This is a genomic window from Nitratireductor alexandrii (assembly GCF_004000215.1).
Taxonomy (GTDB): domain Bacteria; phylum Pseudomonadota; class Alphaproteobacteria; order Rhizobiales; family Rhizobiaceae; genus Mangrovimarina; species Mangrovimarina alexandrii.
Genome location: NZ_RBVY01000008.1, coordinates 228,649 through 277,931, shown reverse-complemented (window position 1 = coordinate 277,931; position 49,283 = coordinate 228,649). Strand labels below are relative to the sequence as shown.

Annotated in this window: 55 protein-coding genes, 5 pseudogenes and 1 riboswitch (1 of these 61 running past the window's edge); of the genes and pseudogenes, 29 read left to right on the top strand and 31 right to left on the bottom strand. The window is 65.9% G+C overall.

Annotated features, from left to right (window positions below; translation table 11 throughout):
* Nucleotides 1-658 (top strand): annotated as a pseudogene (gene istB, locus EP380_RS18520) (IS21-like element helper ATPase IstB); the annotation flags it as partial.
* A 188-nt stretch (nucleotides 659-846) separates the two neighbouring features.
* Here istB and EP380_RS18515 read toward each other — a convergent pair.
* From EP380_RS18515 to EP380_RS18490, 6 genes are all read right to left on the bottom strand, one after another.
* Nucleotides 847-1,365, bottom strand: a complete 519-nt coding sequence (locus EP380_RS18515) for a TRAP transporter small permease (protein WP_127599899.1) — start codon at nucleotides 1,363-1,365, stop codon at nucleotides 847-849.
* A gap of 22 nt (nucleotides 1,366-1,387) precedes the next feature.
* A complete protein-coding gene (locus EP380_RS18510; RefSeq protein ID WP_238719923.1) occupies nucleotides 1,388-2,383 on the bottom strand; it encodes a TRAP transporter substrate-binding protein in 996 nt (331 codons plus the stop codon).
* Between the two features lie 21 nt (nucleotides 2,384-2,404).
* Complete coding sequence (locus tag EP380_RS18505; RefSeq protein ID WP_127599897.1) at nucleotides 2,405-3,688, bottom strand: TRAP transporter large permease; 1,284 nt, start codon at nucleotides 3,686-3,688, stop codon at nucleotides 2,405-2,407.
* Between the two features lie 8 nt (nucleotides 3,689-3,696).
* On the bottom strand, nucleotides 3,697-5,214 hold the full coding sequence (locus EP380_RS18500; protein WP_127599895.1) for an amidase: 1,518 nt from the start codon (nucleotides 5,212-5,214) through the stop codon (nucleotides 3,697-3,699).
* 144 nt (nucleotides 5,215-5,358) lie between these two features.
* Complete coding sequence (locus tag EP380_RS18495) at nucleotides 5,359-6,327, bottom strand: LysR family transcriptional regulator (RefSeq protein ID WP_127599893.1); 969 nt, start codon at nucleotides 6,325-6,327, stop codon at nucleotides 5,359-5,361.
* 224 nt (nucleotides 6,328-6,551) lie between these two features.
* Nucleotides 6,552-7,364 (bottom strand): IS5 family transposase, encoded by an 813-nt coding sequence (locus EP380_RS18490; RefSeq protein ID WP_127599891.1) that lies wholly within the window; start codon nucleotides 7,362-7,364, stop codon nucleotides 6,552-6,554.
* A 224-nt stretch (nucleotides 7,365-7,588) separates the two neighbouring features.
* On the opposite strand from EP380_RS18490, the gene EP380_RS18485 reads away from it, so the two are divergent.
* The 5 genes and pseudogenes from EP380_RS18485 to EP380_RS18465 form a co-directional block, all read left to right on the top strand.
* Nucleotides 7,589-7,999 (top strand): hypothetical protein, encoded by a 411-nt coding sequence (locus EP380_RS18485; RefSeq protein WP_127599889.1) that lies wholly within the window; start codon nucleotides 7,589-7,591, stop codon nucleotides 7,997-7,999.
* The gene (locus EP380_RS18480; RefSeq protein ID WP_127599887.1) at nucleotides 7,999-8,223 is read left to right on the top strand and encodes a helix-turn-helix transcriptional regulator; all 225 of its coding nucleotides are present in this window, start codon (nucleotides 7,999-8,001) and stop codon (nucleotides 8,221-8,223) included. The genes EP380_RS18485 and EP380_RS18480 overlap by 1 nt, the downstream gene beginning before the upstream one ends.
* Entirely contained in the window at nucleotides 8,223-8,546 is a 324-nt protein-coding gene (locus EP380_RS18475; RefSeq protein WP_127599885.1) for a DMT family transporter, read from the top strand. The genes EP380_RS18480 and EP380_RS18475 overlap by 1 nt, the downstream gene beginning before the upstream one ends.
* 274 nt (nucleotides 8,547-8,820) lie before the next feature.
* Nucleotides 8,821-8,946 (top strand): annotated as a pseudogene (locus EP380_RS18470) (zincin-like metallopeptidase domain-containing protein); the annotation flags it as partial.
* A gap of 5 nt (nucleotides 8,947-8,951) precedes the next feature.
* A pseudogene (locus EP380_RS18465) lies at nucleotides 8,952-9,389 on the top strand (IS630 family transposase); the annotation flags it as partial.
* Here EP380_RS18465 and EP380_RS24025 read toward each other — a convergent pair.
* Together EP380_RS24025 and EP380_RS18455 are read right to left on the bottom strand one after the other, a co-directional pair.
* Nucleotides 9,386-9,823: pseudogene (locus EP380_RS24025) on the bottom strand (hypothetical protein); the annotation flags it as partial. The pseudogenes EP380_RS18465 and EP380_RS24025 sit on opposite strands and share 4 nt — an antisense overlap.
* Before the next feature lie 24 nt (nucleotides 9,824-9,847).
* A protein-coding gene (locus tag EP380_RS18455) for an IS630 family transposase (protein WP_127599880.1) occupies nucleotides 9,848-10,794 on the bottom strand; the annotation gives its coding sequence in 2 pieces (ribosomal slippage) (nucleotides 9,848-10,455 and nucleotides 10,455-10,794; 948 coding nt in all).
* Nucleotides 10,795-10,885: 91 nt separating this feature from the next.
* On the opposite strand from EP380_RS18455, the pseudogene EP380_RS23785 reads away from it, so the two are divergent.
* Nucleotides 10,886-11,758 (top strand): annotated as a pseudogene (locus tag EP380_RS23785) (transposase); the annotation flags it as partial.
* Nucleotides 11,759-11,965: 207 nt separating this feature from the next.
* Here EP380_RS23785 and EP380_RS18440 read toward each other — a convergent pair.
* From EP380_RS18440 to EP380_RS24015, 8 genes are all read right to left on the bottom strand, one after another.
* On the bottom strand, nucleotides 11,966-12,214 hold the full coding sequence (locus EP380_RS18440) for a hypothetical protein (protein WP_106572909.1): 249 nt from the start codon (nucleotides 12,212-12,214) through the stop codon (nucleotides 11,966-11,968).
* Between the two features lie 109 nt (nucleotides 12,215-12,323).
* A complete protein-coding gene (locus EP380_RS18435; protein ID WP_106572908.1) occupies nucleotides 12,324-12,836 on the bottom strand; it encodes a Dps family protein in 513 nt (170 codons plus the stop codon).
* A gap of 111 nt (nucleotides 12,837-12,947) precedes the next feature.
* Complete coding sequence (locus EP380_RS18430; RefSeq protein ID WP_127599874.1) at nucleotides 12,948-13,292, bottom strand: ElaB/YgaM/YqjD family protein; 345 nt, start codon at nucleotides 13,290-13,292, stop codon at nucleotides 12,948-12,950.
* A 98-nt stretch (nucleotides 13,293-13,390) separates the two neighbouring features.
* Nucleotides 13,391-14,185 carry a PhzF family phenazine biosynthesis protein gene (locus EP380_RS18425; RefSeq protein ID WP_338036308.1) on the bottom strand — a complete coding sequence of 265 codons (795 nt, stop codon included), beginning with the start codon at nucleotides 14,183-14,185 and terminating at the stop codon, nucleotides 13,391-13,393.
* 66 nt (nucleotides 14,186-14,251) lie between these two features.
* Nucleotides 14,252-14,971 carry a class I SAM-dependent methyltransferase gene (locus EP380_RS18420; protein ID WP_127599870.1) on the bottom strand — a complete coding sequence of 240 codons (720 nt, stop codon included), beginning with the start codon at nucleotides 14,969-14,971 and terminating at the stop codon, nucleotides 14,252-14,254.
* Between the two features lie 79 nt (nucleotides 14,972-15,050).
* Nucleotides 15,051-15,647 (bottom strand): LysE family translocator, encoded by a 597-nt coding sequence (locus EP380_RS18415; protein WP_127599868.1) that lies wholly within the window; start codon nucleotides 15,645-15,647, stop codon nucleotides 15,051-15,053.
* Nucleotides 15,648-16,074: 427 nt separating this feature from the next.
* Nucleotides 16,075-16,458: a DDE-type integrase/transposase/recombinase gene (locus tag EP380_RS24020; RefSeq protein WP_164749912.1), complete on the bottom strand. Its 384-nt coding sequence runs from the start codon at nucleotides 16,456-16,458 to the stop codon at nucleotides 16,075-16,077.
* Nucleotides 16,403-16,639, bottom strand: coding sequence for a hypothetical protein (locus EP380_RS24015; protein WP_476739144.1), 237 nt, complete (start codon nucleotides 16,637-16,639; stop codon nucleotides 16,403-16,405). The genes EP380_RS24020 and EP380_RS24015 overlap by 56 nt, the downstream gene beginning before the upstream one ends.
* Between EP380_RS24015 and EP380_RS23780 the strand changes: the two genes are divergently transcribed.
* Nucleotides 16,610-16,969 carry a hypothetical protein gene (locus EP380_RS23780; protein ID WP_238719922.1) on the top strand — a complete coding sequence of 120 codons (360 nt, stop codon included), beginning with the start codon at nucleotides 16,610-16,612 and terminating at the stop codon, nucleotides 16,967-16,969. The two genes, EP380_RS24015 and EP380_RS23780, sit on opposite strands and share 30 nt — an antisense overlap.
* A gap of 226 nt (nucleotides 16,970-17,195) precedes the next feature.
* Here the strand turns inward: EP380_RS23780 and rpsU are convergent, their stop codons facing one another.
* Nucleotides 17,196-17,489 carry a 30S ribosomal protein S21 gene (gene rpsU, locus EP380_RS18395; protein ID WP_106572964.1) on the bottom strand — a complete coding sequence of 98 codons (294 nt, stop codon included), beginning with the start codon at nucleotides 17,487-17,489 and terminating at the stop codon, nucleotides 17,196-17,198.
* A 258-nt stretch (nucleotides 17,490-17,747) separates the two neighbouring features.
* Nucleotides 17,748-18,494, bottom strand: coding sequence for an endonuclease III (gene nth / locus EP380_RS18390; RefSeq protein ID WP_106572963.1), 747 nt, complete (start codon nucleotides 18,492-18,494; stop codon nucleotides 17,748-17,750).
* A gap of 21 nt (nucleotides 18,495-18,515) precedes the next feature.
* Here nth and EP380_RS18385 point away from each other — a divergent pair, with 21 nt between their 5' ends.
* From EP380_RS18385 to EP380_RS18370, 4 genes are all read left to right on the top strand, one after another.
* Entirely contained in the window at nucleotides 18,516-19,001 is a 486-nt protein-coding gene (locus tag EP380_RS18385; protein ID WP_106572962.1) for a DUF2244 domain-containing protein, read from the top strand.
* Nucleotides 19,002-19,081: 80 nt separating this feature from the next.
* Nucleotides 19,082-19,960 (top strand): methylated-DNA--[protein]-cysteine S-methyltransferase, encoded by an 879-nt coding sequence (locus tag EP380_RS18380; protein WP_106572961.1) that lies wholly within the window; start codon nucleotides 19,082-19,084, stop codon nucleotides 19,958-19,960.
* A gap of 140 nt (nucleotides 19,961-20,100) precedes the next feature.
* Nucleotides 20,101-20,994 carry a ribokinase gene (locus EP380_RS18375; protein WP_127599862.1) on the top strand — a complete coding sequence of 298 codons (894 nt, stop codon included), beginning with the start codon at nucleotides 20,101-20,103 and terminating at the stop codon, nucleotides 20,992-20,994.
* Between the two features lie 80 nt (nucleotides 20,995-21,074).
* A complete protein-coding gene (locus EP380_RS18370) occupies nucleotides 21,075-21,362 on the top strand; it encodes a hypothetical protein (RefSeq protein ID WP_127599860.1) in 288 nt (95 codons plus the stop codon).
* 83 nt (nucleotides 21,363-21,445) lie between these two features.
* Here the strand turns inward: EP380_RS18370 and EP380_RS18365 are convergent, their stop codons facing one another.
* A complete protein-coding gene (locus EP380_RS18365) occupies nucleotides 21,446-22,387 on the bottom strand; it encodes a nucleoside hydrolase (protein ID WP_127599858.1) in 942 nt (313 codons plus the stop codon).
* Between the two features lie 114 nt (nucleotides 22,388-22,501).
* Between EP380_RS18365 and EP380_RS18360 the strand changes: the two genes are divergently transcribed.
* Both EP380_RS18360 and EP380_RS18355 read left to right on the top strand, forming a co-directional pair.
* Nucleotides 22,502-22,927: an Hsp20 family protein gene (locus tag EP380_RS18360; RefSeq protein WP_106573040.1), complete on the top strand. Its 426-nt coding sequence runs from the start codon at nucleotides 22,502-22,504 to the stop codon at nucleotides 22,925-22,927.
* A gap of 64 nt (nucleotides 22,928-22,991) precedes the next feature.
* Nucleotides 22,992-23,258, top strand: coding sequence for a BQ00720 family protein (locus tag EP380_RS18355; protein ID WP_238719921.1), 267 nt, complete (start codon nucleotides 22,992-22,994; stop codon nucleotides 23,256-23,258).
* A 229-nt stretch (nucleotides 23,259-23,487) separates the two neighbouring features.
* Here EP380_RS18355 and ptsN read toward each other — a convergent pair whose 3' ends face one another.
* The 6 genes from ptsN to lptC all read right to left on the bottom strand — a co-directional run bounded on the left by ptsN (nucleotide 23,488) and on the right by lptC (nucleotide 28,630).
* On the bottom strand, nucleotides 23,488-23,952 hold the full coding sequence (gene ptsN, locus EP380_RS18350) for a PTS IIA-like nitrogen regulatory protein PtsN (RefSeq protein ID WP_106573038.1): 465 nt from the start codon (nucleotides 23,950-23,952) through the stop codon (nucleotides 23,488-23,490).
* Nucleotides 23,953-24,072: 120 nt separating this feature from the next.
* A complete protein-coding gene (gene hpf / locus EP380_RS18345) occupies nucleotides 24,073-24,657 on the bottom strand; it encodes a ribosome hibernation-promoting factor, HPF/YfiA family (protein ID WP_106572957.1) in 585 nt (194 codons plus the stop codon).
* Between the two features lie 241 nt (nucleotides 24,658-24,898).
* Nucleotides 24,899-26,437: an RNA polymerase factor sigma-54 gene (gene rpoN / locus EP380_RS18340; RefSeq protein ID WP_127599856.1), complete on the bottom strand. Its 1,539-nt coding sequence runs from the start codon at nucleotides 26,435-26,437 to the stop codon at nucleotides 24,899-24,901.
* Nucleotides 26,438-26,569: 132 nt separating this feature from the next.
* Entirely contained in the window at nucleotides 26,570-27,367 is a 798-nt protein-coding gene (gene lptB, locus EP380_RS18335; RefSeq protein WP_338036309.1) for an LPS export ABC transporter ATP-binding protein, read from the bottom strand.
* A 14-nt stretch (nucleotides 27,368-27,381) separates the two neighbouring features.
* Nucleotides 27,382-27,945: an LptA/OstA family protein gene (locus EP380_RS18330; RefSeq protein WP_106572954.1), complete on the bottom strand. Its 564-nt coding sequence runs from the start codon at nucleotides 27,943-27,945 to the stop codon at nucleotides 27,382-27,384.
* Nucleotide 27,946: 1 nt separating this feature from the next.
* Nucleotides 27,947-28,630, bottom strand: coding sequence for an LPS export ABC transporter periplasmic protein LptC (gene lptC / locus EP380_RS18325; RefSeq protein ID WP_158264424.1), 684 nt, complete (start codon nucleotides 28,628-28,630; stop codon nucleotides 27,947-27,949).
* Between the two features lie 309 nt (nucleotides 28,631-28,939).
* Between lptC and sppA the strand changes: the two genes are divergently transcribed.
* The 11 genes from sppA to EP380_RS18270 all read left to right on the top strand — a co-directional run bounded on the left by sppA (nucleotide 28,940) and on the right by EP380_RS18270 (nucleotide 39,675).
* Nucleotides 28,940-29,920 carry a signal peptide peptidase SppA gene (gene sppA, locus EP380_RS18320; RefSeq protein WP_127599852.1) on the top strand — a complete coding sequence of 327 codons (981 nt, stop codon included), beginning with the start codon at nucleotides 28,940-28,942 and terminating at the stop codon, nucleotides 29,918-29,920.
* Between the two features lie 46 nt (nucleotides 29,921-29,966).
* Nucleotides 29,967-30,248, top strand: coding sequence for an integration host factor subunit beta (locus EP380_RS18315; protein WP_106572951.1), 282 nt, complete (start codon nucleotides 29,967-29,969; stop codon nucleotides 30,246-30,248).
* A 130-nt stretch (nucleotides 30,249-30,378) separates the two neighbouring features.
* Nucleotides 30,379-30,720, top strand: a complete 342-nt coding sequence (locus EP380_RS18310) for a lipopolysaccharide assembly protein LapA domain-containing protein (RefSeq protein ID WP_127599929.1) — start codon at nucleotides 30,379-30,381, stop codon at nucleotides 30,718-30,720.
* A gap of 80 nt (nucleotides 30,721-30,800) precedes the next feature.
* A complete protein-coding gene (gene lhpI / locus EP380_RS18305; RefSeq protein WP_106572950.1) occupies nucleotides 30,801-31,766 on the top strand; it encodes a bifunctional Delta(1)-pyrroline-2-carboxylate/Delta(1)-piperideine-2-carboxylate reductase in 966 nt (321 codons plus the stop codon).
* Between the two features lie 85 nt (nucleotides 31,767-31,851).
* A complete protein-coding gene (locus EP380_RS18300; RefSeq protein ID WP_106572949.1) occupies nucleotides 31,852-32,913 on the top strand; it encodes an RsmD family RNA methyltransferase in 1,062 nt (353 codons plus the stop codon).
* The gene (locus EP380_RS18295) at nucleotides 32,910-33,767 is read left to right on the top strand and encodes a TrmH family RNA methyltransferase (RefSeq protein ID WP_127599850.1); all 858 of its coding nucleotides are present in this window, start codon (nucleotides 32,910-32,912) and stop codon (nucleotides 33,765-33,767) included. The genes EP380_RS18300 and EP380_RS18295 overlap by 4 nt, the downstream gene beginning before the upstream one ends.
* Entirely contained in the window at nucleotides 33,764-34,243 is a 480-nt protein-coding gene (gene lspA / locus EP380_RS18290; protein ID WP_127599849.1) for a signal peptidase II, read from the top strand. The genes EP380_RS18295 and lspA overlap by 4 nt, the downstream gene beginning before the upstream one ends.
* A 60-nt stretch (nucleotides 34,244-34,303) precedes the next feature.
* Entirely contained in the window at nucleotides 34,304-35,299 is a 996-nt protein-coding gene (gene acuI / locus EP380_RS18285; RefSeq protein ID WP_127599847.1) for an acrylyl-CoA reductase (NADPH), read from the top strand.
* 196 nt (nucleotides 35,300-35,495) lie between these two features.
* Nucleotides 35,496-37,784 carry a response regulator gene (locus EP380_RS18280; RefSeq protein WP_127599846.1) on the top strand — a complete coding sequence of 763 codons (2,289 nt, stop codon included), beginning with the start codon at nucleotides 35,496-35,498 and terminating at the stop codon, nucleotides 37,782-37,784.
* A 116-nt stretch (nucleotides 37,785-37,900) separates the two neighbouring features.
* Nucleotides 37,901-38,737, top strand: coding sequence for a l-ornithine N(alpha)-acyltransferase (olsB, locus tag EP380_RS18275; RefSeq protein WP_238719919.1), 837 nt, complete (start codon nucleotides 37,901-37,903; stop codon nucleotides 38,735-38,737).
* 164 nt (nucleotides 38,738-38,901) lie between these two features.
* Nucleotides 38,902-39,675 carry an MBL fold metallo-hydrolase gene (locus EP380_RS18270; RefSeq protein ID WP_127599844.1) on the top strand — a complete coding sequence of 258 codons (774 nt, stop codon included), beginning with the start codon at nucleotides 38,902-38,904 and terminating at the stop codon, nucleotides 39,673-39,675.
* 10 nt (nucleotides 39,676-39,685) lie between these two features.
* Here EP380_RS18270 and EP380_RS18265 read toward each other — a convergent pair whose 3' ends face one another.
* The 5 genes from EP380_RS18265 to EP380_RS18245 form a co-directional block, all read right to left on the bottom strand.
* The gene (locus tag EP380_RS18265) at nucleotides 39,686-40,771 is read right to left on the bottom strand and encodes an endonuclease/exonuclease/phosphatase family protein (protein ID WP_127599842.1); all 1,086 of its coding nucleotides are present in this window, start codon (nucleotides 40,769-40,771) and stop codon (nucleotides 39,686-39,688) included.
* 200 nt (nucleotides 40,772-40,971) lie between these two features.
* On the bottom strand, nucleotides 40,972-41,430 hold the full coding sequence (locus EP380_RS18260; RefSeq protein ID WP_238719918.1) for a cupin domain-containing protein: 459 nt from the start codon (nucleotides 41,428-41,430) through the stop codon (nucleotides 40,972-40,974).
* A gap of 41 nt (nucleotides 41,431-41,471) precedes the next feature.
* Nucleotides 41,472-42,257 carry an alpha/beta fold hydrolase gene (locus EP380_RS18255; RefSeq protein WP_127599840.1) on the bottom strand — a complete coding sequence of 262 codons (786 nt, stop codon included), beginning with the start codon at nucleotides 42,255-42,257 and terminating at the stop codon, nucleotides 41,472-41,474.
* Between the two features lie 20 nt (nucleotides 42,258-42,277).
* Nucleotides 42,278-42,844: an NAD(P)H-dependent oxidoreductase gene (locus EP380_RS18250; protein WP_127599838.1), complete on the bottom strand. Its 567-nt coding sequence runs from the start codon at nucleotides 42,842-42,844 to the stop codon at nucleotides 42,278-42,280.
* 56 nt (nucleotides 42,845-42,900) lie between these two features.
* Nucleotides 42,901-44,190: an acyl-CoA dehydrogenase family protein gene (locus EP380_RS18245; protein ID WP_238719917.1), complete on the bottom strand. Its 1,290-nt coding sequence runs from the start codon at nucleotides 44,188-44,190 to the stop codon at nucleotides 42,901-42,903.
* Between the two features lie 209 nt (nucleotides 44,191-44,399).
* Between EP380_RS18245 and EP380_RS18240 the strand changes: the two genes are divergently transcribed.
* Complete coding sequence (locus tag EP380_RS18240; protein WP_238719916.1) at nucleotides 44,400-45,152, top strand: helix-turn-helix transcriptional regulator; 753 nt, start codon at nucleotides 44,400-44,402, stop codon at nucleotides 45,150-45,152.
* 129 nt (nucleotides 45,153-45,281) lie between these two features.
* Here the strand turns inward: EP380_RS18240 and EP380_RS18235 are convergent, their stop codons facing one another.
* Entirely contained in the window at nucleotides 45,282-45,725 is a 444-nt protein-coding gene (locus EP380_RS18235) for a YtoQ family protein (RefSeq protein ID WP_127599836.1), read from the bottom strand.
* A gap of 199 nt (nucleotides 45,726-45,924) precedes the next feature.
* Between EP380_RS18235 and EP380_RS18230 the strand changes: the two genes are divergently transcribed.
* From EP380_RS18230 to EP380_RS18220, 3 genes are all read left to right on the top strand, one after another.
* Entirely contained in the window at nucleotides 45,925-46,830 is a 906-nt protein-coding gene (locus tag EP380_RS18230; RefSeq protein ID WP_106572937.1) for a helix-turn-helix domain-containing protein, read from the top strand.
* A 51-nt stretch (nucleotides 46,831-46,881) separates the two neighbouring features.
* On the top strand, nucleotides 46,882-48,276 hold the full coding sequence (locus tag EP380_RS18225) for an amidase (protein ID WP_127599834.1): 1,395 nt from the start codon (nucleotides 46,882-46,884) through the stop codon (nucleotides 48,274-48,276).
* Between the two features lie 71 nt (nucleotides 48,277-48,347).
* Nucleotides 48,348-48,550, top strand: a riboswitch (cobalamin riboswitch).
* Between the two features lie 194 nt (nucleotides 48,551-48,744).
* A protein-coding gene (locus tag EP380_RS18220; protein WP_164749911.1) for a TonB-dependent receptor plug domain-containing protein crosses the window boundary here: on the top strand, nucleotides 48,745-49,283 show its 5' end (the start). Its footprint extends 1,402 nt past the window's final position; only the first 539 of its 1,941 coding nucleotides appear in the window; the start codon lies at nucleotides 48,745-48,747; its stop codon lies beyond the right edge, outside the window.

Genomic DNA, 49,283 nt, shown 5'->3' with positions numbered 1-49,283 from the left:
GGACTCTCCAAACAACTGGAGGGACGTCAGGGCTCAGGTCACTTGGCGACCGGGAACGGCGGATGGTCGAGCGCCGCATCAAGGCCGCGAAGTTCCCGGCCGCCAAAAGCCTCGACAGCTTCGACTTTGCCGCCATCCCGAAACTCAACAAGATGCTGGTGATGGAACTGGCGCGCTGCGAATGGATCGAACGCCGCGAGAACGTCATCGCGCTCGGACCCAGCGGCACAGGCAAGACCCATGTTGCGATCGGCCTCGGCCTGGCAGCCTGCCAGAAGGGATTGTCCGTCGGCTTCACCACGGCTGCCGCGCTCGTCAGCGAGATGATGGAGGCGCGAGACGACCGCACCTTCTGCGCTTCCAGAAGCAGATGGCGGGCTACAAGCTGCTCATCATCGACGAACTGGGCTTCGTGCCGCTCTCCAAGACCGGAGCGGAGCTGTTGTTCGAGCTGATCTCGCAGCGTTACGAGCGTGGTTCCACCCTGATCACCAGCAATCTGCCCTTCGACGAATGGACCGAAACCTTCGGTTCCGAGCGTCTCACCCGCGCGCTCCTCGACCGGCTGACCCATCAGGTCAGCATCCTTGAGATGAATGGCGACAGCTACCGACTGGCGCAAAACCAAGCGCGAAAAAGCACCACCCCTCACCAATAAGATCGCCGAAGCTGCAACCGGGAAACTCTGGTCGGGCTATGCCCTCCCGACGTTCCCCACTCGCAGCGCCAGGTGGCCTACTTTTTCGCCGCCCAATGGCCGACTTTTACTCCGCCGTTGACAGAAGAATACCGGGTGGTCAGACGATTCTGCTGAAACTCGTCATGGCCAGCGCGGTTAAAAATCTGTCATGTCTCATTCAAATGGCAGTAGGGCGTTCCGAACGCGCGCGCTGCCAGATGAATCAGGATGATGATGGCGCAAAGCGGAACCGATACCGCAACCCAAACGATGGGAATACCCAATGTGTCGGTCTGCACGAGGTATTGTCTTACCAAAAAACCGCGCGCGGCCGACCCGCTTACGCCGATAAAGGAGTAGTAGATCACCGGCCCCAGGAAGGTTACGACCGCAATGGCGCGGAGCGCCTCGCCAAGCCAGCCGAGCGGATGCGGGCGCTCCGGAAACACGCTTTTCATTAGGACCGCGTCCATCCGGGTCTTGAATGACATGGTGGCTCCGAGAAGGCCCAACCAGATCATCGTGTAGCGCGCGACTTCTTCCGCCCAGGCGGGCGGCGAGTTGAGGGCATAGCGGCTGACAACCTGGAACATCACGACCAGGAACATCACCGAAAGGCAGAGGATGACAGCCATGCGGACAACCCTGTGCAGGCCGTCACTGAGCAGAAGAAGGACGCGCGCCATTGTTTACTCCTCGACGGCCGCCTCAGCGTGCCGCTTTCGAGGTTTCAACCCAGAAATCGGCGGCTTCCTGGTCCAACAGACCAGAGGACCAGACCGGGCGCGACATTTCGCGGAACAGGTCGCGATTCTCGTCCGAGATCGCCGTTATCGTCACGCCCGCCTTCTCGAGCGCCTTCATCGACGCGTCGCGCGCGGTGACCTGCCACGCGCGCGTGGCGACGGTTCCGGCCTTGATCGCGGCGTCCACCGTGGCCTGTTCGGCATCGCTCAGGCCTTGATACCAGCTGCGCGAGATGATCACCGCCCGCAGCGGCAGGGTGACGCGCACATCACTGAAGTATTTCACGAAATCGGTATGTCCGAAGACGATCGGCACCAGCGGTGTCTGCAGGTAGCCATCCACGATCCCGGTTTGCAGGGCGGTCGGCACCTCGCCCCAGGAAACGACGGTCGCAGAGGTTCCCCAAGCTTCGAAAATCTTGACATGGCTTTCATCGAGGGCGCGCATGCGCAGGTCGGACAGGTCGGCGGGCTTTTCCACGACATGGCGCGTGTTGAAAATTCCCATCGCGCGCCCGAGGGGCACCAGCGCGGCAAGCATGATGTCAGCTTTGGCAACGCGTTCGTTGACTTTGCTCAGAACGTCCCCGGCTTCGAGGGTGCGGTCCATGTGGCCGAGGTCATCGAAGATGAAGGGTAGCCGGACCCCGTAGATCAGGGGGGCGATGCTGCCAACGGATTTCACGTTAGAAAGGGAGACCTGGATCAAACCGGTCGACACCTGGTCGAGCACTTCCGCCTCTCCGCCGACGGCACCGCGCGGCAGTTCGCGCACGTCCATGCCATCCTGCTTGAGGCGTTCGGCGAAGGCATGCGCCCAGACGTAGGAGCCCGAGCGCTCCAGGTCCGCGGGTCCGTCGAGCGCGATCTGCACGTCGGCGGCCTGTGCCCCCGTGGCAAGCGACAGCGCCGTCACGGCGGCGGCGCCCATATATGCGATATTCTTCAGAACCGACATTTGAATCCTCCTGTTCATGGGTCAGTTGACGCTCAGACCGACAAGCCGTGGCAGAAACAGGCTTATTTCGGGCTGGATGACGAGCAGCAGCAGAACGACAATCTGCACTACGATGAATGGCAGAACGGCTCGGGCCAGCTTCCAGTACCCGATCCCGGTGATGGCCGACACGACCACCAGCCCTTTGCCCAGGGGTGGCGTAACGAGGCCGATACAAAGGTTGAAGCACAGCACGACGCCGAGATGGACCGAGCTGATGCCCTGGGCCAGCGCCACGGGCACCATCAGAGGAACCAGAAGCGTGAGCGCAACGGGCGTGTCCATGAACATACCCGAGATGAGGAACAGCACGACCAGGAACAGCAGGTACCCGGTTCCCGTCAGGCCAAGCTGCTCCACCCAGGCCCCGAGAAGCGTGGGCCAGCCGGCAAGGCCCGACAGGTACCCCAGAACGGAGATTGCGCAGAAGATGATGAAGATCATCCCCGTGAGCTTCGCGCTCGCCTCCATCGCCTCAGTCAGCACCGCGAGGGTCAGCTCGCGATAGTAAAGCCCCATCAGAAGCGCCATCAGAACCGCGATCGCAGCGCCTTCGGTGGGCGTGGCAAGGCCGAAAACCAGGCTTCCGATGATCACCGCGGGCAACAGCAGCGCCGGCGCCGCCGCGCGCAGGCTGGGCCAGAAGGCGGGTATCTCGGTATTCTGCCCTCCCGGATGGCCGGCGCGCCTTGCCGCGTAGGCGTTGTAGCCAAGCAGAGCGAAGGTCAGCAGAAGCCCCGGCAGCACCCCGGCGACGAACAGTGCGGCCACGGATGTTTCCACCAGCCCACCATAGATGATCATGATGATCGAGGGCGGCACGATGGGGCCGATCATGGACGAGGCGACCGTGATCGCCCCGGCATAGGCGGGCGGGTAGCCGCGCGCCACCATCTCGGGGACGAAAGCGCGCGACAGCGCCGCCGAATCGGCCACGGCCGACCCCGAGATGCCCGCGAAGAAAAGGCTGGTCAGGATGTTGACATGTCCCAGGCCGCCACGCAGACGCCCGACGATGGCCATCGCGAAATCGATGAGCGCGCGCGTCACCCCGGTGCGGGACATCAATTCCGCCGTGAGGATGAAAAGTGGAAGCGACATGTAGGCAAAGACGTCGAGCTGCGAAAATACCCGCTGCGGCAGGATCGACAGGTAGGGCGCGTACCCCATCGCGACGAACGAGACCACGGAAACCGCGCCGATGATATAGGCGAAGGCGGTTCCGCTGATCAGCAGCAGCGCGAATATCGGGATGAGGCTCCACATAGCCGGGCTCAGACCACGTTCAGGGTCGGCCCCGCAACGGGCGCGTCCGAGAAGATCGGCGGATGAGTCACGATCGAGGTCAGCGCGGGCGTGCCGGGACGCAGCGCGTCGGGATCGGGCAGGGGGCGACAACGCAAGGGATCATCGCTCCAGTGATGCTCGATCGCGCGGCCGGCGGCGATAAGGTCGGCATCGCGTGTAGGCTTGCCCAGCATCTGCAACCCGAAGGGCATGCCCCCGCGCGCCTTGCCTGTGGGCAGCGTCAGCGCCGGGCAGTTCAGCAGCGTCGCCCGGTAGGTCAAGGCCAGCCAGCGATAGTAGTTGTCCTGCGCGACCCCGTCGATTTCCATGACAGCCGGCTCGGACCAGGCAAAGGGCGCCACGGGCGCCGTCGGAGTCAGAATGATGTCGAAATCGCGCATCAGGGCATTGTAGCGCCGCAAGAGCCGTGTCTGTTCCAGATGCGCACGGGCGCGCATCTGCAGGGTCATCCCGCGCGCCATCTCGAGATTGGCGGCCACCGCGGGAGAAAGCTGATCCTCGTCCACCTCCATCTCGCCTTCGAAAACGGCAACGAAGGCCTCAGCGCGGCCGGTGTCGAAGCAGCTGTCCATCTCGCCCAGGGCCAAGTCGACCGCCTCGCAACTGGCGACCAGCGGGGCAAGCGAGGCGATGCGATCCCGAAATGCCGCGCGCACCTCGGGGGCGATGGCAAGCCCGCCGAAATCCTCGCTATGGCCCACTCGCAACGCGCCCAGCGGGGGCAAGGGGCCGGCATCGAAACTTGACGCGTCAACCGCAAGGGAAAGCGGGTCATCCGGGTCCGGCCCAAGCGAGGCGCGAAGGAAAAGCGCAAGGTCGTCCATGCTCCGGGCCATGGGGCCGAGCACCGACAGGTTCGACCAGCCTAGTGTGCGGGCGCCATTGGCCACCAGGTTTGCCGTGGGGCGAAAGCCGATTACCCCGCAGAAGGCGGCAGGCAGGCGAAGCGACCCGCCGGTGTCCGAGCCGGTACAGAGCGGCAGCAGGTCTAGCGCCAGCGCGGCCGCGGACCCGCCCGAAGACCCGCCTGCGGTCAGATTGGGATCGAAAGGGTTGCCGGTCGCGCCCCAGACGGGATTGCGGGTGTTCCCGCCCGCGCCCATTTCCGGCACGTTCGTCTTTGCCACCACGATGGCGCCCGCGCGCCGAAGCCGGGCGATCCACGGGCTATCGGCGCCGGGCACGTTTCCCCGAAGGTGGCGCGCGCCGTAGGTCGTGAGCAACCCGGCCGTGTCCTGCAGATCCTTCACCCCGATCGGGATCCCGTCAAGCGGGCCGACCAGCGCACCGGCGGCGTAGCGCGCCGTGGCTGCTTCGGCCGCGATGCGCGCACGTTCGAAATCCGTGGCGGTGATGGCGTTGACCAGCGGGTTCAGGGCGGAAATCCGGGCAATACATGCCTCCAGCACCTCGGAGGGCGTGGTTTCGCGCGCCTTGAACATGCGGATCAACTCGGTCGCCATGCGGGACGTCAGATCGACCATTGCTTCGCCCCTCCACCGGGCGCGTAATCGTCACGGTTCCCGCGCAAGCCTTACAGGTTGGAAATGCCGATGAATAATGAATAGGAAAGACCAGACCATTACCGGAGGTTATAGTTTGGTCACTACCCGCCCTCTCGCTTCGCCCTAGCCGCCATTCGCCCCGAGTTCATCAAGGTTGCGCAAGAGCAGGTTGAGCGTGGCATTGCTCTTGTCCTGGCCGATGCGCCAGAAGCAGCGCGTTTCGAACAGGAGTGCATCGACGCGGATGGGAAGCTCGACCATTTCACCGCGTGCAATATGGGGACGAGTCATCGAGCGGGGAAACAGGGTGATGACCGGCATCTCGCGCAACAGCGCGAGGTTCAGTTGCAGGGAAAGCGACGTGATAACGTTGCGAGGGCTGCGCGTTCCGTTGCGTGTGAAGAAGGCATCGAGTTCCTGGCGCGCGATCGAATCCTGATCCGGCAGTATCCAGGGCCATTGCGTGACTTCATCCCATTCCAGATGGTCCCGCCGGGCCAGGGGATGCCCCGGGTCCGCCACCACGCAAAGCGGCTCGCTCGCCAGCGGGCGCTGCGCGACGCCGGCGATCTCCTGCTCGTGCCAGGTCCGCGCGATCGCGATGTCGATGGCCCCGTTGAGAAGCTTGGGTAATAGTTCGCGAAAATGTCCCTCGGTGACGCTTACCGAAACGTCCGGGGCATTCTGTTTCAACGTGGCGATGGCCTGCGGAAGCATCACAGCCGCGAGAGAAGCGACGGTTCCGATCCGAAGATCGCCAGAAACGCCGAAGCGGACCGCGTCTAATTCCAATTCGGCGCGCTTCAACTGATCCAGAACCGCTTGTGCGTGTTGGGCCAGTCGTTTCCCCGCGGGGGTTAGAAACAGACGGTTGCGCTCACGCACGATAATGGCAATTCCAAGAGAATGCTCCATCTCTGCGAGCTGTTTGGAAACCGCGGGCTGCGTGATCGCCAGCGCGTCTGCTACTTTGGTTACCAACTTTAGCCGCGCCAAAGCTGCCAGGATTCTCAGATGCTGTATCTTCAACCTCTGCCCGAAGAAGCCCTCCTCCTGGGCGGCGGAAGAATAGAGATTATAATTTTCGCTCATCAGCAGGCGATCTCATCTTTCTCAAATTAAATTATCTTCAATTTCCAAGAAACTCCCCTTTTTTACGAATAATCACAGTTCCGGAGGATTTTCTTGGTAGTGAAATTCTTCAACTGAAGCGCTTGCGGAACCAGCGGAAGCCGGCTGTTCCCCGGTCTCGTGCCTTGCGTATACTTGGATATTTCATCCTCCTGAACAGTTCTTAGAGTCCGTGCCGAAACCGCTCATAAGTTTCGTGCGATGCGCCTGACGAGGATCATGATTGCTGCGGCGTAGAGGAATGCGGTGGCGGATTCGATGGTGGCCTCCGCGTCCTTCCATAGCCTGCGGTTGCGGCTGACCCAGGCGAAGACGCGTTCGACCACCCATCGCCTCGGCTGGACGGCGAAGCCGACCTGATCGGGCTTCCGTTTCACGATCTCGACGGCGATGGAGGTGGCTTCCGCGACACGCGGTCCCTGATAGCCTGCGTCTGCGAAGACCTTGCGGACGAAGGGAAACGGTCGCCGCGAGGCCTGCAGAACCGGACCCGCACCATCGCGATCCTGGATGCTTGCAGGGTACGGAAACAGCACCAACGCCCGACCGTCGGTGTCGACCAGCGCGTGACGCTTGCGGCCTTTGATCTTCTTGCCGGCATCATAGCCGTACGGCCCGCCGCTCTCGCAGGTCTTCACACTCTGGCTGTCGATGATCGACGCCGTGGGCGAGGCCTCCCGACCGCAGCGCTCGCGATCCAGCGTCAGCAGTCTGTGGTTGATCTTCTCGAACAGACCCTCGTCGCGGAAGCGACAGAACCACCGGAACACCGTGCTTCTGGGTGGGAAGTCTGACGGCAGCAACGGCCAGCCGATACCGCCGCGCATGACATAGAAGATCGCGTTCATGATCTCGCGCAGGGTCCATTTGCGCGGCCTGCCGGCCTTCGCCGCCACCGGCATCATCGGCGCCATCAAATTCCATTCCCGATCCGTCTGATCGGTTTCGTAACGCAGGCGTTCACGGTTATGCTGGCGACGGGTAGCTGGCGTCCACATTAGGTCTCTCCGAATAGGCTTCGACACCCAATTCGGAAGCACGACCGCGCCAGCTACTCAACCCTTTCGAGACGGGATCTTAGGACCATCTACTCTAAGTCACAGTGTCCGTCAGAAACAGATTTGCTCACCAAAACGCCTCAAAAGTCACGATGTGACCTTGAGGTTACTATTCCATATGCCTAAAGTGAGTAGCTAAGGTTACATGGGTGACGAGGTTTCGTATGGATTCTGCACAGCTTCACACCCTTTCACTTGTCCGCAACGTCGCCTTCGCAGCGACTGGCACCGTCTTGATGGGCTTCGCGGCTGCGGTCCTGTTCGGCGCTCTTGGAGACATCCGACTTGCTGTGTGGTCCGCTGCTGCGGGGGGCGCACTTTTCGTGATTGTCTTTGCCGTCAGCGCTCTCGCCGGTCGCAAGGGAAATCTCGTTCTTTGGGACGAGGCGGTTCAAGCTGACTATGCCCGCTCGCAGCGATGGGCCTACACCCTCGCGATCATCGTCATCTTCCCAGGCATCGCCTTTGCGATATTCGTCGGATTTGATCCATTGAGAGGGTTCGTTGCGTCCGCGCTTACGGTTGGCGCGGTGCAGCTGCTGTTGTTCAGCGTGTTCGATCTGATCGGTCGCTAATGCCAGACCATCCGCAACTCACCAATCGCCTAGCCGAACGGCGTAAAGCCGCCGGGTGGACGCAGGGCGAACTGGCTGAACGAGTCTCGGTCTCGCGCAAGAGCGTGAACACGATCGAAAACGGCATCTTCATTCCGTCCACCGTCCTCGCCCTGAAGCTCGCTGATGCGCTCGATTGCTCAATCCACGACCTGTTCGCATTACCCAACGAAAGGAAAGACTGATGGCGTATCTCTACCTTGTCTGCGCGATCGCGTTGGAAGTCGCGGGCACGTTCTGCCTCAAGCTGTCGAACGGGTTTGCAAACCCGCTTCCCAGCGGACTGGCGTTCATGTTCTACGGCCTGATGAATGTTCCTCTTATTCTGGCACTGAAGCATCTCGACCTCACCATCGTCTATGTCACTTGGTCGGCAATGGGGGTTGTCGCAGCAGTCGCGCTTGGCATCTTTTGGTTCGGCGAGGAAGCAACAGTTCAGCGGATTGCCTTCGCAGCGATCGCGCTCGTCGGCGTGGTGGGACTGAACGCCAGCTTTGCATCGTCGTAACCAGCGTCTCAGCCAAGCGCCCCGTGAATAACCTTGAGGCACACAGCAGACATTCGAAAAACCGCAGCGAACCTCCGCTCCGTCCGCACATCTGATATATGGCCTGACTTCGAGAAAAACGGCATACCATCGGAACATCCGCATTCCTCGAGGCGCTCTGACTATGCCGAATTGTCGCATGGCCGAACGCAGGCATCGCAGCCACGAAACTCGGCCATGCGGCATAATGCGACTTACGGCATAATGCGACTTATGCCGATATCGGCACAAGGTTCACTGGACGGGCGCGAAGAAGCGCTGTGACCGGGAATTCGGCAAGCGGTTCGGCGATCAGGCCTACGCCATGGAAGAACTCGTGGCTGAGCTAGGGGCGGCCTTCCTCTGCGCCGATCTGGGGCTCAGGTCAGATGCCGGGCGGCCGTTCCCCATGGCCATTGGAAGACGACCACCTTCACCGCCGGCCTGCGACTGTCCGGCATGTCCGCAACTATGCTGCTCGACGGTCCGATGAACGGTGCAGCCTTCCTGGCCTATGCCGAGCAGGTTCTCGCGCCCGAGCTTCGCCCCGGCGATGTCGTGGTCATGGACAATTTGCCGGCCCACAAGATCAGCCGTGTGCGCGAGGCCATCGAGAAGGTCGGAGCGCGGCTCCTGTTCCTGCCGCCCTACTCGCCGGACTTCAACCCCATCGAAATGGCTTTCTCGAAGCTCAAAGCCTTGCTCAGAAAGGCCGCCGCGAGAACCGTTGACGAATTGTGGTTATTCGTTGCCGACTGCCTATCCGCCTTCACAGCCGAGGAATGCCGGCACTATTTCGAGGCAGCCGGATATGACCCGGATTAAGTCGAAGCTGCTCTAGGCGAAACGGGCTTTGTCATAACGACGCGTAGAAACCACCCACAGTTGGTGCGACCGAATAGTGACACTGCCATCTTAGCCACGACGCGAAGCGGCCAGGGCCTTGTTTCTAGGAGGTCGTAGAACGGTGACGCGGTGGTATCTATGAATAGTATTTTTAAACCATGGTACTTCGCCATGGCGGAAATCTCTCGGCGGGTATAGGCCTTCGTGCCCTTGCTCTCCATGTGATGGTGAAGAACGTAGGATAGCGAGCGCCACGGTTTCCCCTTCAATAGGGCGAAACGTACCCACCACAGGTAAGTTTGGATTGAGTGTCTGTTGTAAACCATCAGTTTGATCGTCCCGCCCTGCTTGGCAACACGGGCGATCTCAGCAAAGCACTGCTCCATGTCAGGACTGTGATGGATGACACCCCACGAATATACTAGAGCAGATTCGACTTAATCCGGGTCATATCCGGCTGCCTCGAAATAGTGCCGGCATTCCTCGGCTGTGAAGGCGGATAGGCAGTCGGCAACGAATAACCACAATTCGTCAACGGTTCTCGCGGCGGCCTTTCTGAGCAAGGCTTTGAGCTTCGAGAAAGCCATTTCGATCGGGTTGAAGTCCGGCGAGTATGGCGGGAGGAACAGGAGCCGCGCTCCGACCTTCTCGATGGCCTCGCGCACACGGCTGATCTTGTGGGCCGGCAAATTGTCCATGACCACGACATCGCCGGGGCGAAGCTCGGGCGCGAGAACCTGCTCGGCATAGGCCAGGAAGGCTGCACCGTTCATCGGACCGTCGAGCAGCATCGGCGCCGCCATGCCGGACAGTCGCAGGCCGGCGGTGAAGGTGGTCGTCTTCCAATGGCCATGGGGAACGGCCGCTCGGCATCGCTCGCCGCAAGGCGCTCGCCCTCGCAGCCTGGCCATCTTTGTGGATGCCGCGGTCTCGTCGATGAAGATCAGCTTCTCGGGATCGAGATCGAGTTGGCCGTCGAACCAGGCTATGCGGCGGCGAAGGACGTCCGCGCGCTGCTGTTCGGCAGCATGCGCCGACTTTTTTTGAACGTGATGCCGCGCCCGTCGAGGAACAGCCAGACTGTCGAGGGCGCAGCCCGCACGCCGCGCTCGGCGGCAAGGCGCTCGCCGATCTCGGCAAGCGTGATGTCCGGCGCCGCCTCGATCAGGCCCACAATGAAAGCCTCGTGCGCATCGAGCTTCGAGCGCGACGGCTGGCCCTGCTTGCGAGCCTCGGTCTCGCCAGTCTCGCGATAGCGACGATACCACGCCCCCGCCGTCGAGATCCCGATGCGGAAGCGACGCGCCGCCTCCCGTGTCGAAACCCCATCCTCGATCGCCGCAATCACCCGACCGCGAAAGTCGCCGCTCAGGCTCCTCGTCATCTTCACCTCTTGGCAAATCACCAGCGTCAGTGAATCAGACAAACACGACCGCGTGAATCCCAAAACCGACTCTGCGTTCTTCGAAGATGCTCTAGTGTCGCTGACGCTGGCTTTGGGCGAAGTGCCGGTCATGGTAGTTCTGTGGCTGTTCTTGCACGAGAGCGGGACTTCCGATGTCGTCCGCCTCGATCGCGCCGGTGTGCCCGAAGACCACCGTTCCTACAGGACCAAGCCCGAGATCGCGCTGGCCGAGATCAACCGGGTTCGCGCGGCCTTGCCTGAGCCGTCGACATCCCGGTCAAGCAGAAGGTTTATCCCGCCGACGTGGCGATGATCTTCCCCCGTTGCCGCAGCGGCCGCCCGTGCCAGCGGCATATCCCCGATGTGAAGTCGATGACCGCGCAGGCGATGCTGGAGAAAGCCCAATGGCGAACGGTCATTTGGCGGCGCGGCACCAAAGGCTGCCTCTCGGCATGTTTTGCCGCTATCCGGGTCCGGGTTGCAGAAGGCCCACCCCAACGCGTCCGTGATATGGGTGTTCAGCATCTGCCCGGCGAGGAGGTCTGGCTGATCGGTGAGCACCGATCGACTGGCGAGCGCAACTACTACCTCTCCAACTTGCCCGCCGACGCCCCGCTCAAGCAGATCGCGGGTGCCATCAAGGCGGGCTGGGTCTGCGAACAGGTGCATCAGCAGCTCAAGGAGGAACTTGGCATCCACCTCTTTGAGGGGCGCTCATGGATGAGTCTGCCCCGGCACACGCTGATGACGATCATCGATCACACCTTCCTGCAATCTCGCCGCCTCAAACAAGCGGGATAGGAAAAATAATCCTCGGCCCACCGCCCCAACCGAGCCTACCCGCCGTCAAGCAAGCCATCCTCACCGCGCTCGCGCAGCCGCCCTCCCCAGCCGCCGGCCCCACTCCCGCACAAGCCTCTCCGCCAAAAATATTCCAAAGTAGTGATAGGATCTGTTTGCTTTCCGCGAAATCGCAGACCCGCCCTAACTCATTGTTCTACCGCGTTTGCGAACGGCGAACCGGCTTCCACTTCGCCTGCAAACGCCAAGCCTGGCCGTTTGCAGCGGCCAGGACAGACGAATGCCCGGCGGCCGTCCGGTCGCCGCCGGGGCGTTGATGGGCGTCGACAGGCATCGATCGCGGCAAACGTCAGAGCGTCGCCGCGCCCTTGTCCTCGCGCGAAACCGTCTTGACCCCGAGCCGCTGCAGGGCGAGCTCGATTTCGTGCAGATCGTCGTTCAGGCCGTCATCGGCGATCATATCGGCCTCGGTCGCCGCGCGCTGCCTGTCGCGGGCCTCGCGGCGCAGCGCCTCCAGGCGTGAAATCCGCTCGTCCCGGCCCAGGCTCTCGTCGGCCAGGATGGCGCGCATTTCGGTTTGCATCGCTGTCTCGCTCATGAGTTGCCTCGCTGCCTTCCCGTGGATCGGCGCCCGCGCCGCGCAGGGTGCGGGCGCGGGCGCGGGCGGTGTGGTTTTGACCGGCGCGCACCGAGCGCGGCCCGGTGCCTCAGTCGGCGACGGTCGCCCGCAGCATCCAGATCGCCTTCTCGTGGAAGGTGAGGCGCTCGGTCAGCATGTCTTCGGTCACCACGTCGTCGGCGTCGCCGGCCTTGGACGCCGCCTTGCGCAATTCGCGCGCCGCCGCCTCGTGATCCTTGATCAGATCCTTTATCATGGCGATCGCGGAGGTGTGATCCACATCGCCCGACGCGGGTGCGAAGCCCGCCGCCTTGCCGAGCCCGGCCGGGGCCAGGTGACCGAGCGCTCTGATCCGCTCGGCGATGACGTCGGTGGCCGAAAACAGCGCGTTATAGTGCTCCTCGGTCAGGTCGTGCAGCGGCTTGAACAGCGGCCCGACGACGTTCCAGTGATAAAGATGGCTCTTGACGGTGAGCTGGTATGTCGATGCCAGGATCGACGTCAGCGCTTCGGCCATGTCGGCGCGATAGGCGTCGTCGAGGCCGGTATTGATCTGTTCCTGATGGGCTTCCGGTTTCAAAACCGTGGCGACCTGGGCCATGTCTGTCTCCTTTCATCTTTCATCGAGCACGCAGACCGCGCGGATGCGGCCTGCCGATGGGATTTCGAAAACTATGCGGCCGGATGCGCCGTCGGCGCGGCCGCGCGTCTGCTACGGCCGCCTGGCCGCGAGGGCGAGCAGGAAACCGGCGCCGGCCGCCAGGCCGAGCGCGCGCCAGGGGCTGCGCTTGACGCCCGCCTTCAGCTTGCGCTCAAGCAACTCGATGTCGGTGCGCAGCATATTGACGGCTTCATGGGGCAGCGCGGCGACCGCGTCGCCCGTGCGAGCCACACGGCTTTTCGCCGTGCCGGCCGTGTGCGCCCCGAGCGCGCCGATCGTCTTGGCGAGTTCGGAAATGTCGGACTTCAGCTGCGCGATCTGTTCCTCGAGCTGTTCGGCCGAGGGGGGAGCGGAGCCGTTGCCGGTTCTGCTGGCGGCGCTTCTGGATTGTGCCATGTCGTGCCTCCTTTCGCCCTTGAAAACGCCCGACCGGCACGAATGTTCCGACCGGACGCAACGGCGACGTTGGCGGCGCCGGGCGCGGTGGCGCGTGGTCAAAACCCGGCGCCGTCTCCGAGATCGATCTCGGCCGTCATGAATGTCACGGCCTGGCCGGCAATCAACACCCGCTCGCCGTCGAGCAGGCAGGCAAGGCGGCCGCCGCGCCGCGACGCCTGGAAGGCCGCCAGCCGCGGCTTGCCGAGGCGTTCGGCCCAGTAGGGCACAAGCGTGGCGTGGATCGAGCCGGTCACCGGATCCTCGGGAATGCCGGCGCCGGGCGCGAAATAGCGCGACACGAAATCGTGCGCGCCGCCCTTGGCGGTGATCGCCAGGCCCATCGGGAACAGGCGCGCGATCCGGGCGAGGTCGGGAACGAAGCTGCGCACCGCCGTCTCGTCCTCGAGCTCGGCGAAAATGTTCTCGAAATTTCGGAAGACCGCGACGGGCGCCCGGTCGAAGACCCCGTCGAGTGCGTCCGGCAAGGCCGTCAGCGGTTGCGGGTCGAAGCGCGGCAGATCGAGCCGGTAGCCGTCCTCGCCGCGGGTCACGCGTAAGGTTCCCGCGCGCGTTGAAAAGCGCAGCGGCCCCGTCGTTGGGCGCCGGCTGAAAAGCACATGCGCGGTCGCCAGCGTGGCATGCCCGCAAAAATCCACTTCGTGAACCGGGCTGAACCAGCGCAGCTTCCAGCGCTCCGGCGACCCGTCCGGGCAGGCGAACGCCGTTTCGGCCAGATTGTTCTCGTCCGCGATCGCCTGCATGAGCGGGTCCGGCGGCCAGCGTTCCAAAACCAGGACCGCGGCCGGATTGCCGCCGAACACACGGTCGGAGAAGGCATCGACCTGATACATCAACATCGCCGGTGTTCTCCGTGGTCGCGGTCCAGCCATGCCAGGTCGGGGAGCGGTTTCATAGGCTCACGCCGCCCGCGACGTCGCGCCAGGGCCCGGGCCGGCGGCCCGTCTGCAGATCAGGATCAGCGACAGCGGATCGCCGCCATCCGCCCCCACCGGCTCGACGATCTCGACCACGGCCAGCCCGGCCGTGCCCAGTTCGCCGGTCCACGACGCAAGCGTGCGGAAGTACCAGGGCATCGCGTCCCAGGCCTCGCCGCCGAGAGCGGCGAAGGTCTCCGTTTGCCAGCCGTCGCGATAGCGCCCGCCGGGACGGCTTTGCCAGGGATGCAGGGTCTGGATGACGATCGCCCCGCCGGGCGCCAGCGCGGACGTGAGCGCTGCAAGCAGCGGCGAGAGGGCCTGGCCGAAAAGCGCGAAATTGCAGGCGATCAGGTCGACCGCCTCCGGCAGGCGCGCGGGCTCGGCGATGATCGCCTCGTAGGACAGGTGGAGATAGGTCGAGCCGGGGTCGAGACGCCGCGCGGTCTCGACCAGATCGCGGCTTCCGTCGGCGCCGACGACCCGGCAGCCCAGGCGCTCGACGAGCGCCCGCGTCAGCCAGCCCTCGCCGCAACCCAGGTCGAGCACGCGCCGCGGCCGCAGCCGGGCGATCGTCTCCACCATCGCCCGGTCGGTGCCGGCGCGTCTGCTTGCGATCCGGTTTTCGGCGATCGCCCGCGACCACGCGCCGGCATTGCGCTCCCAACTGCTCGCGATCTCCCTCTCCCGATCGTACGTCATCGGCAAATCCCGGTCTCGCCTCGGCGGGCGGCGGCTGAAAACCCGCCCCCTCGCGCGGGGAGCGGCCTGGCCGCGCAGCCTATCGCAGCATCATCCAGACCGCCACCGCGGCCAGAACGGTGGCGAAGATCAGGTTGATCGCCCTGGAACTCGATTCCCGGCGCAGGCGCGCCGCGATGCGCTCGCCGACCGCGGTCCAGGCCAGGAAGGCGGCGAGATTGTTCAGGGTGAAGACGGTGGCGATCCACAGGACCAGCATGGTGCGATTGCCCTGCGCCTCGCTCAGGAACTGCGTGAACATCAGCGCGATGATCAGATAGGCCTTCGGATTGAGCGCCAGCAAAATGACGCCGTCGAGGAAGCCGGCAGGGCGGGCTTCCTGCACGCCCGCGATGAGGCCGGCCCGCAAAAAGGTCCACGCCAGAGAGAAAACGTAGGCCGCGCCGACCCATTTTATCGCCAAGAAAAGCCCGGGCGCGTGTCGGATGGCGACCGCGAACCCGAAACCGATCGCAACCGTCACCAGCCAGGTTGCGACATGGTAGCCGGTCGTGGCGGGCAGGGTGGCGCGCACCCCGAAGCGCGCGCCGTAGGCGGCAAAAAACATGTTGCCGGGGCCGGGACTGTAGGCGAGCGGGAAGAGAAAGACGACAAGCGCCACCGTCAATTCGATCATGCAGGAAGCCTCTTGAGACGCGAGCGACCCTGCGACGGCGGCGCGCACCCTGCCACCCGTTTCCTGCGAGCCGCCACAGCGGCGCGTTGCCACCGGCAACAAGCCGGGTGGGAAGCCTGAGCCGCTCGCCTGGATCGGCTGACTTTAAGGTTGACCTGAACTCTGACTTGAAGAGCTTCTGTCTTTGATACCCCCAAGGCGAAGAAAATTGTGGGTGTCCGGCCATGAGCGTGCTCAGTCCAGCCATTACCGGCCGTGCCGTCCTTCATCTGAGCGTCTCAACCGCCAGAAGGCCAAGCATGACATTTCGATTCCTAGCTAGAAGCGGCAGAGCTAAGCCTATCGCGAGCAACGCGGCTAGCAGCTTGTCGAGACTCCGTTGAACCGGGTGCATCGGCGATAAACGGCAAGCGCCCCGAGTTCCACGTCACGAGGCTGGCCAAGAACCGCGTTTAGTCACCGATCCTGTCTCCCAGGCGTGCAGGAAGACGTACTCGTATTTCAGGGTGCGCCACAGCCTCTCGATAAAGATGTTGTCCAGGAACCGGCCTCGCCCATCCATCGAGATACGCACGCCGGATCGGCGGAGCCGATCGGTCCAGGCGAAGGACGTGTACTGAGATCCTTGATCGGTATTCATTATCTCGGCCGGGCCGAACTTGTGGATGGCCTCGTTCAACGCTCTGACACAGAAGTCGGCCGCCTGCGTGTTCGAGATGCGCCAGGTAGAACCTTGCGAGTGTGCCAGTCCATGACTACCACCAGGTAGAGGAACCTGCGGAGCATGGACAGATAAGTGATGTCCAAGCACCAGACCTGGTTCGGGCGATCCACGCGCAGGCCTCTGAGCAGGCAGGGAAAGGTCTTGCGCCCTTTGCTGGCCTGCTTGTGTTGGGCTTCTGGAAGATCGGCATAAGCCCTATCAGGCGCATCAGCCGCCGGATACGCTTCTCGTCCACCGAGTGGCCGTCGTTTCGCAAGTGCCAGGTCATCTGCCGGACACCGAAGATGGGTGTTTCCAGGAACTGCTCGTCGATCCGCCGCATCAGGTCAAGGTTTTGATCGGTCTCGCCCTTGGGGTGCAGTGGAAGAAGGAGCGTGCGATCGACAGCAGTTTGCACTGCTGCCCGATGGACAGTTCCGGGTGGTCAGGCTCGATCATACCGCGCCTCACTTCCCGCCCAGGGCTTCAGCTTTCGTTCCAAAAAAGAGTTGGCCACCGCCAGCTCCCCAATCTCGGCTTGGAGCTCCTTCACCTGCTCCTCGTCGCTCTCGGGCTTCTTGCGGCCTCCGCGTTCGAACTGACCCACTACCCCCAGTAGGCCCCGCTTCCATTGGTGGATCATAGTCGATACTCTAATCGATTGTTTTAACGCGTTTTTAAACGGCGAGCCGGCTTCCGCTTCGCCTGGAAACGGTTTGGAACCTGCCTGACACCGCCGCGCACGGGTAATCTGGGCGCGTGGGCCCGCGCAACGAAAAACGGGCCGCGGCCTCCGTCCGGGAGGCGCGCGGCCCGATCGATTTTTCAGCCGTAAAAAGGTTGGCTCAGGCCTGATTCGGCGTCGCGGCGGCGCCGGCAGCCTGGGGGCGGGGTGCGCCCGGGCGCACGGGACGCGGCTTCTTCTTCGGTCCGGGCAACAGGCCTTCGCGCTGCGCCAGCTTGCGCGCGGCCTTGCGCGAGCGCCGAACGGCTTCGGCCTTTTCGCGCGCGCGGCGCTGCGACGGCTTCTCGTAGGACCGGCGCGCCTTCATCTCGCGAAACACGCCCTCGCGCTGCATCTTCTTCTTCAGCACCTTGAGCGCCTGCTCGACATTGTTGTCTCTGACAAGTACCTGCAATGGTCTTCCTTCGTCTGCGCGACAGCGTCGCTGGTTGCAAACAGCCTTGCGGCCGGTTTGGCCCGCGTCCTGAACTGGTCCGACACGGAACGGTTTCCCTTCCCGGGGGCGAAACGAAAGCCTTCGCCTCTCATCGGGCTGGCGTGGCACGGTCGAGGACCGTCTGCGCATACGCCGGGCAATCGGGATGTGGGCACGATGTAGTCCATCCGGCCGCGAAGTGCAAGGAAGGCCGTTCCCAAGCCGTTTGAGGCCCGTTCAGCCGGTTTCGGCTTCCACGAGCGGAGCGGGGATCGCGCTGGTCTTTTCGGCGGCCTTGCACAAATCGGCGATCACGCAGCGCTCGCATTCGGGTTTGCGCGCCTTGCACACGTAGCGCCCGTGCAGGATCAGCCAATGGTGGGCGTGGCGCAGATAGTCTTCGGGAATGATGTCCAAAAACCGCTTCTCGACCTCGTCCGGCGTCTTGCCGGGCGCCAGCCCCAGCCGGTTGCCGATCCGCAATATATGGGTGTCGACGGCGAATGTCGGCTGCCCGAACGCCATGTTCAGTACCACGTTGGCGGTCTTGCGGCCGACGCCCGGCAGTTTCGTCAACTGGTCGCGGTCGGCGGGCACCTGGCCGTCATGGTCGCGAATCAGCGCTTGCGACAGCGCGATCACGTTCTTGGCCTTGTTGCGCCACAGCCCGATCGTGCGGATATGGTCGCCGACCCTGTCCTCGCCGAGCGCCAGCATCTTTTGCGGCGTGTCGGCGACGGCGAACAGCCCGCGCGTCGCCTTGTTGACGCCGATATCGGTCGCCTGGGCCGACAGCACCACCGCGACCAGCAGCGTGAAGGCGTTGACGTGATCGAGCTCGCCCTTCGGCTCGGGGCGCTGCACCGCGAAACGGCGGAAAATCTCGCGCACCTCGTCCGGCGCATAGAGCGAGCGGCGCCTTTTGCGCGGCATCTTGGCACCGGCCGGCGCGCGTGCGGCCTTTTTGTCCTTTGGCTTCAGCATGAAGGCTCTATAATCCCTCTCATGAGCGAAACCTATGCCGCGGACGAACCTTTCTTCAAGGCGCTGCTGACGCCGCACCGCTCGCTCGGCCGGACCGGCTTCCTGCTGCTGATGGGGGCGCTGGTGGCGGGATGGGGGGCTGTCGGCCTGTTTTTCCTCGCCGCCGGGGCTTGGCCGGTCGTCGGCTTTTTCGGGCTCGATATTCTGGCGCTCTACATCGCCTTTCGCCTCAACTATCGCGCCGCCCGCGCCCGCGAGGAAGTGTCGGTGTCGCGCACGCGCGTCGCGATCCGCAAGACCGCGCCGTCCGGGCGCACGGAGGAACATCGGTTCAACCCGTTCTGGGCCCGGTTTTCGGTTGCCCGCCACGACGAGATCGGCATAACCGGGATGGCGGTCGAGGGGCAGGGACGGCGGGTGTCGCTCGGCGGCTTTCTCAACCCGGACGACCGCGAAAGTTTCGCGACCGAATTCGGCCGCGCCCTGGCGAACGCCAAGATGCGCTGACGGCGGCGCCGCGACTTGTCAGGAATCGGGTGGAGATCGTGATGCGGCAGAACGATAGTGGCGCTCAAGGAGACCTGACCATGAACGCTCACACCGCGATCCTCGAACGCGACATCACCCCCGAAGGCGGCGACTACGAGATCGTGCGCCGCGTTATCGAAAAGATCAGCCTCGACTATCGCGACCAGCCGTCCCTCGACGCGCTGGCCGCCGAGGTCGGCGAGACGCCGACCGGGCTGCAGAAACTGTTCACCCGCTGGGCCGGGCTCTCGCCGAAGGCGTTTTTGCAGGCGGTCACACTCGACCATGCGCGCCGGCTTCTGGACGAGGGCGCGCCGCTTCTGGAAACCGCGCTCGAGCTCGGCATGTCGGGCCCCGGGCGGCTGCACGACCTGTTCGTCACCCACGAGGCGATGTCGCCGGGCAACTACAAGACGCGCGGCGCCGGCCTGACGATCCGCTACGGCTTCCACGTCTCGCCGTTCGGCATCGCGCTGGTCATGGCGACCGAGCGCGGCCTGGCCGGCCTTGCCTTTTGCGACGCCGGCGGCGAGCGCGCCGCCCTCGACGACATGGCGGGCCGCTGGCCGAACGCCACCTATGTCGAGGACATGGCCGCGACCGCGCCCTATGCCGGGCGCATCTTCGATCCGCAGCGCTGGCGGCAGGAAGAGCCGTTGCGGGTCGTGCTGATCGGCACCGATTTCCAGGTCCGGGTCTGGGAGGCGTTGCTGCGCATTCCGATGGGCCGGGCGAAACCCTATTCGGCGATCGCCACCGAAATCGGCGCGCCCAAGGCAAGCCGTGCCGTCGGCGCGGCCGTCGGCGCCAATCCGCTCTCCTTCGTCGTGCCCTGCCATCGCGCGCTCGGCAAGTCGGGGGCGCTGACCGGCTATCATTGGGGCCTGACGCGCAAGCGCGCCATCCTCGGCTGGGAGGCCGGCCAGACCGCCGCATAGGCTTGGCCGCGCGGTGCCGACAGCGCCGCGCGCATCGCAGGTCAGCTCTCGTTAAGCTACACGCCACGTAGGGCGATCGTGCCGATTCCTTTTTAGCGATTGATGCGCTAGCGTCGCCGCCGGTTTGCGGGAGACGTCTGTTGGTCATCGTCATCGGTTCCATCAATCTCGACCTGATCGCCTCGGTCGGGCGCCTGCCCGGTCCGGGCGAGACGGTCGCCGGGGACGGGTTCGCCACCGCGCCCGGCGGCAAGGGCGCCAATCAGGCGCTGGCGGCCGCGCGCGCCGGCGCGGCGGTGCGCATGGTCGGCGCGGTCGGCAAGGATGGCTTCGCCGCCGAAGCGCTGGCCCTTCTGGAGCGGGGCGGCGTCGACCTGACGGGTGTCGGCGAAACCCACGCCTCGACCGGCACCGCCCTCATCCTGGTCGGCGGCGACGGGGAAAACATGATCGCGGTCGTGGCCGGCGCCAACGCGGCGGTGCTGCCGGGCGACGTCTCCAAGGCCGCGCCCGGCGCGGGCGACGTGGTGCTGATGCAGCAGGAGATCCCGCTCGAGACGATCCGCGCCGGGCTCGAGGCCGCCCGCGCGGCCGGCGCGGTCTCCGTGCTCAACACCGCGCCCTACAGCGACGAGGCCGCCGATCTGTTGGCGCTGGCCGATTATGTCGTGGCCAACGAAACCGAGTTCGACCTGTGCGCGCGCGCCCTCGGCCTAAAGGGGCAAGACCGGGAGGCGCGCATGCGCGATTTCGCCGCCGGGACGGGGCGCACCGTCATCGTCACGCTCGGCGGCGAGGGCGTGCTTGCCGCCGCGCCGGACGGCTTTTTCCGCGTTGCCGCGCTTGCGGTCACGCCGGTCGATACGGTCGGCGCCGGCGACACGTTTTGCGGTTATCTGGGCGCGGCGCTGGAACGCGGCGAGCCGCTCGAGGCCGCCTTGCGCCGCGCCGCGGTCGCCGGCTCTCTCGCCTGCCTGAAGCCGGGCGCGCAGCCCGCGATCCCGCTCGCCGGGGATGTCGAGGCGCGACTATGACTGCCGGCCGGGACGATGCGCGCGGGTTTCGGGAGCCGATGCCGGACCGGCGCGGCGGGCGGTGGCGCCCCCGCCTGAGGATGCTCTTGCCGCTGGTGCTGATCGGCGTACTTCTGGCCGGCCCCATCATCATCTGGCTGATGCAGGACAACAAGCCGATCTTCGAACAGATGGAAATGCTGGGCAGCGTGGTCGCCGTCGAGCCGGCCAAGGACGGCGCCGCCGGTGGCGCGCGCATCACCATTCGCATCGACAACAGCACCCAAACCGTCGTGGTCAGCGGATCGCCCGACATCGAGCCGGGAACGAAGGTGACGATCCTGCGCACGGTCAAGCCCGACGGCACGTCGCATTACGCGCTGAACTGACGTCGGGGCGTGGCGCGCCCCACGCCAGTCGCTTGGCGCCGCCGCCGCGCGGTTCCAGCCGAGTCTAGCGACAGCGAACGGTGCTAAAGCCGCCCCAGCCTGTCGGTCAGCAGCTCGAAAAACCCGTCGGCGTCGATGTCGCGCATCACCGTGGCGTTCTTCGGCCGATCGGTGACGCCCCACCAGTCGACGACGGTCATGCCCATCGTCAATTCCGAGGCGGTCTCGACCGTGACATTGCATGCCCGCCCGCCGAACAGGTCCGGCCTGAGAAGATAGGCGATCACGCAGGGGTCGTGCAGCGGCCCGCCATCGGTGCCGTATTTTTCCTCGTCGAACCGCTCGAAAAATTCCAGCAGCGCCGCGGCCGCGGCACCGACCGGCGTGGCCAGGTCGCGAAAGCGCGCCACGCGTTTGGCGGTCGTCAGCGCCTTGTGGGTGACGTCGAGCGGCATCATCACCACCGGAATGCCCGCGCCAAGCACGATGTCGGCGGCGTGCGGGTCGACATAGATGTTGAATTCGGCGGCCGGCGTGACGTTGCCGCCCTCGAAGAACCCGCCGCCCATCAGCACGATCTCGCGGATCCGCGGGGCGATCCGCGGTTCGCGGATCAGCGCCAGCGCGATATTGGTCAGCGGCCCGAGCGGGCACAACGTCACCTGGCCGGCCTCCTCGGCCATCAGCGTGTCGACGATGAAGTCGACGGCGTAGCGATCCTGCAGCGCCATGGTCGGTTCGGGCAGGTCGGGCCCGTCGAGCCCGGTACGGCCGTGCACGTGTTCGGCCGTGACCAGCCCGCGCACCAGCGGCCGGATCGCGCCGGCGAACACCTTCGTGTCGGGCCTGCCGGCCAGCTCGCAGATCTTGCGCGTGTTCTTTTCCGTCAGCGCCAGCGGCACGTTGCCGGCGACCGCCGTGATGCCCAGCACGTCGAGTTCGGGGCTGGCGAGCGCCAGAAGGATGGCGATCGCGTCGTCCTGGCCCGGATCGGTATCGATAATGATCTTGCGTCCGCCGGCCATGCCCATCCTCCAAAACCCACTTGAACTCGTTGTGGCAGCGGACCATATCAGGTGCATGCGGGAAAACGCCATCTGGGTTTTCCCCTATCCACGTCGCTCTTTGAGGACATGATGATGACGCGAATGACGCCTTTTTCGAGCCCGCTGCTTCTGGGGTTCGAGGCGATGGAAAAGACCCTGGAACGGGCGGCCAAGGCCGCCGACGGGTATCCGCCCTACAATATCGAGCGCATACGCGGCCACGATGGCGGCGGCGATTGCCTCCGGATCACGCTCGCTGTGGCCGGGTTCTGCGAGAACGATCTCGAGGTCGCGACCGAGAACAACCAGTTGGTCATCCGTGGCAAGCAGGTAGACGAGGTCGAACGGGATTTTCTGCATCGCGGCATCGCGGCGCGTCAGTTCCAGCGCGCCTTCGTGCTGGCCGACGGCATGCGGGTGATCGGCGCGGAACTGAAGAACGGTCTGCTGTCGGTCGATCTCGACCGGCCCGAGCCCGAGCATCATGTACAAAAAATAAACATCTCGGTGAAAGACTGATCCTTGCACCGATAGCTCTGAAGAGGGCCGACCCGGGTGGGTGGTCCGACGGATGGAGGCTGCCATGACGCATAACGAGAATCACGACGTCAAATCGACCATGAGCCAGACGCAATTCGCGCATCTGGGCGAGGGCGCTGTCGCGTATCTGCGCAAAGTGTCCAGCGACGAGCTTCGCGGGCGTTATCCGGGCCTGCCGGACATGGCCCCTGGGCTCGAATTGTGGGCGCTGTTTGCCGCCAACGGCCAGCCGATCATGCTGACCGACGAGCGCGAGAGCGCGCTCGGCGCGGCGATCCAGAACGACCTGACGCCGCTCAGCATCCATTGATCGGGGTTCTTGGCCACGCATCGGGCGGCGTCGCCGCGCCGCCCTTCGGCCGATGATCGCGAAGGAACCCGCGCCCGGTTCCAAAAACCACGCCGATCGCGCCTGAACGCAAGGTCGACCGACTTGTCAAAAGCGCTTCCGGGCGAAGCGGATACCGGTCCGCGGCCCGAAAACGCGTGAAAGCAACGAGGCGGGGCCGGGCCGCGCCTGCGCGGAAAGCGGAACGGCCCTAGGCGGCGTGCGAGGCCGGTTTGGAGGCCAGGAAAGTATGGATCGCCGTGGCGTCCTTGGTGCCGCGGATCTTGGCCACGGTGTCGCTGTCGCGCAGCACGCGGGCGATTCGCGACAAGGCCTTGAGATGGTCGGCCCCGGCGCCCTCCGGCGCGATCAGCAGAAACACCAGATCGACCGGCTGGTCGTCCAGCGCCTCGAAATCGACCGGTGTTTCGAGCCGGGCAAAGACGCCGGTGATCGCGTCGACGCCGGGCAGCTTGCCGTGCGGGATCGCGATCCCGTTGCCGACGCCGGTCGAGCCCAGCCGTTCACGCTGCAAGATCGTGTCGAAAATCTCGCGCTCCGAAAGACCGGTAATGGCGCTGGCCTTTTCGGCCAGAAGCTGCAGCACCTGCTTTTTGGAGTTCGCCTTCAAGGCCGGCAGTACCGCCGGAACCTCGATCAGATCGCTGAGATCCATTTTCGCGCGTTCCTTTCTCTGCATACCGCGCCGAGGCTCCCTGACATGGGAGCGCCGCGGCTGTCAGATCGTGGATCCAGGGTCACGGCCCGTTTGAATCATGTCAACGGGGTCGTGGCCCTAGGCACTGTTGCCGGAAACCGATGACGGGTCGATCCAGCCAATATTGCCGTCCTCTCGCCGGTAGACGATGTTGACGGCGTCGGTCCCGGCATTACGAAAAACGTAGACGGGACTGTCCTTGGTATCGAGTTCGATGACGGCGGAAGCCACCGACATCGTTTTGAGCGCCATCGACGATTCGGCGACGACGGCGGGCGCGAAGTCCTCGGGAACTTCCTCGTCCTCATCGGCGACCGGCGCCATGATCGTGTAGGAAATGTCGGTCCAGGCCGCTTCTTCGGGCGCTCCCTGGTGCGATTTCAGGCGCCGCTTGTAGCGGCGCAGCCGCTTTTCCACCCGGTCGGCCGCGGCGTCGAAGGCTGCCTGCGGATCCTGCGCCCTGCCTTCGGCCTGCAGCGTCATGCCGGTGTCGAGGTGCAGCATGCAGTCCGCGGCGAAGCGCGAGCCGGTCTTTTCGACCGTCACCCGACCCGAGAACCCCCCGTCGAAATATTTGTCGACCGCTTCGGCTATCCGACCGTCGATGCGGGCGCGGAACGCATCGCCGATTTCCATTTGCTTGCCAGAAATGCGCAGGCTCATTTGAAAGCCGACCTTTCCTTGCCACACACGACGCTATCGCCCGAGTTTATACCCGTGGCCGCCGCTTACAAGGCTCAGCGGCGACACCAATGCTGGCTTCAGTGAAAAATTCCGGAATACCGTTCCGCCATCGTCCTGCTGCGGCCGCCTCATGGCGTGCCGCCCATCGGGTGGCGGGCTTCTAGTCACTCCATTGGGCTTTGTCAACGCGGGCCCCGCGCCCGGCCGCGCGGCGCCGCCGTCACGGACCGGCCACCGCCAGCGCCCGCTTTTCGCGGCGCCTCTGAACGGAAGAGGGAATGCTCATGCTTTCCCGATACTTGGCGACCGTACGCCGGGCGATGTCGACCCCGGTTTTCCTCAGGATATCCACAATCGCGTCGTCGGACAGGACCTTGGCGGGGTTTTCCCGCGCGATCATCTCGCGGATATGATGTCGGACGGCCTCGGCCGAATGGGCCTCGCCGCCTTCGGCCGAGGCGATGGCGGCGGTGAAGAAGAACCGCAGTTCGAACATGCCGCGCGGGGTCAGCATGTATTTGTTGGTGGTCACCCGGCTGACGGTCGATTCGTGCATGCCGATCGCGTCGGCCACCGTGCGCAGGTTGAGCGGGCGCATATGGCCGATTCCGTAGGCCAGAAACGTGTCCTGCTGTTTCACGATCTCGGACGCGACCTTCAGGATCGTTCTGGCGCGCTGGTCCAGGCTGCGCGTCAGCCAGTTGGCGTCCTGCAGGCATTGCGAGACGAAGTCGCGGTCTTCCCTGGAGCTCGCCTGGCGCGAGACGCGGGCGAAATAGGTCTGGTCGACCAGGACCCGCGGCAGGGCGTCGGGGTTGAGCTCCACCGTCCAGCCGCCATCCGGCGCGGCCGAGACCACGACATCGGGCAGCACCGTCTCGATGCCGCTGTGCAGGAAGGCCGATCCCGGCTTGGGATCGAGGGCGCGGATTTCGGCCAGCATGTCGATCAGGTCGCTTTCATCGACCCCGCACAATTTCCGCAGCGCGGCGAAATCGCGTCGTGCCAGCAGATCGAGATGGCCCAGAAGCGTGCGCATGGCCGGATCCAGCCTGTGCCGCCGTGCAAGCTGCAGGGCCAGGCATTCCGCGAGGTCGCGGGCGAAAAGCCCGGCCGGATCGCAGTTCTGGCACACGCGCAGAACCGCCTCCACCGTGTCGGTTTCCACGTTGAGCCGGCCGGCGACTTCCGCCACGTCGACCCGCAAATAGCCGCATTCGTCGAGTCCTTCGGCGAGATCGGCCGCGATCAGCCGTTCGGTCAAGTCGGAAAAGGCAAGCGCCAATTGCTCGCGCACATGGTCGCGCAGGCTCGGCGCGGCGGCCGTCACGTCCTCGAAGTCGAACCCATCCGCGCTGCTTGCACCGAGCCCCGGCCCCGCGCCGGCGCCCGATTTCCAACTGGCAGACAAGGCCGGACCGAGCCGGTCGCCGCCGCCGGGATCGTCGGGAAAGACGTTTTCGAGCGTGGTGTCGAACTGGCCGGCCAGCGTTTCGGCATCGTTGCTGAGGCTGGTTTCGAACCAGTCGCCCTGCGGGGCAGCGTCGCTCGCGTCGGCCTCCGGAAGGCCCGCCTCGGCGCCGGCCCCGGCCGTGTCGGCGTCCTGGCGCTCGAGCAGCGGATTGCGCTCGATCTCCTCGTCGATGAAGCGGTCCAGCTCGTGATGGGTCAACTGCAGCAGCCGGATCGACTGCATCAGTTGCGGCGTCATCACCAGCGACTGCGACTGGCGCAGCTGGAGCTTTGCTGTCAGCGCCATCAAGAATCCCGCGTTTCCGCCCGATCCGCCGGGCGGCATCCGAAAAAACCTGAGGCCATTAGAAACTGGCCCGGCTTTTGCTTGTCAAGCGCCGGTCGCCGCAACCGCGGCGCGCGGCCGACAGCGGGCAAGCTACAGGGAAAAGCCTTCGCCGAGGTAAAGACGGCGCACGTCGGGGTTGTTGACGATGTCGGCGGCACGACCGTGGGTAAGCACCTGGCCGGCATGCAGAATATAGGCGCGGTCGATCAGCCCCAGCGTCTCGCGGACATTGTGGTCGGTAATCAGCACGCCGATGCCGCGCGCCGTCAGGTGGCGCACCAATTGCTGGATGTCGGACACCGCAATCGGGTCGACGCCGGCAAACGGCTCGTCGAGCAGCATGAAATTGGGGTTGGAGGCGAGCGCGCGCGCGATCTCCAGCCGGCGGCGTTCGCCGCCCGACAGCGACAGCGCCGGCGCCTTGCGCAGGTGGGGAATGTGAAATTCCTCGAGAAGCTCGTCGAGTTTTTCGTCGCGTCGCTTGCGGTCCTTTTCGACCACTTCCAGCACCGCGCGAATATTGCCCTCCACCGTCAGGCCGCGGAAGATCGAAGCCTCCTGGGGCAGATAGCCGATGCCGAGCCGCGCGCGCCGATACATCGGCATGGTCGTGACGTCGAAACCGTCGATCTCGATCATGCCCTCGTCGACCGGCACCAGCCCGGTCACCATGTAGAAGCAGGTGGTCTTGCCGGCGCCGTTCGGCCCCAGCAGGCCGACGGCCTCGCCGGCGCGCAGCCCGATCGACACGCCGCTGACCACGGTGCGTCCGCGATAGCTCTTGGACAGCCCGCGCGCGATCAAGGTGCCCTTGTATTTTTCGCGGTCAGGACGAACGCCGGTCGTCTCGCCGCCGGTCTTGTTGCCGCCAAGAAATCTCGAAAACACGGTCAAGACACGGCCTATTGGCTCTGGGACTTGGGCTGAAGCAGCATTTTCACGCGCCCGGTCGCGCCCTCCGACTGGCCGCAGCCGTCAAGCAGCGCGTGGCCACTCGCCATCTGGACCGTGAGCTTGCAGCCGACGAGCACGTTGCCGTCGTCGGACAGCACCACCTCCTTGCCCGTCATGACCAGAATCTCGGTTTTCATGTCGAAGGACGCCTTGTCGGCCGTCGCGACCTGCGTTTCGGTTTTGACATAGACGTTCTCGTCGACTTCCAGCCTCTCGATGCGGCTGGCATCCGGCCCGGCCGTCGCGGCCGGTTCGGCGGCTCCGTCGGTCGCGTAGTAGACCGTCATGCGGCCCGATTTGAGCAGGGTCGGCCCCTGGACCACGTTCACATTGCCGGTAAAGATCGCGATCCCTTCGGCGTCACGCACCTCCAGCCGGTCGCTTTCGATCTGAATCGGTTCGTCGCCCGACAGTTTCAGTCCGGTCATGCGGGGTTCTGACTGGGCCATCGCCGCTCCCGCCAGAAGCACGCTCAGGCCGAAACCGGACAGGGCAGTTGCGATTCTTTTCATTTCAGTCCCCGGCCTTGGCTTCTTCGCGCGGGGCTTGGTCCGCCCGCTTCTGCGGCTCGATCATGACCCGGACCCGCTTCTCGAAAACGAACACCTTGCCCTTGTCCAGCACTTTGAACGTGTCGGCCGTCACCCTCGAACCATCCTGCAGGATGTCGACCGGCTCGGCCGTGCTGAGCTCGCCCGCATCGATATTGATGAATGCCGACTTCAAATTGGCGATCATGCCGTCGGTGGTCTTGAAAGTGACGGGGCTGGTAATGTCAAGCGTGTTGCCGGTGTCGTCATAGGTACCGGTCCGCGCCACGACACGGGCCCAATTGTTCTCGTCGACGGGAAATTTCGCGTCGATTTCCTCAAGCTCGATCGCACCGGTCTGCGACAGGTCCTGGATCGCGCGCAGCGCCGTCAGCGTGTAGGGCAGGTTTTCCTGGGTGTAGCCGCTCACCTTCGGGTTCGCCATCACCAGCTTGCCGTCGCGCACCGCCGCGCCTTCGACGCCGATCGACACCGAACTCGGCGACAACAGGTAGGAATAGCCGAAAAAGCCGATGGCGAGCGCCGCGCCGACCAGCGGCAGGGCGAGCTTGACCACGCGCACCCTTTTCGAATAGCGCCTGGCCTTGAGAAATGCGGCTTCCTCGCGTCCGGTTGCCTCGGGTGCCGAGCCGTGAGCGCTATGCAAAGGCTCGCTCCTTTTTGGGGGCTTTCGAAAACATGCGTCTGTCGGTTTCGCGTTGGAGTGGACCATCCATGAAATGCCGGCTTTCGCGCATCGATCAAACCGACCCTTTTCAGGATAACGTCTTCTTTTCTCGATTTTCAGCCCAATATGGTTATTTTTGGGTGACATGCGAGGATTTTGCCTGAGTTGCGGGTCTTACGAGCCGCGGGCTGAAGCCGCGCAGCGCTGAAATGTCCGCTCCGGGCGTTTCATTGCATGGCCGATCCGGTCTAAGAGACCGGCACCAAAGACGATTCTTGCGAGGCACCTATGGCATTGCGCGCCGACGACCTCATAGACCGCCGCCGGCTGCGGCGAAAACTCACCTTCTGGCGCGTGGCCGCGCTGCTGGTGGCCGCGGTGGCCATCGCCGCCTACGGGTTTAGCCTGTTCGGCGACAGCCTGCCCGGCAGCGGCGCCGACCAGATCGCCAAGGTCCGCATCGAAGGCACGATCACCGAGGACGAGGAGCTTCTCGACCGCTTGGAGCGGATCGCCGAGACGGACAGGGTCAAGGGCGTGATCCTGGCGGTGGATTCGCCCGGCGGCACCACCGCCGGCGGCGAGGCGATCTTCGAGGCCGTGCGCCGCCTGGCCGAGAAAAAGCCGGTCGTGGCCCAGGTCGGCACCCTCGCCGCCTCTGCGGGCTACATGATCGCCAGCGCGAGCGACCATATCGTGGCCCGCAAATCCTCGATCGTCGGCTCGATCGGCGTCCTGGTGCAGTTTCCCGACGTCACCGGGCTGATGGACAAGGTCGGCATCAAGCTGGAGGAGATCAAATCCTCCCCGCTCAAGGCCGAACCCTCGCCGTTCAACCCGACCACGGACGAGGAGCGGGCGATGATCCGCGCGATGATCCTCGATTCCTACGACTGGTTCGTCGGGCTGGTCACCGAACGGCGGCCGCTGTCGCGCGCCGAGACCGAGCGTCTCGCCGACGGCTCCGTGTTCACCGGGCGCCAGGCGCTCGACCGCAAGCTGGTCGACGCCCTCGGCGGCGAGGAGATGGCGCTTGCCTGGCTGAAGTCGAAGGGCGTCGACACCGAACTCGACGTGATCGAGTGGAAGCCGAAACGCACCACCTCGCCCTATCTGTTGGTCGATGCGCTCTTGGGAGACGCGGGCGCGGGCCTGGGGCTTGAAAAAGGCGGAGCCGCCCTGTTGCGTGCCCTTGGCGCCGAACGGCTCTTGCTTGACGGTCTGGTATCGCTCTGGCAACCTGCCGAGGGCGTGGCAGGGGAACAATAAAGCTCGGACAATCAAGGATTTCGGGCAAAACAGGATCGGCGCAAACATGATCAAATCCGAACTCGTACAGACGATTGCAAATCGCAATCCGCATCTGTTTCTGCGCGATGTCGAAAACATCGTGAACGCCATTTTCGAGGAAATCAGCGAGGCCCTGGCCGAAGGCAACAGGGTCGAATTGCGCGGCTTCGGCGCCTTTTCGGTCAAGAACAGGCCGGCGCGTATCGGGCGCAACCCGCGCACCGGCGACGCCGTCGAGGTCGAGGAGAAATGGATCCCGTTTTTCAAGACCGGCAAGGAATTGCGCGAGCGCCTGAACGCAAAATGAGACGGCCGTGCTTGCGCGGCGCTCCGGCGCGGGGTACGCGAGCGGTGTGCAGCGTGACCCGTAAGCCGGGAGGCCGGGTTTCGGAAAGAGTGGCGGCCATGGGGTCCGTGGACGGATAATCGGAGTGAAGATGCTGAACCGCGTCGTGCTCATTGTTGTGGTGGTACCGGTGGCCGTGGCGCTGATCGCGCTCGCCGTGGCCAATCGCGCGCCGGTCGCCTTCACGCTCGATCCTTTCAATCCCGGCAATCCGGCGCTGACGACGGCCCTGCCGCTGTTCGTGCTGCTGTTTGTGGCGCTGGTCTGCGGCATGATCATCGGCAGCCTGGCGACCTGGCTGCGCCAGGGGCGCTATCGGCGCGAGGCGCGCGCCAAGGGCAAGGAAGTGCAAAACCTGCTGCGCCAGACCAGCCAGGCCGCGCCGGCACCCGCCAGGGAAGCAGGCGCCGGCGTGCCGGCCGCGCGCACCTGACGCCGGATGCGGCGTCGCGGCGGGTTCTCCCGTCGGGATTTCGGGTTTTCACGGATCGCTGTGAGGAGGAGCGCGGCGTGATGCGCATGATCGATCGCGACCAGGTTGACCGTTCGCTGACCTTTGCCGGGCTGGTGGAGGCCTTGCGGACGCGTTTTCGCGACGGCGCGGTGCAGCCGGTGCGTCACCACCACACGGTCGAGCGGCCGGACGGCGCCGCCTCCACCCTGCTGCTGATGCCGGCCTGGGGCGATTTCGAAAAGGCGGGCACCTCCGACGGCGGATATATCGGGGTCAAGATCGTCACCGTCACCCCGGACAACAACGCGGTCGGCCTGCCGGCGGTGAACGGGCTCTACCTGCTGCTCGACGGCAAGACCGGCGAGCCGCGCGCGCTGATCGACGGCCAGCGCCTCACGCAATGGCGCACCGCTTGCGCCTCGGCCCTGGCGGCAAGCTATCTCGCGCGCGCCGATGCCGCGCGCCTGCTCGTGCTGGGCGCCGGCGCGCTGTGCCCGTTTCTTGTCCAGGCACATGCCGCCGTGCGTCCGATCACCGAAATCAGGATCTGGAACCGCACGGCCGAAAACGCCGAAAAGGCGGCGGCGGGACTGCGCGATCTCGGCTTTGCCGCAACGGTCGCCGGCGATCTCGACACCGCGCTCGGCTGGGCCGACATCGTTTCGGCGGCGACGATCTCGACCGAACCGCTGATACAAGGCGCCGCGTTGCGGCCCGGCGTCCATGTCGATCTCGTCGGCGGCTTCACGCCGACCATGCGTGAGGCCGACGACGAGGCGGTTCGCCGCGCGCGGGTCTATGTCGACACCCGCGCCGGCGCCACCAAGGAGGCCGGCGACATCGTCCAGCCGCTGCAGTCGGGCGTCTTGACGCCGGACCACATCCTTGCCGATCTCTACGAACTGGCGCGCGGCGAGCGGGCCGGCAGGCGCGGCGGCGACGAGATCACGCTGTTCAAGTCGGTCGGCGCCGCTCTGGAGGACCTGGCCGCGGGCGTCGCCGTCTACGAGGCGACGGCGCGCTAGACGTGCGGGGCCGTTAGAGACGCCGCGTTGCGCGCCGGTCGACGCTGTGCCAAAAGCCGGCGATGTTCAAAGGAACCGACAGGCCGTGAAACCGTCCCGCGACAAGCGCCGCGCCGCGCGGCCGTCCGCTGCCGGCAATCGGCCGCCGCGACGCCCGGCAGCGCCGCAGAAGGCCGCGTCCGGCCGGGACCGGAACCGCCCGGACGCCATCGGGCCGGGCTCGGCGCCGACGGCGCGTCCCGACGGTCCCCTGCCGGCGCAGACGGTGCCGCTGATCCTCGAGGTCGGCCCGAACGAAGACTATGCGCTGCTCGACAGCGGCGACGGCGAAAAGCTCGAGCAATACGGCCCCTATCGCATCCGCAGGCCGGAGGGGCAGGCGATCTGGGCGCGCGCCCTGCCGGCAGCCGAGTGGGAGGCGGCCGACGCCGTCTTCACCGGCGACACCGACGAGGAGGGCATGGGACGCTGGCGCTTTCCCGCCGCCGCGCTCGGCGAAACCTGGCCGATGCGCCATGACGGCATCGACTATCTCGGCCGCTTCACCTCCTTCCGCCATGTCGGCGTCTTTCCCGAACAGGCGTCGCACTGGGCCGACATGGAAACCCGCATCAAGGCGGCCAACCGTCCGGTCAGGGTGCTCAACCTGTTCGGTTATACTGGACTTGCCTCGCTGGTGGCCGCGCGCGCCGGCGCCGAGGTCACCCATGTCGACGCGTCCAAGAAAGCCATCACCTGGGCGCGCGAGAATCAGGAAGTCGCCCGCCTCGCCGACCGGCCGATCCGCTGGATCTGCGAGGACGCGGCCAAGTTCGTCGAGCGCGAGGTCCGGCGCGGCAAGCGCTACGACATCATCCTGCTCGACCCGCCCGCCTATGGGCGCGGCCCGAAGGGCGAGGTCTGGCAGCTTTTCGAACATCTGCCGTCGATGGTCGCCAATTGCCGCGCCATCCTGTCCGACAAGCCGATCGCGCTCGTGCTCACCGCCTATTCGATCCGCGCCTCGTTCTTCGCCATCCACGCATTGATGCGCGACGCCTGCGCCGGGCTCGGCGGCAGGGTCGAATCGGGCGAACTCGTGATCCGCGAAAAGGCGGCCGGGCGCGCGCTGTCGACCTCGCTTTTCTCCCGCTGGGTGCGCGCATGACGCCGCCCTTGCAAACCGGCCGCCGCGTCGGCCAGGTCAAGGAAGTGACCAGCCTCGCCAATCCGGCGGTCAAGGACATCCGCGCCCTGTCGATGAAGAAGCATCGCGACCAGCAGGGCGCGTTCCTGGCCGAAGGGTTGAAGCTGGTCATCGACGCCCTCGATCTCGGCTGGCGGCTCGACACGCTTCTGTTTTCCAAATCCGCGTTGGGCAACGCCCTGGTCGAAAAGACCGCCGCGCGCGTCGTGGCCGCCGGCGGCCTCGTCTTGGAAGTCAACGACAAGGTGATGGCGGCGATCTCGCGGCGCGACAATCCGCAGGCCGTGGCCGGCGTGTTCGCGCAGCGTTGGATGCCGCTCGCCGACATCGCGCCCGCCGGCGACGATGTCTGGGTCGCGCTCGACCGGGTTCGCGATCCGGGCAATCTCGGCACCATCATCCGCACCGTCGACGCGGTCGGCGCCCGCGGCGTCATCCTGGTCGGCGAGTGCACAGATCCCTTCGCCACGGAAACGGTGCGCGCGACCATGGGGTCGATCTTCGCCGTGCCGGTGGCGCGGGCCTCGGCCGATGCGTTCCTGGCCTGGCGGGCCGGGTTTGCGGGGCTCGTGGCCGGCACTCATCTCGAGGGCGCGGTCGACTATCGCAGCCTCGACTATGCCGGCCGGCCGGTCGTGCTTGTGATGGGCAACGAGCAGCAGGGCCTGCCCGACAGCCTGGCGTCGGCCTGCGACCGGTTGCTGCGCATTCCTCAGGCCGGCCGCGCCGATTCGCTCAATCTCGCCGTCGCCACCGGCGTCATGCTTTACGAAATCAGGCGCTCGGCCCTTGCTTTGGACGGACCATCGGCATGATGCGATTGGGTTATCTGGCGATCGTGGTGGGCGGGGTCGTGCTCGATCAATGGATCAAGCGCCTGGTGGAAAGCGGCATGGCGCTCTACGAGCGGATCGAGTTGCTGCCTTTTCTGGCGCTTTTTCACACGCGCAATTTCGGCATCGCCTTTTCGTTGTTTGCGGATCTCGGCGACACCGCCCTGGTGGTCGTGACCTCGGCGGTGATCCTGTTCGTGCTGTGGCTTGCCGCGCGCAGCGACGCCGATCAGCTCGCCGCCCGGTTCGGTTTCGCCCTGATCGTCGCCGGCGCGCTCGGCAATCTGATCGATCGCGTCTGGCTCGGTTACGTGGTCGACTACGTACTGTTTCACACGCCGGTCTGGTCGTTCGCCGTGTTCAACCTCGCCGACGTGATGATCACGCTCGGCGCCGGGCTCGTCATCCTGCAGGAAATCCTGCTGTGGCGGCGACAGCGGCGCTCCGGCGGCAGTTGACCTGGCCGTGCCGAGCCAGCACAGTCGGCTCAGTCGTGCAACCAGACCGTGGGGAGCCCTATGTCCGAAACCTTCCGAGCCATCCTCGTCTCGCGCAACGACGACAAAACCCAAACCGTGCGCGTCGAGGAGATGTCCGAGGCGGATCTGATGGAAGGCGACGTGACGGTCGCCGTCGAGGCGACGACGGTGAACTACAAGGACGGTCTCGCCATCACCGGCAAGGCGCCGGTGATCCGCCGCTTTCCGCTGATCCCGGGGATCGACTTCGCCGGCACGGTGCTGTCGTCCGGCCACGCCCGCTGGAAGGAGGGCGACAAGGTCGTCCTCAATGGCTGGGGCGTGGGCGAGACCCATTACGGCGCCTTCGCCGGGCGGGCCCGCGTCAGCGGCGACTGGCTGGTGCCGCTGCCCGAGACGATGTCTCCGCTCGATGCCATGGCGATCGGCACGGCCGGCTATACCGCCATGTTGTGCGTCATGGCGCTGGAGCGTCACGGCATTTCTCCCGATCGCGGCCCGGTCGTCGTCACCGGCGCGGCCGGCGGCGTCGGGTCGGTCGCGGTGTCGATCCTGTCCCGGCTGGGCTATCACGTCGTCGCCTCGACCGGGCGGACCAGCGAGGCGGACTATCTGAAGGGATTGGGCGCGGCCGATATCCTCGATCGCGCCGAGCTCTCCGGCCCGGCCCGGCCGCTCGGCAAGGAACGCTGGGCCGGCGGCGTCGATGCGGTCGGCAGCCACACGCTGGCCAACGTCCTGTCGATGACGTCCTACGGCGGCGCGGTCGCGGCGTGCGGCCTCGCCCAGGGCATGGACCTGCCGTCGAGCGTCGCGCCCTTCATTCTGCGCGGCGTTTCGCTGCTTGGCATCGATTCGGTGATGGCGCCGCTCGCCCTGCGCGAGGAGGCCTGGCACAGGCTGTCGGAGGACCTCGACCGCAACAAGCTCGCGGCGCTGTCGACCACGATCGGCTTCGACGGCATCATCGAGGCGGCGCGGGCGATCGTGGACGGTGGCATTCGCGGCCGGGTCGTGGTCGACATGAGCGCCTAAGGCCGATCCGTTTTTTCACGGATTCGCAGATCGGCTCCACCTTATTGTTTTGACGCGTTTGCGAACGGCGAACCGGCTGCCGGTTCGCCTGCAAACGCCGCAAGCGTTTGGCGGGGCGGGAAAATCCTCTCGTTTCGCTAAAATTTTAGCGGGTAGCCAAAATCTTCCCTAATCAGTGTCGGGCTAGGGTCCGGCGATGGACGCACGGAAGATTTTTTCCCGGAAGGCTACTCCGTCACGGCGCATCGCGGCCGCCGTGCCGCAGCGGCTCGAGCGCGCGTCATCGATGGTTTCCCGCGCACATGACCGCCATGTTCTGGGCAGTCTGGCCATCATCGTCGCGGTGCTGGTGTTGGCCGGGGTGGCCTTCCTGTCCGGCGCGCCGCAATTGCTGAGTGCCGGCCTTGTCGCCACCGGCCTTGCCGGGCTCGCCGTTCTCGGTCGCATGATCGCGCAGGACCGGCGGGTCGAGGCGCTGGCGCGCTCGGATGCCGAACGCACCCGTGCGGAGATCGAGGAACTCGCCGACCGCATGTGGGAGCTGCGCGAAAGCGAGGAGCGCTTCCGCGGGCTGATCGACGCGCTCGGCGATATCGTCGTGCACCGGGACCGGGAGGGCCGGATCGTCTATGCCAACCGCGTCTTCGCCGGGATTTTCGGCCGCGAGCCGCGCGATTTGTGCGGCCGCACGCTGGACGAGCTCGGCGTCGATGTCGGCATGGTGTCCGATGCCGCCTTCGCCGACGGCGAATATCTCAGCTCCGCCGACGTGCCGATCGAGACGCCGGAGGGGCTGCGCTGGTTTTCCTGGATCGAGCTGTCGGTGCGCGACGAGGAAACCGGCACCGTGTCGCATCGCACCATCGCGCGCGACATCACCGCGCGCAAGCGCGCCGAGACCGCGCTGATCGCCGCGCGCGAACGCGCCGAGTTCGCAAGCCAGGCCAAGTCGCGCTTCCTGGCCACGGTCAGCCATGAGATCCGCACGCCGATGAACGGCATCATGGGCATGGCCAAGCTGATCGCCGATACCGACCTGTCGCCGGAGCAGCGCACCTATGTCGGCGCCATCTCGACCTCGGCCAACGCGCTGTTGGCGCTGATCGAGGATCTGCTCGACTTTTCCAAGATCGAGGCCGGCCGGCTCGAACTCGAGCCGCAGCAAATATCGCCGCACGAACTGGTCGAAAACGTCGTGGAGCTGATGGCCGCGCGCGCCTTCGCCAAGACCATCGGGCTGGGGTGCCATATCGCGCAGGGCGTCCCGGCGGCCATCGAGGCCGACCCCGGACGCCTGCGGCAGATTCTGCTCAACCTGATCGGCAATGCCGTCAAGTTCACACAGGAAGGCGGTGTCCTGGTTCGCGTCGACATCAGCGGCGACGGCGAGGCGCCGGCCTTGCGCTTTTCGGTGATCGACAGCGGCCCCGGCCTGACGACGGCCGAGATCGGCCGGATCTTCCGCGAGTTCGAGCAGGTCGACGGCACGCCGACGCGCAAGCATGGCGGCGCCGGGCTCGGCCTGGCGATCTCAAAACGCATCGTCGACGCCATGGGCGGGCGCATCGTGGTCGAAAGCGAGGTCGGCAAGGGCTCGGAATTCTCCTTCGACCTGCCGTTGCCGGCCGACACCGTGTTCGCGCCCGACAACCCGGCCGTCCTGCACGGCAAGTCGATCCTGATCGTGTCGGCGAACGCGGTCGAGGCCGACGCCATGCTGGCGACGGCGAGCGCCCATGGCGGCAGCACCGCGGTGGCGCGCAGCCCGTCCGACGCGGAAAAACTGATTCGCACCCGCAAGCAGCCCTTCGAGATCGTTTTGATCGATGCCGCCTTCGAATCGGGCGACGGCGCGACCCTGGCGCGGCTTCGCGACGTCTCCGACCGCGCGCTCGAAGGGGTGATCCTGATCGCGCCGGGCGACCGGGGGCGCCTGTTCCAATACCGCTCGGTCGGCTATTCGACCTTCCTGGCACGGCCGGTACGCGGGCGCACATTGCTGCGCATCCTCACCCACGGCGCCGGCGACGCGCCGGCTCACGGCACCGTTCATCGCCTCGAGGTCAAGCGCCGCAAGCCGTCTGCCAAGAGCGCCTCGAGCCTGCAGGTTCTGATCGCCGAGGACAACGAGATCAACGCGCTGATGGCCCGTTCGGTGCTCGAAAAGGCCGGCCACGTCGTCCATCACGTCCGTGACGGCAAGGCCGCCGTGGAAGCCGTGCGCAGCGCGCGCGGCCTCCGTCCCTTCGATATCGTGCTGATGGACCTGCACATGCCGGTCATGGACGGGCTCGACGCCATCGCCCTGATTCGCAAGCACGAGGAAGAAAAGGGGCTGACGGCTGTGCCGATCATGGTGCTGTCGGCCGACAGCCAGGAAAAGACCCGTCACGACGTGCTGTCGCACGGCGCCAACGGTTTCGTGACCAAGCCGCTCGACCCGCACGAACTGGTGGAGGCCGTGCGCCATCAGGTTGCCGCCTGAGGCTATGCTTGCGGCGAGTCGGCTGTCATCCTATTGTAGTCATGGCTTCGTATCTGCGCGAGCAGTCTCGCGACGAGGGAGAATCGACCATGCCGATGCGCGCGATCGGGAAGGACATGCCTTCACCAGCCGCCCGCGGCTTGGAGACGGTCGCGGCGCCGGGCGAGGTGCTGGGCCGAATCGGCACGCTCGACGTGCGCCTTGCCCGCGACGAGACCGAAATCGCGGCGGCGCAGGAGGTGCGCTACCGGGTTTTTTATGACGAACTCGGCGCCCGCGGCGACCTGCAGCAGCAGCGCGACGCGGATCATTTCGATTCGATCTGCGATCATCTGCTCGTCTTCGACACCACGCTGCCCGGCCCCGATCCGCGTCGCATCGTCGGCACTTACCGGCTGTTGCGCCAGGAAATCGCGGCCTCTGCCGGCGGGTTCTATTCCACCGACGAATTCGAGCTCGAATCGCTGGTTGCCCGGCATTCCGAGCGCCGTTTCCTCGAACTGGGGCGCTCCTGCGTGCTGCCAGACTATCGCTCCAAGCGCACGGTCGAGCTCCTGTGGCAGGGCATCTGGGCCTATTGCCGGCGCCATCGCATCGACGTGATGACCGGGTGCGCGTCCTTCCCGGGCGTCTTTCCGGCCGCCCATGCGCGGGCTCTTTCGTATCTCGCCCATAATTTCCGTGCCGAAGGCGCCTGGTGCGTGCGCGCCGTGCCGGCGCGCTATCAGACGATGGACCTGATGCCGGCCGAGGCGATCGACACCCGCACCGCGATGGCCGAGCTGCCGCCGCTGATCAAGGGATATTTGCGGGTAGGCGCCCGGTTCGGCGAGGGCTGCGTGGTGGATGCCGATTTCCGTACCACCGACGTGTTCGTGGTCCTGCCCGTCGAGTGGATCGCCGGCCGCTACATCAATTATTACGGCGCCGACGCCCAGCGTTTCGCGGCCTGACCCGTCGCTATCGCGGCGAGGCCGCGACGGCGGCCTACGCAGCGGCCGCATGTCCGGATTGCGCGCATCGCTCACATTATCGTCAATTGCGACCGACGCCGAATGTGGGAGAGTCCCTCTCACTAGCGTGCATGCAAAAGCTTCTCCAGCGAACGGAGGCAGGAATGATCTTCACACGACGCGATACACTCAAGTTCGGCGCGGCCGGCCTCGTCGGGCTCGGCGCGACCACATTGGTGCCGTTCCACGCCCGTGCCCAGGACGGCGGCGACAGCTACGAAACCGACAGCGGAAAAATCACCGTCCACCCGATCGCCCACGCGTCCTTCGTCATGACCGTGCCGGGCCTGGTGATCTACAACGACCCGGTCGGCGGGGCCGAGGCCTATCAGGGCCGGCCGGCGCCCGACCTGATCCTGATCACCCACGAGCACGGCGACCACTACAATGTCGAGACGTTGGCGGCACTGGTCGCAGACGGCACCCGGCTGATCACCAATCCGGCCGTGTTCGACATGTTGCCCGACGATCTCAAGGCCAGGGCCACCGCGATCGGCAACGGCCAGAGCACCGATATCGGCACGCTCACGGTCGACGCCATTCCGGCCTACAACACCACCGAGGAGCGGCTGAAATACCATCCCAAGGGCCGCGACAACGGGTATGTGCTGACCGTCGACGGCCGCCGCATCTATATCGCCGGCGACACCGAGGACATTCCCGAAATGCGGGCGCTGGAAGAAATCCACATCGCCTTCGTGCCGATGAACCTGCCCTTCACGATGGATGTCGATCAGGCGAGCTCGGCCGTTGCCGAATTCGAGCCGGCCTATGTCTATCCGTACCATTACAAGGGCAGCGATCCGCAGGCCTTCGCCGACAAGGTCGCGGATGCGGGTGTTGACACCGAAATCGTGCAGGGACCCTGGTACGGCTGATCCGCCGCCGTCAGGTCTCCCAGTCGCCGCCGATCGGCTTTTCGTCGCGTGCGCGGGCGGCCCCGACGAGGTCGCGGGCGCGTGCGACGTCGTCGCCATCGGCCGGCTCAAGTCGGCTTTCCGTCTCCGGCTGCGAACACAGCACCAGATCGAAGGCGACCGGGAAGTGGTCGGACCCGCACGGCGCCAGCCGTCGCATGCCGGCGAGCCGGAACTGGGCGGAATGGAACAGATGGTCGAGAGGCCAGCGCAGCAGCGGGATGCGGGCGTCGAAGGTGGAGAAGACGGACCGGCCGATGCGCGGGTCGAGCAGGCGGCTGACCCGGCGAAACCGGCGGGTGGTCTTCGACCAGGCGACGTCGTTGAGGTCGCCGGTGACGATCACAGGCAATGTCTCCTCCCGCACCCTGAGCGCGACCAGCGCGGTTTCCCCGTCGCGCCCCGTGGTGCCGCGGTGCGGCACCGGCGGTTCGGGATGGAGGGCATAGAGCCGGAAACGCCGGCCAGCCTTCGTTCGGACCGTCGCCACCACCGAGGGCACGTCCTCGGTCAGCAGGCATTCGACCACAATCTCGGTAAGTTCCAGCCGGCTTGCCACGATCATGCCGTAGCTGTTGTCTTGCGGGCGCGACACGACATGTCGATAGCGGCCGGTAAGCGGCGACAGGGCGGCCGCCCACCCCTCGTCCACTTCCATCAGCACCAGGATGTCGGGATCGGCGCGCTCCAGCTCGGCCAGCATGGCCTGGCGTTGCCGGTTCGACATCTTGACGTTGGCGGCGACGAGACGCAAAGCGTCGCCGTCGTGCCTGTGCGGGTCGAAGCCGGCGGATTGTTTGCGCGCCAGCGGCGTGAACGCCGCGATCAGCGCGGCCTGAACGGCGGCGATCGCCGCCAGCAAGGTCAAAATCCCGAGCCAGATTGCCGTCCGGTCGGCGAAGAACGGCGCGGCCGCGATCAGCGCGAGCGCCAGGGCGAGATATTGCTGGCGCGGAAAGTCGCCGACGCGCACAAGCCCGTGCGCGACCGGCAGGAATGGAAGCACCGTGCCGGCGAAAAGCATCGTCGCAAGCACGCTGTAGATCGCGAGCACCATGGTCGCCTCGTGCCTCCCGCGCCAGAGCCGGCATCTTGCGCGGTCCGCGCGCCGCTGCCAAGCCTGATGGCAACGGTGCCGGCGCCGATCCGTTCCCGCTTTTTTGCCGCGGCCTAAGAACCGGGATCAGTGCCAGGTCGGCGGCGCGGTCTTGAGCCGGCCGCGCGCCGATTTTCCTGGTGGGAGCGCCCGCGGGGACGTTAGCCGGCCGGCGGCGGCAGGAAGTCGACCTCGTGCTCGGCGGCGATGCGCACCACCTCGGCCGGATCGGGAACGTTGTGGATGCGCGCGAACAGCTCCTGCAGGGACCGCCGCGGCGTCACCCAGAACAGGCTGGTGGCGGTCTCGTCGCCCTTGTTGAAAATGCCGTGCGCGATGCCCCTGGGCATGCGCACGAGATCGCCGGGCCGAGCCTGCTCTTCCTTGCCGTCGAGCCAGATCGTATAGACGCCGCCAAGCACGTAGACGAATTCGTCCTGCGTCGGGTGCACGTGCGGCGGCACGAAGGTTCCGGACGGAAACACGGCATGCCAGGCCATCGAATCCGCCGCGGTCTGCTTAAGCGTGTAGGTCTGTCCGAGAATGCTCCACACCAGGCCGTCGGTGGCCTCGTCCTTGGTGGTGATGCCGGCGGGCATGGTGTCGGTGGGAAAGCTCATGTGCTGCTTGCTCCGCTGTGTGTCGTGATTCTGGAAAAGGCTCAGTCGCCCAGGAAATCGGTGACGACCCGCGCCGCTTCGGGGGTTTCCTCGAAAACCAGATGGCCGGTCTCGGCGACCAGGTGCGTTCGAGCGTCGGGCAGCCGGTCGGCCCAGCTTTGCGCCTGCGCCGTCGGGCGCAGCCGGTCCTCGGCGCCCCACAGCAACAGGACCGGCATGGTCAGGCGGTGCAGCCAGCGCGACAGCAACGGATTGCCCTGGATATCGTCGCCGACAATCCGCTGCGCCGCGCCCATCTCGCGTCCCAGCGCCGCCTCGAACACCGGGTCCGGCCCGGCCGGCAGATATGGCAGGATCCGCGCCGGATCATGGGCGAGATAGGCCGGCATCTCCTGCGGATCCAGCGCGAACAGGTTCGGGGCCGGCGCTTGCGGGTCGACCAGTCCCGCCGGCGCCACCAGAACCAGTCTGGAAACGCGCGCGGGCTGGCGCAGGGCGAGCTCGGCCGCGATCCAGCCGCCGAGCGAAAAGCCGACCAGATCGACCGCTCCGAGCCCGAGGCGGTCGAACAGGTCGAGATAGTGCAGCACGTAGTCCTCGATGCCGTCATAGTCGGGACTGTCGCCCGACAGTCCGAAATTCGGATGGAACGGGATGATCACCCGATGCGAGGCGGCCCATTGCCTGGCCATCTCGAAGCCGGTGAAGGTGCCGGTTCCGTGCAGGAAGACCAGCGGCGGACCGTCGCCGATCTCCAGCAATTCGGTCCGGATGCCGTTGATCGTCTGGCTCGTGCGGGCAAAACCCTGCAGATGGGTGTCTTTCATGGCGGCTGGTTTTCCTGTTGTCATGCGGCCGAAGCCCTGCGGTGGTCGAATTGCCTGGCGAACTGCTCGGCGGCGATGCCGATCCGCGTCGTCAGCGGCACCGGCAGCGGGCGGCCGGGCTCGAGTTCTGCCGCGCAGGCATAGACGGCGGTCGGCACGGTACGGGCCTCGAAGAAGCCGAACAGCGGGCGAAGCTGATGCTCCACCATCAGCGAATGGCGCATACCGCCGCCAACCGCCGTCAAGAGCACCGGCCGGTCGCGCAACGCACCGGGCGCGACCATGTCGAAGACGTGTTTGAACAGGCCCGGGAAGGAGCCCTGGAAGACCGGGCAGCCGATGATGATGCCGTCGGCGGCCTGCAACTCGGCCAGGAGCGCGCGGGCGCGCGGCCCCATCGCCTCGGGCCGGGTCGAGCACAGATCGGGCACCGCGTCGACCAGGTCGTGGACGACCGGGTGCAGGCCGTGCGCGCGCCGCAATTCGCCGCCGACGGCCTCGACCAGAGCGCACGCACGGGCCGGACGCCAGGTCGTGCCGCAAAAGCCGACGATTCGCGGGGCGCGCTGGGCGGGCTCGGCATTCATCGGCCTTCTCCCGGCAAACGTCTCTCGGCCATGCGGCGGGCGATCGAGGTCGGGCGTCATCCCTTGATGCCGAAGACGGTCCACTCGGCGTTCTCGCCGGTTAAGCCGAGCAAGGCGCGCCCGCATTCCTCGACGATCTGGTCGGCCATCAGAATATGTTGGGTGCCGGCGTGGATGTCGCGATAGACGCGCTGCATCGGGGTGGCGTGCAGGGAGGCGCCGCGCGCGGCGCGGTGGGCGAAAGTGGCGACGTCGGAGATCACGTCGTGCAGGTGGCGCAGGCACAATTTGGCCATCGTCACCGCTTCCAGCGGCTGGGCTTCGCCTTTCATGGCGCGCGCGTCGATGGCGAGCCACGTCTCGTAGGCCAGCGCGCGTGCGGCGCGGTAGCGCGCCTCTGCCTGCGCGAACTGGAACCGGAAGCTCGGGCTGTCGGCCGATTTGCCGAACGGATCGGTGCGCTCGACGATCACCTTGGCCAGTTCGTCGAGGACGCGTCGGCCGACGCCGAGCGCCCAGCTCGTATGGCCGAAGGCGCTGAGCCCGGCCAGGCCCAGACCGCATTGCGGGCCGCCGCGCAGCGGTACCGTGTCGTCGAAACGGTAGGTCATGGTGGCGGGCACGAACAGTTCCTCCTGTCCGTCCGGCAAGGTGTAGTCGTAGCTGCCGGTGGCGCGCAGGCCGAGCACGTCCCAATTGCCGAGCAGCTTGATCGTGTCGCGGGGATGGTGGGTGATGATGATCTTCGGGCCATCCTCGCCCATCACCATGTTGCCCTCCTGGTCGGTGATGAAGCAGCCCGTGTGGATCCATTCGGCGTGATGGATGCCGCTGCCATAGGCCCAGCGGCCGCGGATCATGTATCCGCCGTCCACCGGCCGCGCGAAACCGCGCGGCACGCCGTTGCCGGCGATCGTGATGTCCGGCCCGTTGGCGAACACGGTGGCGATGCCTTCGTCGGCGATGAAGGCCGCCATCATCATGCCTTCCATGTTGTTGACCATCGTGCACCAGCCGACCGAGGCGTGGGCGTGGGACAGGCGTTCGACGACGCGCATCATCTCGACCAGCGTCGCGTCGCCGCCGCCGACGGCGGCGGGATACATCATCGTGTAGAGGCCGGAGCTGCGCATCGCGGCCACGACGTCGTCGGTCAGGTGTCCCTGCGCCTCGGCCGCGCCGGCGCGTTCCTCCACGAGCGGCAGGATCTCGTCGACGCGTTCGAGGTAGTCGCGTTGCTTGGGGTGGACGTTCATCGATCTGCGCTCCCTGTGGACTGCGTAACGCGGAAACCCGATCGTCGCCGCGCGATTGGCGTCGGGATGGTCCGGCGGATCGCTGTACACGCGGTCGGCTCGGCGCCCGATGTGGCAACCATGCTGGCGGCCTGCTCAAGGCGACAACCCCCGCGCCCGGGGGGGTAGGTGCCGGCGCCGCGACGCGATATGATCCCGTGTTCGACTGGTCGAAGCCTGCGCGCGACCGGCCGCAGGAGAGGCGGTTCGGGCGATCGGATCGGATCGGAGGGGAGGTCGATGTCGGGAGGACGGGAGGAATGCATGCTCCGCGCGTAACGGAGGCGGTGCTGGCCGACTGCGTGGCCTCGATCGCCTGCAGCGGCTCCATGAGCGAACTCGGGCTTGCCTGCCAGCGCGCCGTCAGCCGGCTCGTCGGCACGCCGACGCTCGGGTTCTACCTGCTCGACGGCTCGATGCCGGTGCTGAAATACAGCCACCACGTCGATCCGGGCATGCTCGACGACTATACCGACCGGCTGGGCGCCAACGATCCGCTGATCGAGAGCCTGCATCAACGGCCCGTCGCCACCACCGGCATGTCGATCTACGGCGACCGCGACTGGCGCCACAGCGAGATGTTCAGGCTGCTTCGGCGCTGGGGTTACGACGGCAATCTCTGCGGCCCGCTATGTCTCGACGGCGCGCTGGCGGGGATCCTCTATACGGCCGGTCTCGGTCACGGCGGCCGCTCCGACGAACTCGTTCGCGCGCGCATGGACATCATCTGCCGCGCGAGTTCGATGGCGCTGGACCGGATCGCCGAAAGCGGGTTCGTCGCGCACGCGCCGTCGGGCGGCTGTGCCGAAGCCGCCCTGCCGCCCCGTTCGGCCGAGGTGGCGCGCCTGGTGCGCCTGGGACGCAGCAACAAGGAGATCGCGCGCGCCATGGCGATCTCCGAAAACACGGTGAAGGAGCACGTGGCCAATCTCCGCCACCGTTTCGGCGTCCGCAACCGGACCGAACTGGCTGCCCGGCTTTCGGCTCAGGCCGGCCGCGCCGCGTCCGCCTGAGGCGTCGTGCCGTTTGCCGTCCCGCCCGCGCGTGCCGGTTCGGAGCCCGCCGCGCCGCTTTGCCGGTTCTACCCTCTTGTTCGACGCATTTGAAACGGCGGGCCGGCGGCCACTTCGCCTGCAAACGCCTTATAGGGCGCCGGTGATCAGGTAGCGCAGCGCGCGCGCCACTTCGTCGGGGGTCCGCGCGACCGCGTTGGCGGCGGCGTCGACCTCCTTCAGCGCGTGGTCGAATTCGGGCGGGTGCAACACGATGATCGGTTTGCCGAGCGCTGCCGCATAGCCGGCGTCGAAGGCCGCGTTCCATTGCCGGTATTTTTCGCCGAAACACACCACCAGCACATCGGCGCGCTCGATGCCGGTGCGGATGCGCACGGCGTTGAGCAGCGCCCCCTTGCGGTCGTGCCAGAACTTGTCGCTTTCGGCGCCGAAGATCTCCACGCCGCAATCGTCGGAGGCGCTGTGGTCGGTCACGGGGCCGTACCAGTCGATGTCGAGCCCTTCGCAGGCCGACACGATCGTCTCGCGCCAGTCGGTATGGATTTCACCGGACAGATAGACATTGAGCTGCATGGGGAAACTCCCGTTCGGTTTCGCTGGATGATGCGCGCGTGTGGCGAACGGCTACCACGAACCGACCATGTTCGGCAGCATGCGGTCTCGAAAATTTTCCCGCTGCGTTCGGCGAACGGCTGTCACACATGCCGACGCCGGGCCCGGCGCGGAAAGCTGCGGGCTTTGATCACCGACGATTTTTCCGTAATGACGGGCAATGTCAGCCCCATCCGACACTGCCGCACGCAACGCCACCAAAATCGCCCGCGCCTGCGCTGTCATCGAGCGCGATCTGAGCGCCCGCCACCGGATCGCCGACCTTGCCCGGGATAGCGGCATGGCCGAGCATCATTTCCAGCGCCGCTTCGCGGCGGCCACGGGCGAAACGGTTGCCGGCTATCTCCGAAGCAGGCGGCTCGAACGCGCGGCGATCGCGCTTTCGCAAACCGACGCGCGCATTCTCGACATCGCACTCGATTGCGGGTTCGAGACCCACGCGGCGCTGACGCGTGCCTTCAAGGCGCATTTCGGCATCACGCCCGATGCCTTTCGCCGGGATGGGCTCGATCCGGCCCTGTGCGGCGCGCCGCCGCGGCCTTTCCTGAGACCTGTCGAGGCCCAATCGTTTGCCTTGGCCTGCGATCTGATGGAACTGCCGGGGCAATGGCTGTGCTGGCGGCGGGCGACCGGCATGATCGACGGGCGCTACTTCCCCGACCTGGCTTCGACACAAGCCGCGTTCGACGATCTGGCGCGCGTCTTGGGCAAGGACGAGGCGGCTTTCGCCGCCGGTTATGCCCAGGGTCCCGCCGCCTTCGAGGATCAGAGCGCCGTCGCCCATTTCGGTGCGCTTTTCGACACCGAGCGCGGCCTGGCCTGGGCGGAGGGGCGGACGCGGATAGAGGCCGGGCTCTACGCAATCTTTCCCCATCGCGGCCCGCTGAACACGCTGCACCTGACATGGCATCGCGCCGCGCGCGTCGGCCTGGGCCGGTTGAACCTGAGGCTGCGGCCCGGATGGATGGTGGAAACCTATCTGACGTCGCGGATCGAGGCGCCGGGCGCAGCGCTGAGTGCGCTTATCCACCTTCCGGTCCACAAAAGCACGATCGGGAAAGCCTAGGCCGGTCGGCGGGACTTATCCAACGGGGCGAACGCAGCGTTGGGGAAGACCATGACCATCGACATACCCGAAATCCTGACCCGTACTTTGCGCGAGACCGTCGCCGGGCTCGCAAACGAAGCGACGCGCGAAGCCCTCTATGGCGCCTTGCGCGCCCGACGCGAAGACGTCGAACCGGTCGTCAACGCGTTCGAGGCCCGTCGCGAACAGTCGCCCCGCACGGCGAAAGGGCCGCTGAACGGCCTGCCCGTCACGGTCAAGGACCAGATCGCGGCCGGGGGGTGGCCGCGGACATTTGGGCTCGAGCGTCCCAGCCGGCGCGCGGACCGGGCGAGCGCGACGATCGTGGCCAGGCTGGTCGAGCTGGGCGCGGAGGTGACCGGCAAGACCGCGTTGCCGCCCAACGCGCTCGACTTCCAGACGTTCAACCGACGGCGCGGCCGCACCAACAACCCGCACGATCCCCGCTTCACCGCCGGCGGCAGCTCGGGCGGCGGCGCGGCGGCGGTGGCGAGCGGCATGAGCCTTCTCGATATCGGCGCCGATCTTGCCGGCTCGCTGCGCCTGCCGGCGGCATGGTGCGGCGTGACCTCGCTCACCCCGACCGAAGGCGCGTGGCCCGCCGATGGCATGTTGCCCGGCGGGCAGCGCCTGCAACACTTCGCGCGGATAGGGCCGATCGCGCGGCGGGTCGACGATCTCGCCTTTCTCTGGGACTGTCTTGCCGGAGCCGAAGCCGGAAAAGAAACGTCGGGATCGTACCGGATCGGTCTGTGGACGCCGGATGGGCCCGCGCCGATGGAGGCAGCGGCCCGCGCGGTCTGGGACGGGTTTTCCACCCGGCTCGCCGCCACGGGCATCGCCGTCGAGACCGACCCGATGCGGACGCTGTTTGCGCCCGAGAGCTACCGGCTGTTCGGTGAGATCATGGGCTACGAGACCGGTGCGCTGATTCCCGCGCCGATCCGCTGGCTGATGCGGCGCGACCGGAGCCCGGCGCGGCGCTCGCCAGGTTTCCTCGCCCACGTTCATGCCGGATATCGCAGGGACGGTGCGCGCCATGCCGACAATCTGGCGCGCATGGCCGCAGCGCGGCGCGAGGCCGCCGCGCGTTTTGACGGCCTCGACGCGCTGGCTTTGCCGGTCACCGGCCTGTGCGCGTTCCGGCACCTCGCCCCGAGCTCGGACAGGGCCGGGGTGCGCGACTACGCACAGCGCTTCGACACCGCCGCCGGTCCGCTCTTCTATTTCGACGCGCTGACCCGTTTCACCGTCCCGGTTACCTTGCTGGGATGGCCGGTGGTCACCCTGCCGATCGGGCGCGATGCGAACGGAATTCCGCTCGGCGTCCAGGTTGTCGGCAAGCCGGGCAGGGAGCGGGTGCTGCTCGATCTCTGCGCCACGATCGAGACGCGCCTCCCGGCCTATTCGGGCACGGAACGATGAGCGAGAACTTTCCGATGGACCACGCCGGAGTTCTCCGCGTATGCGCTTGACAAGCTTTTGCTGATATCTCTAGGGTCGCGCTCGGATCTGGTTCCGCCCTCGGGTGGATGAAAAGGGAACACGGTGAGGTCGCATGCCGGCCAAATCCGTGGCTGCCCCCGCAACTGTAACCGTTGAGCCCGCTTCCATCATGCCACTGGCCGTTCGCGGCCGGGAAGGCGGAGCCGGGCGACGAGACGGAAGTCAGGAGACCTGCCAGGACCGGTCACCCATGCCAGGACACGGGGTGTGTTCAGGCGCGGCCGTCCGTTGCGGTGACATTCGATGAAGTGTTGCCGCAGCCGGGAACGGCCGAGGGGTGAGAACGTCTATGTCTGCCAATCTGCCCCTGACCGATCTCCGCCTGCGGTTTTGTCATGCCGCGCAACGCCCTGTCGGGTTGCGCGACCAGCCGCAAGAGGGGCAGCTATGCACAGAAAATATATCCTAGCGGGCGCGTTGGCGCTTGCCGGTGTGACGACCGCGCAGGCCGAGGACACGGGCGACGCCGATACCGAAATCACCAAGCTCGACCGGTTGTTGATCAGCGAGGGGCGCACGCCGGTGGAGGCCGAAAAGTCCGGCCGCGCGCACACGGTGATCCCGGGCGAGACCTTGCAGCAGAACCGGGTGCGCTATGTCGCCGACGCCCTGCGCATGGTGCCGGGCGTGGCCGTGTCGCGCACCGGCGCCTATGGCGGCCTGACGCAGCTGCGCATGCGCGGCGCGGAAGGCAACCACGTGCTGGTGATGATCGACGGCATCGAAATGAACGAGACCTCCTCGGGCGAGTTCGATTTCGGCAGCCTTCTGGTCGACGATATCGAGCGCATCGAGGTGCTGCGCGGCCCGCAAAGCGCGTTTTGGGGCTCCAACGCCACCGCCGGCGTGATCAACATCATCACCAAGCGCGGCGAGCGCAACGGATTTTCGACCTCGATCCGCTCCGAGGCCGGCACAGACGGCAC

Bases quoted from the DNA above. Each gene is read 5' to 3' on its own strand.
- EP380_RS18500 (WP_127599895.1), bottom strand. From the start codon at position 5,214: ATGGTCGATCTGACGTCCCGCATGGCGACCGAGTTGATCCGCATGTTC.
- EP380_RS18250 (WP_127599838.1), bottom strand. From the start codon at position 42,844: ATGAATGCCGAGCCCGCCCAGCGCGCCCCGCGAATCGTCGGCTTTTGC.
- EP380_RS18255 (WP_127599840.1), bottom strand. From the start codon at position 42,257: ATGAAAGACACCCATCTGCAGGGTTTTGCCCGCACGAGCCAGACGATC.
- EP380_RS18475 (WP_127599885.1), top strand. From the start codon at position 8,223: ATGGCGTATCTCTACCTTGTCTGCGCGATCGCGTTGGAAGTCGCGGGC.
- EP380_RS18225 (WP_127599834.1), top strand. From the start codon at position 46,882: ATGACCATCGACATACCCGAAATCCTGACCCGTACTTTGCGCGAGACC.
- EP380_RS18315 (WP_106572951.1), top strand. From the start codon at position 29,967: ATGATCAAATCCGAACTCGTACAGACGATTGCAAATCGCAATCCGCAT.
- EP380_RS18480 (WP_127599887.1), top strand. From the start codon at position 7,999: ATGCCAGACCATCCGCAACTCACCAATCGCCTAGCCGAACGGCGTAAA.
- EP380_RS18355 (WP_238719921.1), top strand. From the start codon at position 22,992: ATGACGCATAACGAGAATCACGACGTCAAATCGACCATGAGCCAGACG.
- EP380_RS18505 (WP_127599897.1), bottom strand. From the start codon at position 3,688: ATGTGGAGCCTCATCCCGATATTCGCGCTGCTGCTGATCAGCGGAACC.
- ptsN (WP_106573038.1), bottom strand. From the start codon at position 23,952: ATGGATCTCAGCGATCTGATCGAGGTTCCGGCGGTACTGCCGGCCTTG.
- acuI (WP_127599847.1), top strand. From the start codon at position 34,304: ATGTCCGAAACCTTCCGAGCCATCCTCGTCTCGCGCAACGACGACAAA.
- EP380_RS24015 (WP_476739144.1), bottom strand. From the start codon at position 16,639: ATGACCTGGCACTTGCGAAACGACGGCCACTCGGTGGACGAGAAGCGT.
- EP380_RS18230 (WP_106572937.1), top strand. From the start codon at position 45,925: ATGTCAGCCCCATCCGACACTGCCGCACGCAACGCCACCAAAATCGCC.
- EP380_RS18270 (WP_127599844.1), top strand. From the start codon at position 38,902: ATGATCTTCACACGACGCGATACACTCAAGTTCGGCGCGGCCGGCCTC.
- EP380_RS18485 (WP_127599889.1), top strand. From the start codon at position 7,589: ATGGATTCTGCACAGCTTCACACCCTTTCACTTGTCCGCAACGTCGCC.
- EP380_RS18510 (WP_238719923.1), bottom strand. From the start codon at position 2,383: ATGTCGGTTCTGAAGAATATCGCATATATGGGCGCCGCCGCCGTGACG.
- EP380_RS18240 (WP_238719916.1), top strand. From the start codon at position 44,400: ATGCATGCTCCGCGCGTAACGGAGGCGGTGCTGGCCGACTGCGTGGCC.
- EP380_RS18380 (WP_106572961.1), top strand. From the start codon at position 19,082: ATGAACGCTCACACCGCGATCCTCGAACGCGACATCACCCCCGAAGGC.
- EP380_RS18365 (WP_127599858.1), bottom strand. From the start codon at position 22,387: ATGGCCGGCGGACGCAAGATCATTATCGATACCGATCCGGGCCAGGAC.
- EP380_RS18435 (WP_106572908.1), bottom strand. From the start codon at position 12,836: ATGGCCCAGGTCGCCACGGTTTTGAAACCGGAAGCCCATCAGGAACAG.
- EP380_RS18490 (WP_127599891.1), bottom strand. From the start codon at position 7,364: ATGTGGACGCCAGCTACCCGTCGCCAGCATAACCGTGAACGCCTGCGT.
- EP380_RS18265 (WP_127599842.1), bottom strand. From the start codon at position 40,771: ATGGTGCTCGCGATCTACAGCGTGCTTGCGACGATGCTTTTCGCCGGC.
- EP380_RS18330 (WP_106572954.1), bottom strand. From the start codon at position 27,945: ATGAAAAGAATCGCAACTGCCCTGTCCGGTTTCGGCCTGAGCGTGCTT.
- EP380_RS18360 (WP_106573040.1), top strand. From the start codon at position 22,502: ATGACGCGAATGACGCCTTTTTCGAGCCCGCTGCTTCTGGGGTTCGAG.
- EP380_RS18280 (WP_127599846.1), top strand. From the start codon at position 35,496: ATGGACGCACGGAAGATTTTTTCCCGGAAGGCTACTCCGTCACGGCGC.
- lhpI (WP_106572950.1), top strand. From the start codon at position 30,801: ATGCGCATGATCGATCGCGACCAGGTTGACCGTTCGCTGACCTTTGCC.
- EP380_RS18370 (WP_127599860.1), top strand. From the start codon at position 21,075: ATGCTCTTGCCGCTGGTGCTGATCGGCGTACTTCTGGCCGGCCCCATC.
- nth (WP_106572963.1), bottom strand. From the start codon at position 18,494: ATGCTGAAGCCAAAGGACAAAAAGGCCGCACGCGCGCCGGCCGGTGCC.
- EP380_RS18420 (WP_127599870.1), bottom strand. From the start codon at position 14,971: ATGACGTACGATCGGGAGAGGGAGATCGCGAGCAGTTGGGAGCGCAAT.
- EP380_RS18385 (WP_106572962.1), top strand. From the start codon at position 18,516: ATGAGCGAAACCTATGCCGCGGACGAACCTTTCTTCAAGGCGCTGCTG.
- olsB (WP_238719919.1), top strand. From the start codon at position 37,901: ATGCCTTCACCAGCCGCCCGCGGCTTGGAGACGGTCGCGGCGCCGGGC.
- EP380_RS18515 (WP_127599899.1), bottom strand. From the start codon at position 1,365: ATGGCGCGCGTCCTTCTTCTGCTCAGTGACGGCCTGCACAGGGTTGTC.
- EP380_RS18295 (WP_127599850.1), top strand. From the start codon at position 32,910: ATGACGCCGCCCTTGCAAACCGGCCGCCGCGTCGGCCAGGTCAAGGAA.
- EP380_RS18430 (WP_127599874.1), bottom strand. From the start codon at position 13,292: ATGGCACAATCCAGAAGCGCCGCCAGCAGAACCGGCAACGGCTCCGCT.
- EP380_RS18495 (WP_127599893.1), bottom strand. From the start codon at position 6,327: ATGAGCGAAAATTATAATCTCTATTCTTCCGCCGCCCAGGAGGAGGGC.
- EP380_RS18440 (WP_106572909.1), bottom strand. From the start codon at position 12,214: ATGAGCGAGACAGCGATGCAAACCGAAATGCGCGCCATCCTGGCCGAC.
- hpf (WP_106572957.1), bottom strand. From the start codon at position 24,657: ATGAGCCTGCGCATTTCTGGCAAGCAAATGGAAATCGGCGATGCGTTC.
- EP380_RS18415 (WP_127599868.1), bottom strand. From the start codon at position 15,647: ATGATCGAATTGACGGTGGCGCTTGTCGTCTTTCTCTTCCCGCTCGCC.
- sppA (WP_127599852.1), top strand. From the start codon at position 28,940: ATGGCATTGCGCGCCGACGACCTCATAGACCGCCGCCGGCTGCGGCGA.
- EP380_RS18425 (WP_338036308.1), bottom strand. From the start codon at position 14,185: ATGTATCAGGTCGATGCCTTCTCCGACCGTGTGTTCGGCGGCAATCCG.
- rpoN (WP_127599856.1), bottom strand. From the start codon at position 26,437: ATGGCGCTGACAGCAAAGCTCCAGCTGCGCCAGTCGCAGTCGCTGGTG.
- lspA (WP_127599849.1), top strand. From the start codon at position 33,764: ATGATGCGATTGGGTTATCTGGCGATCGTGGTGGGCGGGGTCGTGCTC.
- EP380_RS18260 (WP_238719918.1), bottom strand. From the start codon at position 41,430: ATGAGCTTTCCCACCGACACCATGCCCGCCGGCATCACCACCAAGGAC.
- EP380_RS18310 (WP_127599929.1), top strand. From the start codon at position 30,379: ATGCTGAACCGCGTCGTGCTCATTGTTGTGGTGGTACCGGTGGCCGTG.
- EP380_RS18235 (WP_127599836.1), bottom strand. From the start codon at position 45,725: ATGCAGCTCAATGTCTATCTGTCCGGTGAAATCCATACCGACTGGCGC.